This is a genomic window from Haloferax marisrubri (assembly GCF_001469875.2).
Taxonomy (GTDB): Archaea; Halobacteriota; Halobacteria; order Halobacteriales; family Haloferacaceae; genus Haloferax; species Haloferax marisrubri.
Genome location: NZ_LOPW02000017.1, coordinates 251,908 through 306,128, shown reverse-complemented (window position 1 = coordinate 306,128; position 54,221 = coordinate 251,908). Strand labels below are relative to the sequence as shown.

Below are 54,221 nucleotides of genomic sequence, written 5' to 3'. Positions count from 1 at the left end.
GGAGACGAAGTACGCGCCCGAGGCGAGGCCGAGACCGAACGCGCCGATTTGGAGCGTCAGCACCGACGTCGCGCTCGCGGTGAACGCCGCGGCGACGACGAGCAGCGTGCCCGAGCCGAGGACGACCTTCGACCGCGAGACGCGCGTGAGGAGGTAGCCGACGGGGATGCGCGGGATGGCGGTCCCGAGCCAGACGAGGCTCGTCACGACGCCGATGGTGGCCGGGCCGACCGAGAACTGCGTCTGGAGCGTCTCGACGAGCGGCGGGAACGCGACGCGGCCGAAGTTGACGAGGAAGACGAGTCCGCAGAGAGTTCCGAAGAGGCGGCGAGTCACTACCTCGGATTCAGTCGCCGCCGTGTCAAACGTTGCGAATCCGACCCGCGACCACATGTGTTAACGCGGCCCCGGGCCAACGGGGGCGTATGATTACGAGTCGACGCATGGCCGCGGTCGACCTGAACGCCGAGGCGCTCGGCGTGCCGCGGAAACAGCTCATGGAGTCGAGCGGGAACGCCGTCGCGCGGGCCTGCCGCGACCTCGCGGAGCCCGGCGCGTCGGTCGCAATCGTCGCCGGGCGCGGCAACAACGGCGGCGACGCGCTCGTCGCCGCGCGGTTCCTGAAGGCGTACGACGTGACCGTCCACCTGCTCGGTCGCCCCGAGACGATTTCGACCGACATCGCCCGCGAGAACTGGGACGCGCTCGTCGCGGGCGAGGCCGACCGGCGGACCGTCACCGACTCGGCCGCCTTCGACCTCGGCGACCCGGACCTCGTCGTGGACGCGATGCTCGGCACCGGCGTCACCGGCGCGCTCCGCGAACCCGAGGCGACGGCCGCAAGCGCCATCAACGAGTCGTCTGCGGCCGTCCTCGCGGTGGACGTGCCCTCCGGCGTCGATGCCGACACCGGCGACGCGGCGGGACTCGCGGTCGACGCCGACCGGGTCGTCACCTTCCACGACGACAAGCCCGGTCTCGGCGACCTCGACTGCGAGGTCGTCGTCGCCGACATCGGAATCCCCGAGGCGGCCGAGTTGTTCACCGGTCCCGGCGACCTGCTCGCGCTCGACCGCGACGCCCAGAGCCACAAGGGTGACCACGGCGACGTGCTCGTCGTCGGCGGCGGTCCGTACACCGGCGCGCCCGCGCTCGCCGCGCAGTCGGCCCTCAGAGCCGGCGCGGACCTCGCCCGCATCGCCTGCCCCGAGGCCGTCTCCCGCGAGGTGCAGGGCTACTCGGAGAACCTCATCGTCCGCGGCTTCTCGGGCGACCGACTCACGCCCGAACACGTGCCCAGCCTCCTCGATTTCGCCGACGACCGCGACGCGGTCGTCTTCGGCCCCGGCCTCGGCGACGCCGACGAGTCCCTCGACGCGGTCCGCGAGTTCCTCGCCGCCTACGACGGGACCGCCGTCGTGGACGCCGACGCGCTACAGGTCGTCCCCGAGGTGGACACCGAGGCGACCCTCATCTGTACGCCCCATCAGGGCGAGTTGGCGAAGATGGGCGGCGAGACCGACGCCGACTGGGAGACCCGAAGCGACCTCGTCCGCGAGTTCGCCGCCGACCTCGGGCACACGCTCCTCGTGAAGGGCGCGTACGACGTGGTCTCCGACGGCGACGCGGTCCGCGTCAACCGGACCGGGAACCCCGGCATGACCGTCGGCGGCACCGGCGACGTGCTGGCGGGCGCGACCGGCGCGCTCGCGGCCGTCTTGCCCCCGCTCGACGCCGCCGCCGTCGCGGCCTACGCGAACGGCCGCGCGGGCGACCTCGCCGCCGAGGCGTTCGGCGGCGGCCTCGTCGCCACCGACTTGCTCGAACGACTGCCCGCGGCTCTGCGAGGTGACGACGAATGAGCGACGAACGCGACCGCGGTGAGTCAGCCGACGGCGATGACAGCGACCTGACCCACGTCGACGAGGAGGGCAACGTCCAGATGGTCGATGTGGGCGCGAAACCCGACAGTCGTCGCCGGGCGGTCGCCCGCGGGACCATCCACCTCAGCGCCTCGACGGTCCGGGCCATCCGCGACGACGAAATCGGGAAGGGCGACGTGTTGGCGACCGCCCGAATCGGCGCGATTCAGGCCGTCAAACACACGTGGGAGACGATTCCGATGTGCCACCAGATTCCCATCACGAACGTCGACACCGAGTTCGAGGTGGCAGACGAGTCGGTCACGCTGTCCGTGACGGTCGGGACGACCGGGAAGACGGGCTGTGAGATGGAGGCGTTAGAGGGCGTGACGACCGGCCTCAACGTCGTCTGGGACATGGTGAAGGCCGCGGAGAAAGACGACGACGGCCAGTATCCGGGGACGCGTATCTCCGACGTGGAGGTCGTCACGAAGGAAAAAGAGACGCTCGACTGAGTCGGGTCCGGTCGCGTCTCGGTGGACCCGGCGTGCGTGACGCGAGTCAGGCCGAGTCGGCCGGCACGGAGAGGTCGGACGCCTTCGCCCGGGCCTTCTCCACGATGGCGGGGCGAGCCTCGAACTCGATGTGGACCTGTTCGCCCTCGTACTCCTCGGTCTCGACGTGGGCGTGGTCGTAGAGCCACGAGACGAGGCTCATCGTGTCGTCTGCCATCGGCAACAGGAGGCGCTCGTGCTTCCACGCGGGCAGTTCGTCCTCGACGCGGGCGGCCAGTTCCTCGACGTTCTCGCCGGTCAGCCCCGAGACGGCGACGGGGTTCGGCGCGAGCGCCGACAGCGCCGCGCGCTTTTCTTCGAGTTCCTCGGCCGCGACCTTGTCCACCTTGTTGAACACGGTCACGATGGGCGCTTCGTTGCGCTCGTAGAGCGTGTCGTGGCTGGTGACGAGTTTCTCGCGCATCTCCTCGATGGGCTCGGAGGCGTCCACGACGAGCAACACGAGGTCGGCCCGGTAGACCGAATCGAGCGTGGACTTGAACGACTCGACGAGCCAGTGGGGGAGGTCAGAGACGAACCCGACCGTGTCGGTGAGAAGCACGTCTCGCTTGCCCGTCTCGGCGCGGCGCGTGGTCGTCCCGAGGGTCGTAAACAGCTTGTCTTGGGACTCGGCGGTCGGGTCGAGGTCCGGGTGGAGGTCGTCGTTCTGGCCGACTTCGAGGTCGGCGGCGAGCCGCTGCATCAGCGTCGACTTCCCGGCGTTCGTGTAGCCCGCGAGGGCCACGAGGTCGAAGCCGGACTCGCGGCGCTGTTCGCGCCGGGTCTCCTCTTTGTCCGCGATGGCGTCCAGTTCGTTCTTGATGCGCGAAATCTGGGCCTTGATGTCCTGTTCGCGGCTCTCGTCGTACTCGCCGAGGCCCATGAAGCCGGGGCGCTCGTCGCGCTTCGCCAGCGACGCCTTCGCCTCGGCGCGCGGCAGTTCGTAGCGTAGCTCGGCGAGTTCGACCTGCAACTGCGCCTTGCGGGTGTTCGCCCGCTGGCCGAAGATTTCGAGGATGAGCGTGAAGCGGTCGATGACCTCCACGTCGTCCGGGAGCTTCTGGGCGATGTTGTACGTCTGGTAGGGGCCCAGCCGGTTGTCGAACACGACGGCGGCGGCGTCCTCGCGCACGACAAGCGACGCTAACTCGCCGACTTTCCCTTCGCCGAAGTGGAACGCGGCGTCCTCCTCGCGGGTCTGGGTGAGTTCGCCGACCACTTCGTAGCCCGCGGCGCGGGCGAGGTCGGAAATCTCCGTGAGGTCGGCGTCTCCGCGGTCGACGCGCTTCGCGACGACGACGCGACTCATCGCCGCACCTCGATTGTGGGGTACGTAGCCTGCACTGTGTCAGTCGGTACTAGCCGCCGGAGGCACTTAAGCCCCGCTCGGCCGGGGTCACGCGTCGAGATGGCGTCCCGTCACCTCCCGTTCCATGGCCGCGTTTGGACGCCGGGACTCTTGTAGGTTGCCCGGGCGCGACCTGACAGTTCGGTGACGACGACAGTCTCCCCACAAATCACTTATACCGACGGGCGGGATGTTCGCCGTATGGACCCCTTACAACTGAGCATCGACCCGCAGCAGCTCGGCATCGAGTTCGGGAGCGGGGCCGTCATCGGCGGCATCATCGGCTTCGCGGCCAAGAAAATCGCGAAACTCATCGCCGTCATCGTCGGCCTCGAACTCGCCGTGTTCAAGTTCCTCGAATCGCGGGGCATCATCACCGTCGACTGGGAGCGTCTCACCGGCGGCCTCGTGAGCGCCACGCAGGACGCCGCGACCGGCGCGCCGCCGGACTGGATTTCGACGGTTCTCTCGACGCTGTCTATCTCCGCCGGCTTCTCCGGCGGCTTCCTCGTCGGCTTCAAGAAGGGATAACCGCGCGACTGCGTGCCGACCGCCTCAGAGTTCGTCTTCGTCCTTGACGATGCGCGTCTCGGCCGTGCCGCTCGTGATGTTGTTCACCTTGTCGTAGAAGTCGTTTTGCATCCCCGCGGGGAACGTGATGACGCCGACCCACGAGCCGTCGCTCTGCCACTCCTCGCGTTCGAGGTCGCCGTAGCTCCGAATCTGCGCCTGCCCGCTCCCGGCGTACTCGGCCGGGAGTTGGACGGCGACGGTGACCTCGGCGAACTTGATGGGCAACACGGGTCGGAGCGCGTCGAGCGCGTCGTCGACCTGCGACTCGACGGGTTCCATCGGGTCGATTTTGAAGCCGGCCTCTTCGAGCGCGCGCTCGATTCGCTCCGGCGGGTGCGGCGAGTCGTTCATCTGCGGGTTGACCGCGTTGCGGGCGATGCGGTTGATGAGCGACTTGCGCTTTTGTTCTTGCATCTCGCGGCGCTGTTCGGCCGTAATCTGAATCTCCCCTTTCTTGACGACCTCGGGGATTATCTCCATCGGGTCGGTCGTTCCGAAGACCTTCTCGAGGTCGTTCTCGGCGGGGCGGTCGCCGCGGGAGGCGTCCTCGAACACGTCCTCGGCGGCGATGACCTCCTCGAGGTCACCGTCGAACTCACCGCGCTTTATCGAAAGCGCCGCGTCGGGGTCGATGAGCACCTCGAACCGCGCGCCGTGAGATTCCAGGCGGGCCGTGACTGCCTCGTCGAGTGAAATCATAGGTTCCGATACTCTCTCCGTGGTAAAAAGCCCTCGCCGACCGACTCCCCGACAGCGTCTCGCGAAATTCGCCGCGACCTCGTTCGGAGCAATCGTTATGCTCGCCCGCACCCCACGTCTCCGTATGAGTTCGCAGGCGTCGGAGAAGTCCCTCGAAGAACGGCTCGACCTGTTCATGCGGCGGAACTTCCCCCAAATCGAGATGCACGGCGGCGACGCGGGTATCGAGGCCATCGACAAGGAGACCGGCGAGGTGTGGATTTCCCTCACCGGCGCGTGTTCAGGATGCGGCATCTCGCCGATGACGATTCAGGCGCTGAAGTCGCGCATGGTCGCCGAGTTCGAGGAGATAGACGCGGTTCACGCCTCGACCGGCGGCTTCTACGACGACGACTCGGGCGCGGGGCTCGAACCCGACGTGTCCGACGCGCCCTTCTGAGCCGTCTTCTGACATCGCTTTTCGACCGACTCATCCCCACGAGCGCCGCCGCCGCGAGCGCGCGCCGCACCGTCGCTCGCCGTGAGAGAAAAACGGAGAATAGGACCGAGCGGAGCGGACGCCGGCTTACGCGGCGGCGTCGATGATGTCGACGAGGTCCTCTTTGCTCTGGACGCCGATGACCTCTTTGACCTGCTCGCCGCCGGCGTAGAACTGCAGGGTCGGGACGCTGCGAATCCCCTGCTCGCGGGCCAGCTCTTGGAGTTCGTCAATATCGACCTTGGCGACGACGGCGTCGGTCTCCTCGGCGATTTCCTCCACGGTGGGTTCGAGCATCTTACAGGGGCCGCACCACTCGGCGTGGTAGTCCACGAGGACGACCGCGTTGTCGGCGATGAGTTCGTCGAGGTGGTCCGAACTCTCGACGTGGACGGGCGCATCGGTTGTCTTCGGAGTGCTCATACCACCACGTATCGGCGCGACACTCTTACCCATTGCGCCTGTTTGCGTGTCGGTGCACGACCGCGAAACTCCGCGTTCGCGGCGAAAACGGCCGGATTCGGGAGTCGAGGCTCAGCAGTCGTACGTAAGGAGCACCCCGTCGTCGACCCGCTCCACGTCGCGGAGCGACAGTCTGGGGAAGTCGGTGACGAAGCCCTCGCCGTCGGCGAGCGTCGGCGCGTCGCGGCCGCCGATGACCATCGAGCCGACGTAGAGGGTGAGTTCGTCGACGAGGCCGGCCTCGAACAGCGAGAAGATGAGTTCCCCACCGCCCTCCACCATGAGCCGGTCGATGCCACGGGTTTCGAGCGCATCGAAGGCGTCGGGGAGCGACACCCGCTCCGCGCCCGCGACGACGAGTTCCGCGCCGGCGGATTCGAGCGCCTCGCGGCGGTCGGCCGGCGCGGCCTCGGAGACGAGCACGTACGTCGTCGCTACGTCGTCCAGAATCCGGGCGTCGGTCGGGGTCCGGGCGCGCGAGTCGGCGACGACGCGGGCGGGGTGCGACGGGTCGCCCCGGTTCTCGCGGGCCGCGACGAGGTCCGGGGCGTCGAGCGTGAGGTGCGGGTCGTCGGCGAGGACGGTCCCGACCCCGACGGCGACGGCGTCGGCGGCCGCGCGAATCTCGTCCACGCGGGCGAAGTCGTCGTCGCCGCTTATCATCACCTGCTCGCGGCGGCGAGACGAGAACTTGCCGTCGAGGCTCGCGGCGGCGTTGACGTGGACGTGCATACTCGCGGGTCGTCGCCGCGGCGAAAACGCCTTTCGGTGAGGTGTCGTCACAGTATTGCCGGACAGGAATTAAATAGGCCTCTGTGGTACATTGTGTCATCTATGACTGCCAAGGTCCTGATGCTGGGGTGGGGGTTTCCGCCGAACGTCAGCGGCGGGCTCGACACGCACGTCGGCGAGATGTTCGAGCGACTCGAAGACCGCGAGGACGTTGACATCGAACTCGTGCTCCCCGCGGAGTACGCGCCGGACCGCGAGGGAATCGTGGGTGTCCCGACGGGCGAGGGTGACATCATCACCCGAATCGGTCGGCTGGGACAGACGTTCGCGGAGCGCGCCGCCGACGCCGACATCGTCCACACGCACGACTGGTTCGGCTACGGACCGGGGTCGCGCGCGAAGTCGAACAACGAGGACGTGGAGTGGGTGACGACGTTCCACTCGCTTTCGTCTGACCGCAACATCGACCCGCCGCAGCGGGAAGTCGAGACCGAGCGCCGCATCGCCGAGCGCTGTGACCACCTGCTCGCGGTGAGCGAACTCCTCGCCGACAAGGTCAAACGGGAGTACGGCGGCGACTGCCACGTCATCTACAACGGCTTTTCCGAGTGCGAGACGACGGGTCGCGACCTCAAGGAGGAACTCGGCATCGACGGGAAGATGCTGTTCTTCGTCGGCCGCCACACCGACCAGAAGGGCATCTCGCATCTCGTCTACGCGATGGAGAAACTCGCCCGCGACGACGTGACGCTCGTCATGGGCGGGTCGGGCCACCTCACCGCCCAACTCAAGCGCTTCGCCGAACTGCTCGGCGTCGAAGACCGCATCAAGTGGGCCGGCTACGTCCCCGAGGAGGCGCTCGGCGACTACTACGCCTCCGCGGACCTGTTCGTCTCGCCGTCGCTGTCCGAGCCGTTCGGCATCACCATCGTCGAGGCGCTCTCGACGGGCACCCGCGTCGTCGCCACCGAGAGCGGCGCGGCGGAGGTCCTCCCCGACGACTGCGTCATCGAGGTCGAACCCGACTCGCGCTCCATCGCCGACGGCATCGAGTACGGCCTCTCGTTGGAGGGAGAACCCGAGTACGAACCGTACACGTGGGACCGGGTCGTCGACGAGACGGTGGACTACTACCACAGCATCCTCGACGGGGACGCCGACGTCTCTGCCGGTCCGGAAAACGAAGTCGAAGCCGGGGACGCGGACGCCGCCGAGTCGGACGCGAACTGAACGGAACTACGCGGGCGGCATCGAAGCGAAAAGTCGGCACTCGGCGGTCGGCACTCGCGGGCGGCCCGCGCTCAGCGGAGAAGGCGCACGTCGGTCACCGGTTCGGGGTGGCGAATCCGGTAGCCACCGCGGGTCGGAACCATCCCTTCTCGCGGCATCGTGCCACGGGCGGACTGATACGGCGAGTCGTCGGTCTGGACCGACTGGTACGGCGAGTCGTACGCCGACTGGTAGGGGCTGTCCGACGACTGATACGCGCTGTCGGCCGCCGCCTCGGCGTCGAAGCCCTCCGGCGGCAGGTAGATTCGCTCGCCGGACGCGGAGCGGACGACGACCGCGGTGTCCTTGTCGCCTTCCATCACGATGGTCGTCCAGCCGTCCTCGATAGTCACGGAGAAGGAGACCTCCTCGTCGGCGTCGCCGGCGTCCGGGGCCTCGTCGTTCGACATACGAGTCCAACTGGCACGCGAGCACTTAGTGATTCGCCCGCGGCCGGTCGCCCGCCCGGCCGCCCGGCAACACTTTTTATCCGACGGGGGCGAATCCCGACTCGATGGAACTCGACCAGCATGCCGAGGAGCTTGCCTCCGCCCTCGGTGTCGACAAAGAGGAGGTCAAATCCGACCTGCAGAACCTGCTGCAGTACAGCGTCCCGATCGACGAGGCGAAACAGAGCGTCCGCCGCAAACACGGCGGCGGAAGCTCCGGCGGGAGCGACGGCGCGCCCTCGACGAAGCGAATCGCCGACATCGACCCCGACGGCGGCAACGTCTCCGTGACGGTCCGCGTGCTCACCGTGGGGACTCGTTCTATCGTCTATCAGGGCGACGAACAGACCATCCGCGAGGGAGAACTCGCAGACGAGTCCGGCGTCATCTCCTACACCGCGTGGCAGGATTTCGGCTTCGAACCGGGCGACTCCGTCGTCATCGGCAACGCCGGCGTCCGCGAGTGGGACGGCAAGCCCGAACTGAACATCGGCGCGTCCTCGACGGTCGGCGTGGAGTCCGAAACGGTCGAGACGCCCTACGACGACCGCATCGGCGGCGAGGCCGACCTCATCGACCTCCAGGCCGGCGACCGCGGCCGAACCGTCGAGGTCCGCGTCCTCGAAGTCGATTCGCGAACCATCGACGGCCGCAACGGCGAGACGACAATCCTCTCGGGCGTCGTCGCCGACGAGACCGGCCGGCTCCCCTTCACCGACTGGGCACCGCGCCCCGACGTGAAAGAGGGCGCGAGCCTGCGTCTCTCAGACGTGTACGTCCGCGAGTTCCGCGGCGTGCCGCAGGTGAATCTCTCGGAGTTCACGACGCTCGAGGTCCTCGACGACCCCGTTTCTGTGACCGACTCCGCGCCCCGCCTGAAAATCGGCGAGGCCGTCGATGCCGGCGGGATGTTCGACGTGGAAGTGCTCGGGAACGTCCTCGAAGTGCGCGACGGCTCCGGGCTCATCGAACGCTGTCCCGACTGTAGCCGCGTCGTCCAGAACGGCCAGTGCCGACAGCACGGCGAGGTCGACGGCGAGGACGACATGCGCGTGAAGGCGATTCTCGACGACGGCACCGGCACGGTGACCGCCATCCTCGACCGCGACCTCACCGAGGAAATCTACGGCGGGACGATGGCCGACGCGATGGAGGCCGCCCGCGAGGCGATGGACAAAGAGGTCGTCGCCGACGACATCGCCGACACGCTCGTCGGCCGCGAGTACCGCGTCCGCGGGAACCTCTCGGTGGACGAGTACGGCGCGAACCTCGAAGCCGACGAGTTCGAGGAGACTGACGACGACCCAGCCGAACGCGCGGCCGCCCTCCTCACGGAGGTGCGCGCATGAGCGCCTCGCCGGTCGTCGGCACGCGGGAAATCGCCTACCGCGTCTTCGCCGCCGAGTTCGACGACGCCTCGCTGTCGTACTCCGAGAGCGACGAGGAGCGCGCGCCCAACTACGTGGTCACGCCCACCGGGGCGCGACTCAACCGGACGTTCGTCGCGGGCGTGCTCACCGAGGTCGAACACGTCAACGACGAGGTGCTCCGCGGGCGCATCGCGGACCCGACGGGCGCGTTCGTCACCTACGCCGGGCAGTACCAGCCGGAACCGATGGCCTACCTCGACGGCGCGACGCCCCCGGCGTTCGTCTCGCTCGCGGGCAAGGCCCGGACGTACGAACCGGACGACGCCGACGTGGTCTACTCCTCGGTCCGCCCCGAGAGCGTCAACACCGTCGACGCCGACGTGCGCGACCGCTGGATCGTCTCGGCCGCCGAGGCGACGCTCCGCCGCATCGCGGTGTTCGACGAGGCGCTGTCGATGTCCTACCGCGGCGACGACCTGACTCACGCGCTCGAAGCCCGCGGCGTGGACTCGACGCTCGCGGCGGGCGTCCCCCGCGCCATCGACCACTACGGGACGACCCGAACCTACCTCGAAGCCCTGCGCGAAGTCGCCGTGCAGGCGCTCGAACTCGTCGCGGGCGACCGCGACCAGGTGGACAGCCTCGACGTCGCCCCCGGTGACGGCGGCGACGCGGTCCTCGGCCCACTCCCCGAACTCGACCTCGAACCGGCCGAGAGCGTCGATATCGAGGTCAGCGAGACGGACGCTGACGACGGCGACGACCTCGTCGAACCGGAGGCTGAGGCGGCCGAGGCGGAGGCCGAATCGGACGCTTTCGAGACCGAATCCGATTCCGAACCGGCCGCAACGCCCGACGCGGAACCCGATTCCGAGTCGGAGGCTGCATCCGAGCCCGAGCCCGAACCCGAACCAGTCGCCGCCGAAACGACGGCCGCGACCGAGAGCCAGCCGGAGGCGTCCGAGCCGGAACCGGCGTCTGAGCCATCCACGACGGCCGACGCCGAATCCGAACCCGTGGCGGAACCCGAGCCTGACGCAGAGCCGGAACCCGCCGCGGAACCCGACCTCACGTCTGAACCCGAACCGGCGTCCGACTCGTTCGACACCGACTCGGAGCCCGACTTCGATACCGGTGCCGACGACGGCGCGCTCGGTGACTTCGCAGACGACACCACCGACGCGGATACGGCCGACACCGACACCTTCGGCGGCTCCGACGACGGCACGCTCGGCGACTTCGAGGACGGTTTCGACGACACCGAACCCGAGGCTGACGCGTCGGCCGCCGGCGTCGACGAGGCGGCGACCGACGCGGGAACCGACTCGACCGACTCCGCGTCCACCGACCCCGACGACTCGGTCGATCCCGACGGGATGTACGAACTCGACGAGGACGAGCGGGCCGAAATCGAGTCCGAGTTCGGCACGGAGTTCACCTCCGGCGCGGACGTCGACCCCGCCGGCGAGGCGGACATCGACGTGCCCGACGCGGACGACCTCACCGAGCAACTCGAAGACGACCCCGCCGACACCGACCCGGAGGCCGAGCTGGAACCGGAGCCCGCGACCGACGCCGCCGTGGAATCCGAGCCTGAACCCGAACCCGAGCCGACGCCCGACGGTGACGACGAGACCGAGGCCGACGCCGGCGAGTCCGCCGAGGACATCGACCTCGAATCGGTCGTCGTGGACGCCATGGACGACCTCGACGGGGGCGACGGCGCGACCCGCGACGAGGTTGTCGCCGCCGTCGTCGACGAGTACGGCGCGGACCCCGGCGCGGTCGAAGACGCCATCCAAGAGGCGCTTCTCGGCGGTCGGTGCTACGAGCCGCAGGACGGCGTGCTGAAGGCCATCTGAGGCCGTGCCCGGACCGCTCGTCGAACCGATTCCTGGCCATCCCGCGGCGGTAGCGCGGACGAACAGACGCGGGTTTCCCGAGCGTTCGCTCGTCGTCGCCGACTACCACGCCGGCATCGAGGCCGGCCTGCGGTACGAACGCGGGGTGGAACTCCCGTCGAAGGCCGCGGTCCGCCGCGAGCGCCTGCTGTCGCTTCTCGACCGGACCGACGCCGACCGACTGGTCGTCCTCGGCGACCTCGGCCACCGCATCGGCGACCCAAAAGGCGACGAAGCCGACGAACTGCGCGACCTCGCGGCCGCGGTGGCCGACCGCGCCGAACTGACGGTCGTGCCCGGAAACCACGACGGCGGCCTCGCGGACTTCTTCGGCGATGACGTGGAGGTGACCGACCCCGCGGGCGTCCGCCTCGGCGACGTGGGGTTCTGCCACGGCCACACGTGGCCCTCGCGGGAGGTGCTCGCCGCCGACGTGGTCTGTTCGGCCCACGAACATCCGGCGGTCAGGCTGGAAGACGAGGTCGGCGGCGCGCGGAAAGAACGCGTCTGGCTTCGCGGCCCCCTCGCTCCCGAGGTGTTCGCGGAGCACTACGAGGTCGACCCCGCCGAAATCGCGCGAGACGACGCCGAACTCGTGGTGTTTCCGGCCTTCAACGACACCTCGGGCGGGACGTGGGTCAACGTCCCCGGACAGGGCTTTCTCTCGCCGTTCCTGCCCGACGGCCTCGCGGACGGCGAGGCCTACCTGCTCGACGGCACGCGGCTGGGCGACTATCGGAACGTCTGAGCAGCGAGGCCGTCGCGGTGGTCGCGGTCGGCAGAACCCACGCCCCGCCTACGCGAAGACGAACGTGAGCGTACCGAGCACGAACACGGAGACGCCCGTCACGCGGGCGAGTCGCTGCCAGCCGGTCCACTCGCGGAAGAACTCCGGCACGCCCTGTTCTCGCTCTCGAACGGCGTAGGCGACGAACCAGAGCGTCGAGAGCACCAACACCGCGGCGAAGCCCAGTTGCCACGCCGCGAGGTCGCCCCGTTGGTTGCCGAGGACCATGAAGAGGTTTCCAGCGGTAAAGCCCGCCTGCGACAGCCAGAACGACCGTTCGGGCGTCACGTCACCACCGAGTACAGTTGGAGGGCGACGCCGAACGTGTAGAGCGCCGCGCCGACGATGACGAGATAGACGAGCGGGCCCCAGTCTGACGGGACTTGAGCGCGTTCGGGGTCACGGAGGGCGACGACCGACGCGTAGCCGACCGCGAGCACGCTCGCGGCCGCCGCCGCGGTGTTGATACCTACGCCTCCCGCCGAAACGTCGAGCGCGACGTCGACGGCGGCACAGAGCCCGAAGACGACGAACGCGGACCAGTAGACTCGTTTCGGGGACACGCCCGAAATTGATTCGTGGGCGACATGAATCTCCCGGTCGGGACCGCCCCGAGCGGTGCGCTTAATCGCCTCGAACCGTAATCTGGGGCGATGCCAGACGGCGAGGCCGCCGCCGGAATGGACGCCTTCGCGACGCTCTCGTCGCCCGTTCGAAACGCGCTCTCGGAGCGCGGCTTCACGACGCCCACCGAGCCACAGCGCCGGGCGATTCCCCCGCTTTCCGACGGGAAACACGGCCTCATCATCGCGCCCACGGGCACCGGCAAGACGGAGACGGCGATGCTGCCGGTCTTTTCGGCCATCGCCGACGCCGAGGACCGGTTCGGGATTTCGGCGCTCTACATCACCCCGCTTCGGGCGCTGAACCGCGACATGCGTCAGCGGCTCGACTGGTGGGGCGAACACCTCGACATCGACATCGACGTTCGCCACGGCGACACCACGCAGTACCAGCGCCAGAAGCAGGCGAACGACCCGCCGGACGTGCTGGTGACGACGCCCGAGACGCTGCAGGCGATGCTCACGGGGAAGAAGCTCAGGACGGCGCTGTCGGACGTGCACCACGTCGTCGTCGACGAGGTCCACGAACTCGCGTCGGCCAAGCGCGGCGCGCAGTTGACAATCGGACTGGAGCGCCTCCGCGAGTTGGCCGGGTCGTTCCAGCGAATCGGTCTCTCGGCGACGGTCGGGTCGCCCGACGAGGTCGGGAAGTTCCTGACCGGCGACCGCCCGTTCGAGGTCATCGAGGTCGACGTGGACAACCGCGTCGAGTTCGAGGTGGTCCGCCCCGAGGTGACGAACGAGGACGAGGCGCTGGCCGGCAAACTCGCTACCGACCCCGAGATAGCGAGCCACGTCCGGACGATTCGAGACATCGTCCGCGACCACGAGTCGGTGCTCGTCTTCGTCAACACCAGACAGACCGCGGAGGCGCTCGGCTCGCGGTTCAAAGCGCTCGGCGACCCCATCGAGGTCCACCACGGCTCGCTGTCGAAGGACGTGCGAATCGACGTGGAAGACCGCTTCAAGGCCGGCGAGTTGGACGCGCTCATCTGCACGTCGTCGATGGAACTCGGCATCGACGTGGGCCGGGTGGACCACGTCGTCCAGTACAACAGCCCCCGAGAGGTGTCGCGGCTCCTCCAGCGGGTCGGCCGCGCGGGCCACCGCTTGGGCGTCGTCTCCCGCGGGACCGTCGTCACCGACCACCCCGACGACACGCTCGAAGCGCTCGCCATCGCCCGGCGGGCCGTCTCCGGCGAGGTCGAACCCGCTCGCGTCCACCACGGGAGTCTCGACACCGTCGCCAACCAAATCGTCGGCGTCGTCATGGACTACGGCGACGTGTCGGCCCGCCGCGCCTACGAGATTATCACGCGGGCGTACCCCTTCCGCGACCTCGACGAGGACGACTTCCGCGCCGTCGTCCGCGAACTGTCGGGGAACCACCTCCTCTGGCTCGACGAGGACAAGGACCTTCTCGAGAAGTCCGGCGGCACGTGGCAGTACTTCTACGCCAACCTCTCGATGATACCCGACGAGGAGACCTACGACGTTCACGACATCTCCTCGCGCCGGCAGATCGGGACGCTCGACGAGAAGTTCGTCCTCAACTTCGCCGCGCCGGGCGCGACGTTCATCCAGCGCGGCGAGATGTGGCGCGTCAACGACGTGGACGACGAGGAGGCGCGGGTGAACGTCTCGCCCATCGAGGACCCCGGCGGCGAGGTGCCGTCGTGGGTCGGCTCGGAGATTCCGGTGCCCGCGCCGGTCGCCGGCGAGGTGGGCGAACTCCGCGACGTGGCCGCGCCGCAGTTCGAGTCCGGGGCCGACCGCGAGGCCGTCGCCCGCGACATCGCCATGCGCTATCCGACCGACGAGGCCACGGTTCGGTCGGCGCTCGGCCCCATCGAAAGACAGGTCGAGGCCGACGCGCCGATTCCGACCGCGAACAGGCTCGTCCTCGAAGGCTCGCCCCGGAAGGTGACGCTGAACTCGCCGTACGGCCACCGGGTGAACGAGACGCTCGGGCGACTCCTGTCGGCGCTCATCGGCCAGCGGACCGGTTCCTCGGTCGGCATGGAGGTCGACCCTTACCGCATCGAGTTCGACGTGCCGGGGAAGGTCCGCCCGACGACGTTCGCCGAGGTGCTCCGCGAGACCGACCCCGACCACGTCGAGGCCCTGCTCGAACTCGCGCTCAAGCGGTCGGACTCGCTGAAGTTCACGCTCGCGCAGGTGGCCGCGAAGTTCGGCGCGCTCAAGCGCTATCAGGGGAAGGGCCGCTTCGGCGGCGACCGCCTCCTCGCCGCGCTGGAAGACACGCCCGTCTACGACGAGGCCGTCCGCGAGGTGTTCCACACCGACCTCGCCGTCGAGGAGACGGTCGAACTGCTCCGCCGCGTCCGCGACGGCGACGTGGAACTCGCCGTCGCCCGCGAACCGACCGCCATCGGCACCGGCGGCCGCGGGTCGGGAACCGACCTGCTCGTCCCCGAGAACGCCGACGCGAGCGTCATCGAGACGGTCCGCGACCGGATTCAGAACGACCGCGTGCTGTTGGCGTGTCTCCACTGTAAGGACTGGACTCGGAAGACGAAGGTCAAGCGCGTCCGCGAGCCCGTGACGTGCCCCGAGTGCGGCGCGACCCGCGTCGCCGCGCTCAACCCGTGGGACGACGAGACGGTGAAAGCCGTCCGCGCACCGGAGAAAGACGACGAACAGGAGCGACTGACGAAGCGAGCCTACCGCTCGGCGAGTCTGGTGCAGGCCCACGGCAAGCGGGCGGTCGTCGCGCTCGCGGCCCGCGGCGTCGGCCCGCACAACGCCGCGCGCATCATCAACAAGCTCCGCGAGGACGAAGACGACTTCTACCGCGACATCCTCGAACGGGAGCGCGAGTACGCCCGGACGCAGTCGTTCTGGGACTGACGGGGCCGACTCCGGGTTCGACGCTTACTCCTCGATGGCCCACTCGTCGAGAATCTCGGTCGTCGCGGCCGCCAGCGCCTCGAAGTCCTGCATCGAGATGCCGTCGGTCGTGACGAAGACGCCGAAGTCCTCGACGGTGATGCGGACGAGGTAGCCGTTTTCGAACACGCGAATCGTGTACTCGTAGTCGCCGAGTTCGGACCCGCGGTAGGCGTCCTGTGTCATCTTGAAGTCGTGCCACTCGTTGCCGATAAAGGAGTTCAGGTCGGCCTCCTGTTCGAGGTCCTCGCGGAGGTACACCTGCACGTAGTCGAAGCGGTTGAAGTACGTGAGCGAGCGGAGGCTGTCGCCGACGGCCGTGCGGCAGACGGTGACGAGCTTTTCCTCTGCTTCCTCGGGGAGGAGATTGGACATCGCTTCAGCCTGTGCGAGCGAGTGCCAAATAGGCGGCGGCTTCGGCAGTAGACGGGTGCGGGCTGAGACGCGGCGGTCGCCCGCGACGCTGCTACTCGGACGCGTAGGCGTCCCGATAGTCGCGCTCGCGCCCGCTGGGACCTCCGTGTCGAGACGTACGACACCGAGGCGGAACTCCACAAACGCGTCCGACTGTTCGTCGCGGACGTGATGAACCGCGAGCGACACGGCGACTTGGACCGGCTGGACTGACGCTCTCCCATCTCTGTTAATTGCCACCGTATGGCACATTAAATATAATTTACACGAGGGCGACGAACGACTCGTCATGCCCGACGACGCTCTCGGACTGGCGATGTTGGACCGGGTTCGCGGCTGTCTGCGCGCCCCGTGCGTCTACCGCGCCGGCGACGACGCCGGAGCCGCCGCGGGCGACGCGCACATCTACGAGAACTATCTCGTCCCGTCCGAGCGGTGGCCCGCCGCGAAGCGCGAGTTCGTCGATTCGCTTCGGACGCCCGTCCTCGACGTGGGGTGCGGCGCGGGTCAGCACGCCCTCGCCGTGCAGGCGCGCGGCGAGGTCGTCGCCTTCGACGTGAGTCCGAACGCGGTGCGCGCGGCCCGCGAGCGCGGCGTCGAGGCGGCGGTCGTCGGCGACATGTTCGACCCACCGGTCGAAGCGAGTCGAGCGGGGTCGTCGGCAGGCGGGTTCGAGACGGTCCTCGCCAACGGGACGCAGGTCGGCCTCGCGGGGTCGCCGGCTCGACTCGCCGACCTGCTCGCGTCGTTCGCCGACCTCGTTTCGGCGACCGGCGAGGTCGTCGTGGACTCCTACGACCCGACGCGCATCGACCCCGGACAGTTCTTCGGCTACCAGTCGGACCCGCGGGAAGGCGTCGCTCGGCGGACGTTCCGCGTCGAATACGGCGACCTGCGCGGCCCGACGCTCGACTTCGTTCTCGTCTCGCCCGCCCGACTCCGGGCGGTCGCGGCCGACGCGGGCCTCGACGTGCGCGAGGTGACCGTCCCGAACGCCGAGTCGAGCTACTACCGAGCGCGACTGGCGTGAGCCGGGTCGGTCGCGGCGGCGCTTCGGGAGCGGGGTCGTCGCCGGCCGTCTCTCCCCACGCGCTCGACGGCCTACTCCCAGCGGTTGGTCGCCTCGTTGCGTCGCGGGAGGAACGGGAGGAGCAGCGCGACGGCGAAGACGATGCCCGCGATGGCGAGGTACTCGGGCGACCCGAGGACGACCGCGACGAGCGAGAACACCGAGGCCTCGCCGTCGGCGACGGCCGAGACCGCGTTCGGGTCGTTGTTCAGCAACACGAGAAACATGAACATCGCCTCGGCGAACGCGACCCGGAGGCCGGCCTTCGTCACCCACCACGTCGCGGACAGCGGGCCGCCGGTGAGCGCGTCCCACTCCCGTCGGACCTTCCGACGCCACGCCGCGTTCACGACACGCCTCTGTTGCGAGTGAACATAGAACACAGTACGCGGCGAAACGAGATAATCTCGCAGGTGAGCGGGAACGGGCGTTCCTCGGCGGTCGCCGTCCGTCAGACCTGCGTCGGCGAGACCGATTCCAGCGCCGCGTCGAAGTGCGCGCGGGTGATGCGCACCTCGTCGGCGTGCTCGTTCGCCTCGGTGCCATCGTAGGCGTCGGCCACGTCCTGAATCGCCCGGAGCGCGGCCTCGCGGCAGACCGCGGCCACGTCGGCCCCGGTGTAGCCGTCCATGTGTGCGGCCACGTCGCCGAGGTCCACGTCGGTTCCGAGCGGCTTGTTTCGGACGTGCACGTCGAGGATGGCGCGGCGCGCCTCGATGTCGGGGGCGGGAACTTCGACGTGGGTCTCCAGCCGACCGGGGCGGAGGAGCGCGGGGTCGAGCGCGTCCCGGCGGTTCGTCGCCGCGAGGACGACGAGGTTCGGGTTGTCGGCGGCGTTGTCCATCTCCGTCAGGAGTTGCGAGACGACGCGTTCGGTGACGCCCGAGTCCGACCCGGCGCTGTCGCGGTCGGTGGCGATGGCGTCTATCTCGTCGAAGAAGACGATGCTCGGGGCGGCCTGTCGGGCGCGGTCGAACACCTCACGGACGGACTTCTCGGACTCGCCGACGTAGCGGTCCAGCAGTTCGGGGCCGGCGACGTGGATGAAGTTGACGCCGCTTTCGGCCGCGATGGCGCGGGCGAGCATCGTCTTGCCGGTCCCCGGCGGGCCGTGGAGGAGCACGCCGGTCGGCGGGTCGGTCGACGACGCCTCGAACAGCGGCGCGTAGGTCAGCGGCCACGTCACCGCGCGTTCGAGCGTCCGTTTCACGTCGTCGAGACCGCCGACGCCCTCGAAGCCCTCGGTCGGCTGTTCGGCGACGTACTCGCGCATCGCCGAGGGCTCGACCGTCGCCATCGCCGACTCGAAGTCGGCGCGCGTGACGGTCATGTCCGCGACGGCGACGCTCCCGTCTCCGCCCTCGCTTCCGCTTCCACTTCCGCCCTCGCGGCGGACGCGCCGGAGTGCGGTCATCGCGGCCTCCTTGGCCAGCGATTCGAGGTCGGCCCCGACGAAGCCGTGGGTTCGGGAGGCCAGTCGGTCGATGTCCACGTCCTCGGCGAGGGGCATCCGCCGGGTGTGCACGTCGAGAATCTCGCGGCGGCCCGTCTCGTTCGGGACGCCGATTTCGATTTCGCGGTCGAAGCGGCCGCCGCGGCGGAGCGCCGGGTCGAGGCTGTCGACGCGGTTCGTCGCGCCGATGACGACCACGTCGCCGCGGGCGTCGAGTCCGTCCATGAGCGACAGCAGTTGGCCGACGACGCGGTTTTCGAGGTCGCCGCCGTCGTCGCGCTTCGACGCGATGGAGTCGATTTCGTCGAAGAAGATGATGGCCGGCGCGTTCTCGCGGGCCGACTGGAACACCTCGCGCAGTTTCTCCTCGGACTCGCCTTTGTACTTCGACAGCACCTCCGGTCCCGAAATCGTGGTGAAACTCGCGTCGACCTCGTTGGCGACGGCCTTCGCTATCAGGGTCTTCCCCGTTCCCGGCGGGCCGTGGAGGAGCACGCCCTTCGGCGGTTCGATGCCGAGGTGGGCGAACACCTCGGGTTCGGACAGCGGGAGCTCTATCATCTCGCGGACGAGGTCGAGTTCGTCGTCGAGGCCGCCGATGTCCTCGTAGGTGACGCCGGTCGCCCGGCCGTGGCTCCCGCCGTCGCCGTCGTCGCCGGTCATGCTCTTGACGGCGTCGCGGACGGTCTCGCTCGCGCCCTTCGAACTGTTCGCCGTCACGGAGACGGTCGTCGCGTCGGTGACGCGGACGACGCCCTCCGGTTTGGTCTCGCTGACGACGAGGGCGGCCCCGCCGAGTCGCTCGACGCGGACGCGGTCGCCCTCGCGGAGCGGGCGGTTCCGAAGCTCCGCCTTCACGACCTCCTCGATGGTCTCGCGGTCCACGCTGGTCCGCTCGAAGGCGCTGGGTCCGGCGAGCGTCACCGACCGCGCGTCCTCGACGGCTATCTTCCTGACGCGGACGCTGTCGCCGATTTTCACGCCGGCGTTGGCCCGCGTGTCGGCGTCGACGAGTATCTCTCCTGCTTTCGCGCCGGGGCGGGCGGGCCACATCTTGGCGACCGTCTCTCGGGAGCCCTCGATGACGACCGTCTCGCCGCTGAGCACGCCGAGTTCCCGGCGGGCGGCCTCGGGGAGGCGGGCGATGCCGCGGCCCGCGTCGCGTTTCTCCGCGGCGCGGACGACGAGCGTCACCCCATCTTCTGACATACCCTCCGGTTCGGCCGCTCGACCCTTGAGGGTTCGCCCGGAGTAACCGTTTTCCGGGACGGCGCGGTAACAGTACGCATGGTTACCACGACGGAGAAAGACGGTGCGACGTGGTACCGGTGCGAAGAGTGTGGGATGCTGTTCGACGTGGAGTCGGACGCCGAGGCCCACGAGGAGAACTGCGACACGGACAGCCCGTCGTACTTGCAGTAGCGGCGCGCGCGACGACGGCGACGACGGCTACGCCGGGTCGTGTTCGTCCGCGAGTCGCTCGGCGTGGTCCAGCGAGGTCGCGCGTTCCCAGCGGACGCGCTCCGCGTCGCCGTAGGCGAGCGCCTCCTTCAGTTCGTCGCGGAGGACGCCGACGCCGCGACCGACGAGGTCGCCGTCCGCGTCGCCGAGTTCGTAGTAGCCGTAGGCTTCCGGAGCCTTTCCGATGGTCCGCTTTTCCAGCGGCTCCCAGCGCTTCCGGAGCATCACTCGGCGACGAACTCGTAGGAGTCTTCGCCCCAGTCGTCCTCGACGAAGACGAACACGCGACCGCGGGCGACCTCCGGGTCGGCCTCGACTTCGAAGCGGTGGCCGGGCACCCGGCGGACGAGGACGCCGGGGAACAGTTCCTCTTCTTCGCCCTCGCCGAGGATGACGCGACCGACGCCGCTCGATTCGAGCACGTCGTCGTGGCTCTTGAGGTCGTTGACGTACATCATGACGCCCTCGGTCTCGGTGGGGTCGGTGACGAGGACGTGGACCTCCTTGCCGGGGGCGGTGCCGAGCGTGCCCGTGACGGCTTCGGGGACGCCCCGGTAGACCGTGGTTCGGTTGTCGATGTACTCCACTTCGACGCCGTAGTCGTGGAGTTCGACGCCGAGTGTGCTCGGGGCGATGTCGCTGCGGGCGCTCATACCACACCGTTGCTTCGGGGACGGCAAAAACGTCGCGTCTCGGGACGGCTCGCTCCCGGCGTCTCGCCGCCGCGCCGGTCCCCGAACCTACGGGCGAAAACGGCACGGACCGCCACACATAACACGATGTGCCGACCTCCGGCAAGTATGCACGGCCGAGCCACCGCCCTCGGGGCGGGCACCGTCTTGAACGCCCTGGCGACGGCGACCGGCTCCGCGTTCGCCATCGACGCGGAGACCACCGCGTCGGTCGAACTGGACGACTCCGGCGAGGTCCGCGGCAGCATCGCGGAGGCCCCCGACGCCGACACGCGACTCATCGAGCGCTGCGTCGAACTCGCCGTCGAGGCGTTCGGCGACGGCGAGGGCGGCACCGTCGAGACCGAAAGCGACCTGCCGATGGCCGCCGGCCTCAAGAGTTCGAGCGCCGCCGCCAACGCGACGGTGTTGGCGACGCTCTCCGCGCTCGGCCGCTCGGTCGGCCCCGGTCCGGACGCCGACATCTCCCGGCTCGACGCCTGCCGGATGGGCGTCCGCGCCGCCCGCGAGGTCGGCGTCACCGCCACCGGCGCGTTCGACGACGCCTCGGCCTCTATGGTCGGCGGCGTCGTCGTCACCGACAACACCGAGGACGACCTCATCGTCCGCGACGAGGTCGACTGGGACGTGCTCGTGTGGACGCCCCCGGAGCGCGCCTACAGCGCCGACGCCGACGTGACCCGCTGTGAGAACGTCGCCCCGATGGCCGACCTCGTCGCCGACCTCGCGCTCGAAGGCCGCTACGCCGAGGCGATGACCGTCAACGGCCTCGCCTTCTCGGCCGCGCTCGACTTCCCGACCGACCCCGCCGTCGAGGCGATGCCCATCGCCGACGGCGTCTCGCTGTCCGGGACCGGCCCGAGCGTCGTCGCCGTCGGCGACCGCGCCGACCTCGAACGCGTCAAGGAACTGTGGGACGCCCGCGAGGGGGAGACCCGACTGACGACCACCCGAACCGACGGAGCACGAATCCAATGACAGACGACACCGTAGACGCCGCCGCAGAATCGTTTCAGGACATGTCCCTCGACGAACTCCGCGAGGAGATAGAGGATATCGACCGCGGCATCGTCGAACTCATCGCCCGCCGGACCTACGTCGCCGACACGGTGGCGAAGGTCAAAGCCGAGAAGGACCTGCCGACGACCGACGAGTCCCAAGAAGAGCGCGTGATGGAGCGCGCCGGGAAGAACGCGGCCCACTTCGAGGTCGACTCCAACCTCGTGAAAGCGATTTTCCGACTGCTCATCGAGATGAACAAGGCCGAACAGCGGCAGAATCGGTAGGCTGGCGTATTTCGACCGGTAGGCTGCGTTTTTTGGGGAGCTAGAGCCGCTCGAACCGTAACTCACACCGAAGCGCAGAACGGTTTTGCCGCGGTCTCACCGACGAACGAGACCGCACTCTCGGCAAACTCGATGAGATAACCGACTCGCCGTGGCGGACTCCATCGGACCGCGGCGAACCGAAACCGCACCAGAACGCTCATCGAATCTCCCGTCCCATCTCACGCATGTCCCTCCCCGGCGAAGCCGAGACGTACGTATCGAGTGTCTTCATCGAAGCGAACTTCGATGCCGTGTGGGAGCGCATCTCCGACCCTAGTGTCTTCCCCGAGATGTACCCCGCGTGGACGACCGACGTACAGCCGATAGACGAAGCGACGTACCGAGGCACGGGACCGGACGGCGACGAGTTCGTCATCCGCCCGAGGCTGAACCGCGAGTTCGGCGTCGCGGACTTCGATGTCGAGGCGGACGGAACCGTAGAACGGTCGCGCTCGCGCTTGTTCGACGTGGGCGACACCGCCTGCGAACTCGTTCACTTGGCGACTCGTTGGGAGGGGATTGACGACGAATCCTGGGAGCGGCACAAGCAGGGAACCGACGCGGACCTCGAACGGATGAAGCGACTCGTCGAGTCCGAGTCTTCGAACTGAACGCTATCCTCAGCCGGACTTACTGCTGTCTTCGTGGGATGCACTCCGCGCCACGCAACACGGTCGGATACTCTTTGGTCGTGTCGTCGTATCCACGGCGTTCACGTCGGAATTAACACCACCGCTCCGGGGATGCTGACGCCGTGGCAGGAGGTCGGTTTGGCGTTCCTTTTGGGACCGTCGTCGCGCTCGCCGCCGTCGGTGGCGTCGTCACCGGTGCCAACCTGACCCACCTCGACACGGACAGCACGCGGCGTTCGAAGTTCGACTAATCCCATTCGGAGACCCGCCGCCGCGTCACTCCTGGATGACCATCACTTTCACGCGATGGACCGCGTCGAAGTCCCGGAGCCGGTAGGTCAGTTCCCGGACGCGTGCCGCGGGGCCGCGGCAGAACAGCGATTCGAGACACCACTCGCCTTGGTGGGTGTGGCTCGTGTTGAGGATGACGTCCTGAAACTCGTGTTGCGTCCCGTGAAGCTCGCGAATCACGTCGTGGTGGCGGTAGTCGAAGCCGACGAGCGCGACGACTTCGCCGGACACGTCTTCGAGTCGGGCGTGGGACTCGATGAACTCCTGCATGGCCTCTCGGACCGCCCGCGACCGGTTCTCGATGCCCTCCTCGCGCCACGCCCGGTCGAACTCCTCGACCAGTTCGTCGGGGATGTTGAAACTCGTCCGCATCGTGTGCCAACTGGCGCGCACAGCTACAAGAGTCCCCGTTATGACGATACCCTCGATTCGGTATTAACAACCGCTATACCTCTCGTTTTCTACGGATACGGTAGTACATGGCCTCGAACGAACTGCTCGGACTCGTCGCCGGCGCGGTGGCCCTCGGTGCCATCCACGGCGTCGAACCGGGTCACGGCTGGCCCGTCGCGGCCTCGTACGCCCTCGACCAAGCGAACAAGTGGGTGTACGGGTTCACGGCGAGTTTCATCCTCGGGGTCGGCCACCTCGTCAGCAGTATCGCGATGGTGGGCGTGTTCTTCTACGCGAAGGCGTACTTCGACCTCACACAGGTCAACGAGCCGATTACGATACTCGGCGGCGTCCAAATCGGCGGCCCGGTCAGTCTCCTAGCCGGCGTCTTACTCATCGCGCTCGGTGTCCGCGAGTACTACCACGGCCACGCTCACGGTCCTCACGGGCACGACGACGGCCACGGGAGTCACAGTCACGGCGATGGCCACGACCACGAACACTCACACGACGACGGCAGCCATAGCCACTCACACGACCACGACGGTCACACCCACGACGGCGGCGGGTTGGGCTCTCGTCTGAAGGGATTTGTCCCCTTCGTCGGCGGACACTCACACGACGACGGCGGCCTCGACGACGCCGCGGACCGCGGACTCCTCAGTATCGCGTGGTTCGCGTTTGTCCTCGGGTTCGCCCACGAAGAGGAGTTCGAGATTATCGCGCTCTGCGCGGGGTCGAACTACTGCCTCGAACTGATGAGCGCCTACGCCGTCACCGTCATCGTCGGCATCGTCGGACTGACGATGTTGCTGATTGCGGGCTACGAGCAGTACGAAGACGAAGTCGAGAAGTACACGCCGTATCTCCCGACGTTCTCCGCGGCCGTGTTGGTCCTGATGGGCCTCGGCTTCATCACAGGGGTGTTCTAATCGGCCTCGGACCGCCGGCACCCGACTCGGGCCGGTCCACTCCGCGTTCGGGCCTCGGCGATAGAGCTATCACCCGGCGACGCATCGGAGCGGCCACGAGGTGATGTCTATTAACCACCACAATCGGAATCTTCGTCCGCGGACTCGTTCTCGGCGTCTCGATAGCCGCGCCGGTCGGTCCAATCGGTGTACTGTGCATCCAGCGAACGCTTTCTAAGGGTCGCCGTTCGGGCTTCGTCAGCGGACTCGGAGCGGCGTCTGCGGACGCGGTCTACGGGGCCATCGCGGGGTTCGGTCTCGCCGCGCTCTCGTCGGTCCTGCTCGGACACCGCAACGCAATCGCTCTCGCGGGCGGCGCAATCCTCCTGTACATCGGCGTCCAGTCGATTCGGGGCGACCCGGCGTCCGTCGAGTCGGCACCGGCGACCGAGCAGTCGGCCGTCGCACCGCTCGACTCGAACGCCCGGAGCCTCGCGGCCGACTTCGGGTCGACGTTCCTCCTGACGCTGACGAACCCGGTGACGATACTGGCGTTCGTCGGCATCTTCGCCGGCTTGGGCGTCGGCGTCTCCGGCGACTACCTCGCGGCGGCGGTCCTCGTCGCGGGCGTCTTCGCCGGGTCGGCGCTCTGGTGGTTCGTCCTGAGCGCCGCCGTGGACCGCGTCCGAGAGCGCGTCACCCCGGCCGTGCTCCGCCGGGTGAACCAACTCGCCGGCGTCGTCATCGTCGGGTTCGGCGCCGCGGCGCTCTGGAGCGGCCTGTAGCGCGCCGCCCGGCACTTCCGCACCCCGTCGGTCCGGTCCGCTCGAACGCTTCGTTCGCCGTCATCTCCATATCGCTTGCGACCGTAGGTGTGCGTGGCATGCCCACGCACAAAGCGGAGACGACGTGGACCGGTGGCAAAGACGGGAGCGGCGAGTTCTCGACAGAGAGCGGGACCGTCGAGGGGACGTTCACGTTCCCGACGCGGTTCGAGGACGAACTCGGGTCGAACCCCGAGGAACTCATCGGCGCGGCCCACTCAGGCTGTTTCTCGATGCAGTTGACCGCGTTCCTCGAAGGCGAGGGCTACGCGCCGACGAGCCTCCACACCGCGGCCGACGTGCACCTCGACCCGGCCGACGGCGGCGGCTTCGAAATCTCGCGCATCGACCTGACGCTCGACGCCGACGTGCCCGACATCGACGAGGAGACGTTCGCCGAACTCGCCCAGCGCGCCAAGGAGAACTGCCCGGTGTCGAAGGCGCTCGCCGGGCCGGAAATCACGCTGACCGCGACGCTCGCCTGACCGCGCGCGTCTGGCGTCGCGTCCGGCATTTCGCCGGGCGTCGCGCCCCGACCGAGTCGGCCGCGACATCCTCCTTCAGCGGTTCGACTCGAACCAGTCTTCGGCGAAATCGACCAGCGCGGGCTGGTCGAGGAGCGTCGCCGTCGCGGCCGCGACCGACCCCTCGGTCGCGCCGACGGTCGCCTCGAACGCCTCGCCGACTTCCTCGAAGTCGTCGGTCTCGACCGCCATGTCCTCGTACTCGACGACGACGCGGTCGCCGTCTCGGAGCAGCGGCGCGCGCTCGGTCGTCCGCGTCTTTTCGAAGTCCGCGCGGTGCTCGGCGAGGTGGAGTGAGGTGTTGTTCCCGTGGCCGACGCCGAGCAGGAGCACGTCGCCGCCGCGGTCGTACACCCGCGCCAGCGGCGACCCGTCGCCGAGGCCGTAATCGAGTTCGTGACCGGCGACGATTTCCTCGGCGGCCGCGCCCCACGCCGCGAAGGAGACCGTCGGATGCTCGCTGCGGACGACGCCGGGGTAGTTGCGGAAGCACTCGGGCACCGCGCCCATCCCGCGGGTCGGCGTCACGTCGGGGCGGAACGGCGGCATCGACTCGCCGATGATATCGACCCAGTCGTCGGGGACCGGCGGGTTCTCCCACGCAGATGGTTCGGTGTACTGGCCCGTGTGGGTCGGGATGACTAGCGTCCCGTCGTCGGTCAGGACCGTTTGGAGGGCGTCCACGACCGCCTGCGGGCCGCCGGCGACCCACCCGAGCGAACTGAGCGACGAGTGGACGAGGAGGGTGTCGCCGGCCGCGACGCCGAGCGCGCGGAGGTCCGCGGCGAGCGAATCAACGGTGCCGGGTTCGTCCACGCGCTCGATTGCGTCTGCTTCGGACATACGCGTCCGTCGGTCGGGCCGGGATTCAACCTTTGGTGTCGGCCGACCGAAAGGACCACCTTCGCCCCCGGCGACGCGTTCGGTATGTCACGCGTCTCCGCCCGCGACGCCCTCCGCTACGCGACCGAAGACGACGCTGTCGCGCTGTTCGCCGTCATCGTCGGCGGTTGGGTGTTGCTGACTATCGGCACGTTCGCCCTCGCTGGCTACGGGTTCGGACTGATGTTCGCGCTCGGAATCGTCGCCTCACTCGCCGGGGCGCTCGCGGTGTTCGCCGGCGTCGTCGGCCTCGCGTACAAACTGCTGGTGGACAGCCGACGGGCGGCGGCAGAGTAGGCCCAAAATCGAGGCCTCAGAAGAACTGCTCGAAGAGCCGTCCGAGGAGAAGGATGACGAGCGGGAGGGTGAACAGCACCGCGATGGTGATGAGGAAGACGATGACGCTTCCCGACTCGGCACCCGCGGCCTGTAGAAACGCGTTCATCGGTTTCGTCGGCGCTTCAGGCCCCTCGGATATACGCTTTGTTGCCCCTTCCCGCTTCGCTCACTCCAGATACGTCTCGGCGAGCGCGTCCAGCGCCTCGTGGCGGTGGGTCGTGTGCGGCGCGGTCAGCGGCGAGACCGACACGCGACCCTCGACGACGGCCCGGCGGTCGGTGCCGTCGGGGTCCGGGATGTCGCCGGTTCGCATCCGCTCCCAGACGCGGTCGTGGAGCTTCACGGTCCCGTTTTCGAACTCGGCGGTCATGTCGTACAGCTCCGAGGGAACCGTCACCTGCATGTCCGCCGGACCCCCGTCGGGGCCGGACATGGGCGCGTTGACGTTGAGGTAGTCGCACTGCTCGAAGACGCCGGCGGGTTCGGCGTGTTTGACGAGGTACGAGGCCGCGTGGGTCGCCTCGCGGAAGTCCCGCGGGCCGGTCGCCTTCTCGTGCCACGGCAGGTCGCCGCCGGCGGGGACGTACAGCGAGAGGGCGATGGCGGGCACGTCGAAGAACGCGGCCTCGACGGCGGCGCTGACGGTCCCCGACCGGCCGAGGACGTACGCGCCGATGTTGGCTCCCTTGTTGATGCCGGAGACGACCATGTCCACGTCGGGACACAGCGCCTCCAAGCCGGCGACCGTGCAGTCGGCGGGCGTCCCCTCCAGCGCGTAGCCGAGTTCGTGCTCGGTGACGACCGCGTCGGTGGACATCTTCCGGCCGACCGCGCTCTGGTCCGTCGCGGGCGCGACCGCCGTCACGTCGGCGAACTCCGAGAGGGCGTCGTAGAGCGCGCGGAAGCCAACGCTCTCGATGCCGTCGTCGTTGGTGAGGAGGATGCTGGGTTCGCTCATGGTCCGACTGGGGACGGAGCGCGCAAAAAGCCACCCGTCGGACGCAACGTGTCCCGAGAAACGGCGGCGGCCGACGCGGTCCGCTCAGGCGACGCGGTCCACGAGCGTCTCGTCGTCGACGACGAGGTTGTACGCCTCTTCGTCGTCGTTCCAGAGCGCGAGGACGTTCTCGAAGACGAGCACGTCGCCGTAGTCGGCGTCGGCCACATCGGCGTTCAGCACGGTCTCACGGGTTCGGACGGCGTAGTGGTCGACCGCCTCGCTCCCGTCGCCGATTTTGAACACCTGGTTGTTCCCCTCCGAGAGGTCGTGGCTCAGTTTGACCGCCAGCAGGTCGATGCGGTTCGTGACGTGGCGCTCCATCTCGGCCATCTTGGCGAACCGCGCGGGGTTCCCGCGTACGTCGAGGCGGCGCTCGCCGTCGGTGCGGAGGACGCTGTAGGAGTACTGCACGTCCACGTTGACGAAGGTGCCCTCGTCCTCGTCGCCGTCGCGGCCCTCGTCGAGGCGGCGCTGGAACCCCGGCACGTCGAGGTCGGGCTTCACGTCGAACGACCACCCCCGGTCCGAGGGCGCGTAGCCGTCCCAGAGGCGGAGCGTCGGCGAGTACACCGTCACGTCGCCGTCGGCCGGCGCGACCTCGCGTTCGACCTCGCGGAGGCCGATGCTGGTGTTCCGGTCGGCGGGCGCGATGGCGACGATTGTGCCGTCGTCCGCGAGGGCGTCGAGGTACTTCTCGACGACCGCGACGGGGTCGTCGAGTTCGCTCAGGACGCTGGCGAAGAGGACGACGTCGTACTCGCCGTCGGGGTCGAACGCCTCGGCGGTCTCGCGGTGGACAGTCGTCCGGAAGTTCCGGCGGGTCTCACCGAGCATCCGGTCGAGCACGTCGGCGGAGGCGCTCGGTTCGACCGCGTGGTAGTCCACGACGGAATCGTCGGGGAGGTAGTCGTGGAGGCCGAGCGCGGGGCCGCCCGTCCCGGCACCCACGTCGAGCACGCGGGGGTTTCGCGGGAGCAGGCTCCGTTCGGCGAGGTCAGAGAGGACGTAGCCGACGGCCGCGTAGTAGTCCGGGAGGTGGTATATCCCGTAGCCGAGCGCGGCGTCCTCGTCGTACTCGACGGGGTTGCCTCGGTAGTAGTCCTCCTTGAGTTGGCGGACGCGTTCCCGGAGGCGGTCGCCGGACTCGCCGACGTGCCAGTTCGCGCCGTAGCGCCCGATGAGCAGGTCTTCGAGGGCGAAGGAGTAGTCGTCGGGGAAGGCCGCGGGCGACCAGTTCTGGAACGGCGCGGGGTCGTCGTTCGCGGGGACGAACGTGCCGTCGTCGCGCTCGAACAGGCCGAGGTCGTGGGCCTCCTCGCGGAGCGTCTGTTTCACCACGGCGGGGTGCGGCGCGCCCTCGATGTACTCGGCTATCTCGTCGGGGTCGATGGGGCGGACGTTTCTGAGGTACTTCGCGTTGTCGCGGACGGCGTCTCTGTCTATCATCGGTGGGCTGTGGAGCGAGTCGCCGTCGCCCGCGCGGCGGGAATCGGGCCCGCGGCGGGGCGTCGGCGTCGGTGTCTCCCTTCACTCGTCACTCGATAGGGTCGTGCTTGTCGGTCTGGTCGCGGTCGTCGTCGCTCGGGGCCGAGTCGCCGGGCACGTCGTCGCCGCGAGAGACGCGCCGGTAGAGGTCGGCGAACGCCTCGTCGTCGGCCGCCGCGAGGTCGCGGGCCGCGTCGGCGACGCGGTCGGCCCCGTCGCCGAACGACGATTGGATGTCCGCGTACACGCGCGGGGTACCGCCGGAGACGGAGGCGACCAGTTCGTCGAGCGCGGCCGAAATCGGCGTGGCGAACTCCTCGCGCACGTCGTCGGCGGCGAGGCCGAACGAGAGGACGGCGGCGTGGGCGGCCGCCTGCACCGTCTCCATCGCCGCGTCGTGTTCCTCGGGCGTCGTCTCGAAGACGCGGTTGCCGGCCGCGTCGAGGTCGGCGAGCAGGGCGTCGGTGTAGGTGCCCGGTTCGTCGGCGACGGCGGCGACGTTACCGGGGGCGTTGTGCGGGGCGAAAAGCGGATGCAGGCTGAGGCGCTCGCGGTCGGGGAGGTGGTCGCGCATCGCCGCCACCGGAGATCCCATCGCGCCGGTCACGTCGCACATCGCGGCGTCCGCGCGGTGGGCGTTGTCGGCGACGGCGTCGGCCGCGAGCCGCATCGGGACCGCGAGACAGACCACGTCGAATCGCTCGTCGCCGTCCAGCGGGACCGCCCGCCCGCCCAGCGCGTCCGCTGCGGCGACCGCGCTCTCGGGGTCCGCGTCGGCGAACACGAGGTCGGCGTCGACGGTGCGGCCGAACCAGCGTCCCATTGCGCCCGCGCCGACGATGAGCACGTCCATCGGTACGGGTGTGGAGGTGCGGCGGGCAAAAGGGAATCGGTGGCGGCGGGTGTGGCGAGACGGCCGCCCGCGCCCGACCCGCAAACCACGTTCAACCGACTCCCGGTGTACGAACCATCAAGTGGTCGATGGCCGATAGGAAACTATGGCATTCGATGATGTGGATTTCGAGGGTCGGACGGCCTTCATCACGGGAACCAGTCGCGGTATCGGGAAGGCCATCGCCCTCGACTTGGCCGACCGGGGCGCGAACGTCGTCTCGACGGGCAAGACCGTCGACGGGCGCGAGGACCTCCCCGGGACCATCGTCGAGACGACGGAGGAGATACGCGAGCGCGGCGGCAACTCCATCTGGTGTCAACTCGACGTGCGCGACGACGACTCGGTGCAGACGGCCATCGACGAGACGGTCGACGCCTTCGGCGGCATCGACTTCGTCGTCAACAACGCGGGCGCGATTCACATCGCCGGTTTCGAGGACACGCCGCCGAAGCGGTTCGACCTCCTCATGGACGTGAACGCCCGCGGGGCGTACGCGACCACGCACGCCGCACTCCCGCACCTTCGCGAGAGCGACCACGCCCACGTCGTCACCTTCTCACCACCGATGCCCGCCCGGCCCGCGCCGGGCAAGGTCGCCTACGCGCTCTCGAAGTACGGCATGACGTTCATCGCGCAGTCGCTCGCGGGCGAACTCGACGCCGACGACATCGGCGTGAACGCGCTGTGGCCGGTCGCCGCCATCGAGTCCGAGGCGACGCGACACTTCGGGATGGGCACGCCCGAGGACTGGCGCACCCCGCAGATAATGTGCGACGCCGTCGCCGAACTGTTCTCGCGCGACCCGACCGACTGCACCGGCAACGCGTTCTACGACGAGGAACTGCTGTCCGAAGCGGGCGTCGACGACCTCTCGTCGTACGCCGTCGTCGAGGGCAGCGAACCGGGGCCGATGTCGGCCCAACTGTTCGACCCGGACTACGAGCGCTGACCGCCGGTTATCGGCGCTGAGACTCGGAGGCGGACGTTTATATCGAGTGAACTAGAAACCACGCGAGATGAGTTCACGCATCGTCGCAGCCAGAGAGACGTTCTTCTCGACGCGACGGTTTTTCGAATCGGCAATTAGACTTATCTACTGGTGGGGAATCGCCTAGTCCATGGAGTTCCCTCGCCTCCCGACACGAGACACGAGCGGTCAGAAGGTCGTCCTTCCCGACGACTTAGAGGGTGAACAGACGCTCGTGCTCATCAGTTTCGACCGCCGCCAGCAGTCGCTGGTCGGGTCGTGGCGCGGGTACGCGAAGGAGTTGTGCGAGACGTACGGGCACTTCGAGTACTACGAACTGCTCGTCCTCGGCGGGCGGAGCGGGATGATGCCGCCGATGTCCGGCGGCGGGATGTCGCCCGGTGCCGCCCGGAGCCGTCCCCACGACAACGCGCTCATCGCGCGGGTGGACAAGACCGCGCTCCAGCGCCGCCTCGGACTGCTCGGCGAGGGCAACATCTACGCGCTTCTCATCGAAGACGGGACCGTCGTCCGGCAGGCGGCGGGCGTACTCACGCCCGAGACGGGCGACGCGCTGGAAGACCTGCTGAAACAGTGGCGCGAGGCCAACTCCGGCTGGACCGACGCGCCCGCCGCTTGCGGCTCGACCGGCGACAACGCCCTCGACAGCTGATTTTCTCCGTCGACACCGATTCGGATTCGGATTCGGCGTTCGTTCCGATTCCGCGCGCTCGCGCCGGCTACTCGACGACGAGTTCGACCGGGTAGTCCGTCAGGTTCTCGTAGCCGTCCTCGGTGACGACGACGAGGTCCTCGATTCTGACGCCGCCGATGTCGGGGTCGTACAGCCCCGGCTCGATGGTGATGACGTGACCGGGTCGAAGCTCCTCGCCGCTCGGGCTCAGCGACGGGAGTTCGTGCACGTCGAGGCCGACGCCGTGGCCCGTGCTGTGGATGAAGCCGGTCTCCGCCGAGGGGTCCGCGCGGAGCGTGCTCTCGCCGGCCGCCTCGTACACGTCGCAGACGGCGTCGTGGACGTCGGCTCCGGTCGCGCCCGGTTCGACGGCGTCGAGGGCGGCCTCGAACGCCTCCTCGGTGAGGTCGAACCACTCCCGGATTTCGGGCGATGGCTCGCCTTTCACGAACGTCCGGGTCATGTCGCCGTTGTACTTCGTCTCCTTGTCGCGCGGGAAGATGTCGATGATGACGGCCTCGTCGGCCCGGAGCGGGCCGCTCCCGCGGTCGTGCGGGTCGGCGGCGTCGGCCCCGCATGCGACGATGGTCTCGTCGAGGGCGCAACCGTGTCGCAGGAGCGTCACCTCGATTTCCTCCTTGACGCGCTCGCTCGTCAGCGGCTCGCCTTCGTACGTGAGCGTGCCGTCGTCGGCCACGTCGGCGTCGCGGATGAGGCCTTCGGCGGCGCGCATCGCGGCCTCGTTGGCGTCCTGTGCGGCGTGGACGTGCTCGACCTCCTCGTCGGTCTTCACCGCGCGGATGTTCGTGAGCACGTCGTCGGTCTCGGCCTCGACCGCGACACCCTCGTCGCGCAGGGCGTCGGCGGTGCCGAGCGGGAAGTCCGCGGGGACCGCGAGCGAGCCGACGTCGTGGTCGGCGAGGAACGCCGCGACCGTCTTCGCCTTTCCGACGACTGCGCCGTGTTCGGCGTGTTTGTCGCGGTAGTCGTAGTCGGAGAGCCGCGAGACGGTGTCGGCGCGGCTCTCTTTCTTCGCGCGGCCGAACTCCAGCGTCGAGACGAGGAGGTGGATGCCCGCCGGCGTGTAGAGCGTCACGTACGGGTCCGGCGCGTCGAACCCAGAGAGATACAGCTGGTTGGAGTCGCTCCCGTCGGCCGAGATGAGATAGCCGTCGAACTCGTCGCCGAGGAACTCGGCCAGCGGTGAGAAATCGGGTTCCATACTCCGGGGTTCGCCCGGCCGGTAGTAAAGCTCTCGCGTCGCGGTCGGCGGGTTCCGGTATCGGCCCCGCGACGCGCCTCTTCGGGCGGGAGACGTGTCGCGAGTTCGCCGCCGGAACGCGCCGCGAGCGGCCGCAGAGAGCCGCGCGAGTCGGCGTCGCGTTCGCCCGGACCGACCGCGGCGTCCATCCCGAAGACAGTACGCTCGCTCACGGTATATGTTTGTTGGCGGACACGAAACCGAGCGACCGCGCCGCCGTCACCGTCCGGGAGAACGTCGCCGCGTCCGGTACCCTGATACCGGACCCTGCCGACCCCTCGCGTATGGACGCGCACGTCTCCCCGTCTCGGGTCGCCGGACGAACCCGAGCGCCGCCGTCGAAGAGTTACACCCACAGAGCCGTCCTCGCCGCGGGCTACAGCGACGAAGCGGTCGTCCGCGACGCGCTCGTCAGCGCCGACACGAAGGCGACCATGCGCGCGGTCGAGGCCTTCGGCGGGTCGGTCGACCGCGACGGCCAGACGGTCGAAGTCACCGGCTTCGGCGGCCGTCCGGGCACGCCCGACGACGTGGTCAACTGCGAGAACTCGGGGACGACGATGCGCCTCGTCACCGGCTGTGCGGCCCTCGGCGAGGGCCTGACGGTCCTCACGGGCGACGCCTCGCTCCGCTCGCGGCCCCACGGCCCGCTTCTCGACGCCGTCTTCGACCTCGACGGCCGCGCCGAGAGCACGCGCCGAAACGGGCAGGCCCCGCTCGTCGTCGGCGACGGCATGACCGGCGGCACCGTCGAGATTCCCGGCGACGTGTCCTCGCAGTTCATCACCGCGCTCCTCATGGCCGGTGCGGTCACAGAGGAGGGCATCGACGTGGAACTCACGACCGAACTCAAGTCCTCGCCGTACGTCGATATCACGCTCGAACTCCTCGCCGACTTCGGCGTGGAAGCGACCCGGACCGACGACGGCTTTTCGGTCCCCGGCGGCCAGTCGTACGCCCCCGAGGGCGGCGCGTACAGCGTCCCCGGCGACTTCTCGTCTATCTCGTACCTGCTCGCGGCCGGCGCGGTCGCGGGCGCGGAGGGCGAGGACGTCGTCATCGAGGGCGCGCGACCGTCCGCACAGGGCGACAGCGCCATCGTCGATATCGTCCGCGACATGGGCGCGACGGTCGAGTGGGACGAAGCGGCGGGCGAACTGACCGTCTCCGCGGCCGACCTCACCGGCACGACCGTGGACGTGGGCGATACGCCCGACCTGCTCCCGACCATCGCGGTCCTCGGCGCTATCGCCGACGGCGACACGGTCATCGAGAACTGCGAGCACGTCCGATTCAAGGAGACCGACCGCGTGAGCGCGATGGCGGAGGAACTCGCGGAGATGGGCGCGAACGTCACCGAACAACAGGACCGCCTCACGATTCACGGCGGCGAGACCGACCTCGTCGGCGCGGCGGTCGACGGCCGCGGCGACCACCGCATCGTCATGTCGCTCGCGGTCGCCGGCCTCGTCGCGGACGGCGAGACGACGATTGCGGGCAGCGAGCACGTGGACGTGTCGTTCCCGAACTTCTTCGAGGCGATGCGCGACCTCGGAGCCGACATGACCGAGCACTGAGGGCGCGACCCGACAACGACCCGTCCGGACGGAACCTTTTTCGCCCGCCCGGACGCCGACGGTGGTATGTTCGACGCCGACGCGCAGGCGCTCCGCGAGCGACAGTCGGACGGTGACTACCTCCTGCCGGCCTACGACGACTGGTGTTTCTCGCGGATTCCGGGGACCGTCGCCGACCTGCTCGGCGCGGATGTCGGGCCGCGACTCCCCGCGTCGGCGACCGAGGGCTACGACGACGTGTCGCAGGTGGTCGTCTTTCTCGTCGACGGCTTCGGCCTCGCCCAGTGGGACGGCGAGCGCGACCGGATTCCCTTCCTCCGCGAGTTCGAGCGCGCGGGTCGCGTCACGCCGCTCACCTCCGTCTCCCCCTCGGAGACGGCCGCCGCGATGAACACGTTCCACTCGGGGGCGTTGCCGTCGGAGCACGGCGTCGTCGGCTGGAACGTCTACGACCCCGACGCCGACGAGATGTTCGAGGCGTTGCCCTTCCTCCGGAAGGACGGCACCGAACCGGAGCGACTCGACCGCGGCGACGTGGCCGACTGCGAGAGCGTCTACCCCGACCTCGCCGACGCGGGCGTCGAGGCGCACCACGTGACGCCGTTCCCGTCCGAGGGGACGGTCCCGCACACCTACGACCCGGAGGACCTCTCGACCTTTTCGGACGCCTTCGCCGAGGCCGCCGACTCGGCCGCGGACCCGTCGTACGTCTTCGCGTACCTCCCGCAGACAGACGCCGTGGCGCACGGCGAGGGCGTCGATTCAGCGGCGTACCGCGAGACGGCCGCCGAGACGTTCGCCCGCGTGGAAGACGCGATAGCGACGCTCGCCGAAACGACCGACGACGAAGACGCGGGCGAGACGCTCGTCTGCGTCACCGCCGACCACGGCCTCGTCGACACCGACCCCGAGCGCAACCCCGACCTCTCGGAACCGCCGTTCGACCTCGTCTCGGACCTGCGGACGCTCACGGACGGGACGCCAGTTCGGTTCTCGGGAAGCCCGCGGAACGTCCACCTCCACCTGCGGGACGAGCGAATCGACCCCGTCTACGACCTGCTCACGACCGAGTTGGACGCGCGGGTGTTCCGGAAGCGCGAGGTGTTAGAGCGGGGGCTGTTCGGTCCCGAGCCCTCGCCGACGTTCGAGCGACGCCTCGGCGACCTCGTGGTCGTCCACCGCGACCTCGGCGTCTGGTACGGCGACGAGGAACCGGGGAACCTCGGTTTCGTCGCCATGCACGGCGGCCTCCACCCCGACGAGATGCTGATTCCGTTCGCCACGGCGACGCTGGACTCACTCCGCTGAGTCGGAGTCGGGGTCGGGGCCGCGACCCGTCACGCCCGTCTCCTTTACGATGGCATCGACCCACCAGAGTTTGAGGGCCATCACGCCGAGCGTGCCGAGGAGCGTGCCGACCGGCCTGCGCCGTATCGCCGAGACGAAGGCGTAGAGCGTGACCGGGACGTTGAGGACATTGAGCACGTTCGGGTAGTCGAGGCCCATCGTCCCGCGCTCGGCGTCGAGCCACTCGCGCTCGGCGAGGACGATTCGACTGAGGTAGGTGTCCGTGCGCGCGGGCCGCGGGAACAACACCGGATTGACCGCGGTGAACGCGAGGGCGGCGAGAAAGAGTCGGCGGTCCCGTCGGTAGACGGCGTACATCAACACCGGGTAGACGAGGATGCGCGTGCCGACGCTCCACGGGTTGGCGTGGCGCTCCCAGAAGGTCGCTTCGAGGCGGTCGCGGAGGCCGGACGCGGACGCGGCGGCGGAGGGGTCGGGGTTGGGGCCGGGGTCGGAGGTGGGCGGCGATTCCATACGGCGGATTCGTCGGCATCGACTATGAACGTGGGGTCGCCGAACCCCCGCCCACGATTGCACCTTTCTACAAACACTAAATGGGCGGCCACCCGAGGGGCGGGTAATGAATGGCAACGAATTCGGTCGTCTCTTTCAGATGACCACCTACGGCGAGAGCCACGGCGACGCGATGGGCGTCACGGTGTCCGGCTGTCCCGCCGGCGTGGAGCTGTCGGTCGAGGACGTACAGCACGAACTGGACCGACGGAAGCCGGGCCAGTCGATGATTACGACGAGTCGCGGCGAACCGGACGCCGTCGTCGTCAACTCCGGCGTGCAGGACGGCTACACGACGGGCACGCCCATCGGGATGGTCGTCCAGAACAAGGACGCCCGTTCGGGCAAGTACGAGCCCTACGTGACCGCGCCGCGGCCCTCCCACGGCGACTTCACGTACTCGGCGAAGTTCGGCACGCGCAACTGGGGCGGCGGCGGTCGCTCCTCGGCGCGCGAGACGGTGAACTGGGTCGCCGCCGGCGCGGTGGCGAAGCAGGTCATCGAGCAGAGCGACTACGACATCGAAATCAAGGCGCACGTGAACCAAATCGGCGACGTGGAAGCGCCGGAGGTCTCCTTCGACGACCTGCGCGAGCACACGGAGGAAAACGACGTGCGGTGTGCGCACCCCGAGACGGCGGCGGAGATGCAGGAACTCATCGAGGAGTACCAGAAGGAAGGCGACTCCATCGGCGGCTCGATTTACTTCGAGGCGCAGGGCGTCCCGCGCGGCCTCGGCGCGCCGCGGTTCGACTCCTTCTCGGCGCGGCTCGGACAGGCGCTCATGTCGGTGCCGGCGGCGACGGCCTTCGAGTTCGGCCTCGGCCGCGAGGCCCGCGAGTGGACCGGCCACGACCGCAACGAGAACTGGGAGTTCGACGAGGAGGGCGACCCCCGCCCCGTCGGCAACAAACACGGCGGCATCCAGGGCGGCATCACGACCGGCGAACCGGTGTACGGCGAACTGACGCTCCACGCGCCCACGTCCATCCCGAAGAAACAGCGGACCGTCGACTGGGAGACCGGCGAGGAAAAGGAGATTCAGGTCGTCGGTCGGCACGACCCCGTGCTCCCGCCCCGCGGCGTCCCGGTCGTCGAGGCGATGCTCTACGTGACCGTCCTCGACTTCATGCTCCTCGGCGGACGCATCAACCCCGACCGGCTCGACGGGCAGGCCGGCGAGTACGACACCCCGTACCACCCGTCGAGTCCCGACAACGAGTAGCGAATCCGATTCCGAGTTATCGTTCACTCTATTCCGTGGGCGTGATAGCCCGTTCGTCCACTTTCGATGGTGGGAGGGTGAGTCAGTTTAACAATATTAAGTCCTTCATTATCTTTCCTTGTTAATCCATAGCAAAGTCTTTAATCGGACCCTCCCCAACTTTTCAGGTAGCGCCCCAGCGGGGCCGTGAGCTCAACATATGACTGACCACGAACTTATCTGGCGTATCGCAGGGGGTTCCGGTGACGGTATCGCCTCGACGAGCCAGAACTTCGCCAAAGCCCTGATGCGAGCGGGGCTACACGTTTTCACGCATCGACACTATCCATCGCGCATCCGCGGTGGCCACACGTACACGGAAGTGCGCGTCAGCGCCGACCCCGTCAAGTCTCGCGGCGACGGGTACAACTTCCTCCTCGCCCTCGGTGACTCCTTCGCCCGGAACCCGAGCGAGGGTGCCTACTACGGCAACGAGGAGATCAAGCCGCTCTCGGAGAACCTCGACGAACTCAACGAAGGCGGCGTCATCGTCTACGACTCCGGTCTGCTCGACGCCTCCGAAATCGAGGACTTCGACGAGCGCGTCGAGGAGAACGACTGGCACGTCTACGACATCGACCTGCGCACCATCGCCCGCGAACACGGTCGCGAGGTCATGCGCAACACCGCCGGTGTCGCCGTCACGTGCGCCATCGCCGACATCGAACCCGACGTCATCAAGAGCCTGATGTCGGACGCGATGCCGGACAAGATTCTCGAACCGAACCTGACCGTCTTCGACGACGCCTACGAGATGGTCCAAGAGGAGTACGACGTCGAGGCTCCCGACGTGTCCGCGCCGACCGGCGAACACGACGAAGAGCAGGTGCTTCTCTCCGGCTCCGACGCCATCGCGTACGGTGCCATCGACGAAGGCTGCCGCTTCATCGCGGGCTACCCGATGACCCCGTGGACGGAAGTCTTCACCATCATGACCCAGAACCTCCCCGAACTCGGCGGCATCTCCGAGCAGGTGGAGGACGAAATCGCCGCCGCCGCGCTGGCAATCGGTGCCTCCCACGCGGGCGTCAAGGCGATGTCCGGGTCCTCCGGTGGCGGCTTCTCGCTCATGTCCGAGCCGCTCGGTCTCGCGGAGATCACCGAGACGCCGCTCGTCCTCGTCGAGGCCATGCGCGCCGGTCCCTCGACGGGTATGCCGACGAAGCCCGAGCAGTCCGACCTCGAGCACGTCCTGTACACCTCGCAGGGCGACTCCCACCGCATCGTCTTCGCGCCCGGTAACGCCGCCGAGGCGTACTACCAGACGCGCAAGGCGTTCCAGATCGCCTACGAGTACCAGATTCCGTCCATCGTCCTCTACGACCAGAAGCTCGGCGGCGAACTCACGAACGTCCCGGCGTCGGTCTTCGACGAGGAGCCGAACGCCGACCTCGGCTCGGTCCTGACGGAAGCGGAACTCGAAGACGCGCCGCACGACGACTCCGGCAAGTACCAGCGCTTCCAGCACGACACCGAAAACGGCGTCTCGCCGCGTTCGCTGCCGGGCCAGAAGGGCGGTCGTTACCTCGCCACGGGTAACGAGCACATGCCCGCGGGTCACATCTCGGAGTCCCCCGAGAACCGCGTCGCGCAGATGAACCGCCGCATGCAGAAGGTCGACAACATCCGTGCCGAACTCGACGCCGACGGCGAGTTCAACACGGTCCACGGCGACGAGGACGCCGACCTCGGCCTCATCACCTTCGGCAGCCAGCAGGGCACCGTCGAAGAGGCCGCAGACGTTCTCAACGAGAAGGGCCACTCGGTCAAGGTCCTCGGCGTCTCCGAGATGATGCCGTTCCCGAAACAGCAGGTCGCGGACTTCCTCGACAGCGTCGACGAGGCGCTCGTCGTCGAGATGACGGCCTCCGCCCAGTTCCGCGGACTCATCTCCAAGGAACTCGGTGGTTACGGCGACCAGATGTCGAGTCTCCTCAAGTACAACGGCAACCCGTTCGAGCCCGCCGACATCGTCGAGGGCTTCGAGACGGCGCTCCTCGAAGGCGAGGAGCTCCCAGACAACCGCACGAAGTTCGTCCCCAAGGTGGGTGAATAAATCATGAGTGCATTCAGCGCAATCGGTGAAGAAACGGAGCAGGACCAAAACGAGTTCACCCCCGGACTCGAACCCCAGCCGACGTGGTGTCCGGGCTGTGGTGACTTCGGTGTCCTCAAGGCGCTCAAAGGCGCGGCGGCCGAACTCGGCCTCTCGCCCGACGAGATGATGGTGACGACCGGTATCGGCTGTTCCGGCAAGCTCAACAGCTACTTCAACAGCTACGGCTTCCACACCATCCACGGCCGCTCGCTGCCCATCGCCCGCGCCGCGAAGTTGGCGAACCCCGGCCTGACCGTGGTCGCCGCCGGCGGTGACGGTGACGGCTACGGCATCGGTGGCAACCACTTCATGCACACCGCTCGTGAGAACCACGACATCACCTACATCGTGTTCAACAACGAGATCTTCGGCCTCACGAAGGGCCAGACCTCGCCCACGTCGCCGATGGGTCACAAGTCGAAGACCCAGCCCCACGGCTCGGCCAAGACGCCGCTCCGCCCGCTCTCGATGTCCCTGAACGCCGGGGCGTCGTACGTCGCGCGGACGGCCGCCGTCAACCCGAACCAGGCGAAGGACATCATCGTGGAAGCCATCCAGCACGACGGCTTCTCCCACGTTGACTTCCTCACGCAGTGTCCGACGTGGAACAAGGACGCCCGTCAGTACGTCCCGTACATCGACATCAACGACTCCGACGACTACGAGTTCGACAACACGGACCGCTCGGAAGCCTCCGAGATGATGTTCGAGACGGAGAACGCCCTCCACGAGGGCACCGTCCTCACCGGCCGGTACTACGTCGACGAAGACCGCCCGTCCTACCAGCAGGAGAAACAGCGCATCGGCGAGATGCCCGAAGAGCCGCTCGCGGAGCGCTACTTCGACGACTCTTACGAGTGGGAGCGGACGTTCGATAACTTCCTCGACAAGCACAAGTAACGCCGACGACGCCGCAGTCGGCGCTCGGTTTTCGGCCGGCGGCCGCGCCGGTTCGATGTGACCGAGAACCCTTTTCGGATTCGCAAGATATTTTTCTCCCGTGCAAAAACCAACGGGCATGGAAACCACGTCCACGGAGGGACGCATCCTCGCCGTCTTGGAGCAAGACGCGAAAGCGTCGTACGCCCAGATTGCAGACCGGGCGGGCGTGTCGAAGCCGACGGTCCGAAAGTACATCCGCAAACTCGAAGACGACGGCGTCATCATCGGCTACTCCGCCGACATCGACCCGAAGAAACTCGCCGGGCAGTCCATCGCCATGGTCGGCATCGACGCGACCAGCGAGCGCTACGTCGAAGTCACGCGCATCCTCAAGGAACTCGACTCGGTCGAGGCGCTCTACACGTCCTCCGGCGACCACATGCTGATGGCCGAGGTCCGCGCCGTCGACGGCGACTCCCTCGGCGACGTCATCTCCGACGAGATTCTGTCTATCGACGGCGTCACGGCCGCGCACCCCTCGTTCCTGCAGGAGCGACTGAAGTAACGCGACCGACGACGACCGACGACGACCGACGACGACCGATTGCGACCGGCTCGCCGCGTCCTTCCGCTCTCGTTTCACTTTCGCCGCGCTATCTGAAGCTTCAGGTACGTCGCGCCCGTCCGTTCGACCATGGCGGAGGAGACGTTGCCGGGTACGACCGCCGACGACGGCCCCGACAGCATCGTCCTTCACGTCGATATGGACTGTTTTTACGCCGCCTGCGAGCGCCTGCGCGAGCCCGAACTCGAAGGCGAGCCGGTGGTCGTCGGCATGGGCTACGAACCCGGCGAGGGCCACGGCGCGGTCGCCACGGCGAGCTACGAGGCCCGCGAGTTCGGCGTCGAGAGCGCCCAGCCGATTTCGACCGCGCTCGAACGCCTCCCGCGAATCGAGGACCTTGGCCCCGACGACGACCCCGCGGCCGCGGGCCGCTACCGCACCGTCGACCTCGAGTTCTACAAGGAGGTCGCCGCCGACGTGAAGGCGATTCTCCACGACTGCGCCGACGTGGTCCGCGAGGTGAGCATCGACGAGGCCTATCTCGACGTGACCGACCGGACCGCGTGGGACCTCGCGGCCTCCGGCGACCGGACGCTGGCGGAGGGCTTCGCCCGCTACGTGAAACAGCGCATCGCCCGCGAGGTCGGCGTCGCGGCCTCCATCGGCGTCGCGCCGAACATGTCGACCGCGAAAATCGCCTCCGACTTCGACAAGCCCGACGGGCTGGTCGTCGTCCGCCCCGGCGAGGTGCGGTCGTTCCTCGCGCCCATCCCGGTCGAGGAGGTCCACGGCGTCGGCCCCGTGACGGCCCGAAAGCTCGGCTCGCTCGGCATCGACACGGCGGGCGACCTCGCCGAGGCCGACGCCTCGGTCCTCGAAGCCGAGTTCGGCTCGCGCGGCCGCGAACTCCACGAGCGGGCCCGCGGTTACGACGACCGGACGGTCACGCCGACGGGCCGGCCCAAGAGCCTCTCGCGAGAGTCGGCGTTCACCGAACCGACCGACGACATCGAGGACAAGCGGGAGGTCGTCCGCGCGCTCGCGGCCGACGTGGCCGACCGCGCGAACTCTCGCGGGGCGATGTACCGGACCATCGGTATCAAGGTGGTCGTCCCGCCGTTCGACATCAACACGCGGGCGACGTCGCTTTCCGGGCCCGTGGACGACCCGGAACTCGTCGAGTCGGTCGCGCTCGACTTACTCGACGCCGAGTTCGAAGAGACGACCGTCCGAAAGCTCGGGGTCCGCGTCTCGAAGCTCTCCTTCGCGGACGCCGACCAGTCGAGTCTCGACGGCTGGGAGTCGGCCGGGGCTGGCGGCGACGACGACAACCCCGATGGCCGCGTCAGCGACGACCGAGCCGACGACGCCAGCGACGACGAGCCCCCAAAGGCCGGGGGTGGAGACCGCTCGCACGAGGGGCAGTCGTCGCTCGTCGAGTTCGACTGAGTCCCCGGGACCGACGGGGCGAGGGGGAGGAACTATGGCGTCCGAGGGAGTCCACCAAATCGGATGACGGATTCGGACACGGAAACCATCTCGGTCGCCGAGATCAGCGACGGTCCAGGGGGAGAGGGAACCGAAGAACCGGGGACGACGGTCGACCTACCGGTGGTCGATATCCTCACCGGCCGGGGGTTCGTCACGGGCAAGTCCGGGTCGGGCAAGTCGAACACGGCGTCGGTCATCATCGAGAACCTGCTGTCGGCGAACTTCCCGGTGCTCATCGTCGACACGGACGGCGAGTACTACGGCCTCAAACAGGAGTTCGAACTGCTCCACGCCGGGGCCGACGACGAGTGCGACATTCAGGTGAGCCCCGAGCACGCGGAGCGACTCGCCACGCTCGCGCTCGAACAGAACGTTCCCATCATCCTCGACGTGTCCGGCTACCTCGACGACGCGGCCTCCGACGAACTGGTGACGGAGGTCGCAAAACACCTCTTTGCGAAGGAAAAGAAGCTCAAGAAGCCGTTTTTGATGCTCATCGAGGAGTGCCACGAGTACATCCCCGAGAAGGGCGGGATGGACGAGGCGGGCAAGATGCTCATCAAAATCGGGAAGCGCGGCCGCAAACACGGCCTCGGCGTCGTCGGCATCTCCCAGCGCCCCGCCGACGTGAAAAAGGACTTCATCACCCAGTGCGACTGGCTCGTCTGGCACCGCCTCACGTGGCGCAACGACACCAAGGTCGTCGGGCGAATCCTCGGCTCGGAGTACGCCGACGCTATCGAGGACATGGGCAACGGCGAGGGCTTCCTCGTCACCGACTGGTCCGAGTCGATTCGGCGCGTGCAGTTCCACAAGAAACAGACGTTCGACGCGGGCGCGACTCCGGGGCTCGACGACTTCGAGCGTCCGGACCTGAAGTCCGTCGACGGCGACCTCGTCTCGGACCTCAAGGAGATTTCCGACGAGAAGGCCAGACAGGAGAGCCGCATCGCCGACCTCAGACAGGAGATAGACAAGAAGGACGCGCGGATTCGACAGCTCGAACGCGAGTTGGAGGAGGCGCGTGACCTCTCTCGGATGGCCGACCAGTTCGCGCAGGCGATGTTCCAGAAGGCCGAAGCGCCCTACCGCGGCGGCGACGGCCGTAACCTCAACCGCCCCACGGAAAAGCAGGCCGCGCTCGGCGAGTACAACGAGGCCACCGACGGCGACGTGGCGGACGCGGCCGCCGACGCCGATGCCGAGTCTACTGGCGGCGACGATGGGGCCGGAGACGCGCCGGACGCGCTGTCTCGACGGCCGCTCGAAGCGCCCTCCGGGCCGCCGTGGCCGACCCACGGCCTGCTCTCCGAGGGCGGCGAGGCGACGGCCGACGGCACGGGCGGGCCGAGAGGCGCGGGCACGGAGAGCGAGGCGGCCCCGCCGGCCGACGACGAGTCGTGGCTGGCGGACGCCGAGATGGGCGACTTCGAGCCGGCCGAACTCCACCCCGCGCCGGGCGCGGAGAACCGCCGCGACGTGGTCGACCGCATGACCGCAATCGTGGGCGCGCTGGGCGACGTGCACCACGGGATGCTCGCACACTACCGCGAGCGCGGCGTCTCCGGCCCGCTCGCCGCCCACGTCGCCGCCGGCGAGACGGGCGACCAGCACCTCGCCTACGGGCGGAACCGGTCGCTCCGCCGCGCGGGCTTCATCCGCCACGCCGGCCGCGGGAAGTACGAGTACGCGCTGCCGGACCTCGTGAGCGACGAGTACGCGGACCTCTTGGACGAGGACGAACTCCGGGAGACGGTCGCGGCTATCGAGGCGTCGTTCGTCGAAGAAGAAGCCGACGGCGAGTAGACGCGAGACGCGACGCGGGCCGTCGGCCGGAGTCTGAGTGGTTTTTCGACGCGCTTACAGCCCGGAGACGAGGTCTTCGAGCGCCGCGCGCGGGTCGTCGGCCTTGGCGACGCCGGAGGCGAGCAGGATACCGGACGCGCCGAGTTCCTCGGCGGTCACCACGTCGTCGCCGGTCGAGATGCCCGCGCCGCAGTAGACGTCCACGTCGTCGTCCACGTTGGCCGCGGCGTCGACGGCGTCGGTGACGATGCCGGGGTCGGCGGTCGCGACGGAGACGTCGCCGCCGATGAGCTCCGGCGGCTCGACGGCGACCGAGTCGGGGCCGAGCGCGGAGACCGCGCCGATTTGGGCGGGGTTGTTGGCGCAGACGCAGGTTTCGAGGCCCGCTCGCTCGGCGGCCTGTACGGAGCCGTCGATGTCGGCGAGCTTCAGGCGCTTTTCGGAGTGGTTGATGAGCGTGCCGACCGCGCCGGCCTCGGCGACGGCCTCGGCGAGGGTGCTGCCGGTGTGGCTGCCGTGGCCGTTCGGGTCGACGTGCTGGGCCCACGTCTCGACGCCGGTGTCGGCGACGCGGGAGATGTCGGCCGCCTGGGGGGAGACGGCGATGCGGACGCCGGACTCCTCGGCCACGTCGCGCGCGGCGGTGGCGACTTCGATCGGGTCACACGGGTACGCCTTGAGGTTGACTAGGATGAACACAGTCGAAGTCGGGTCCGGCGAGACTAATAAATTGGTTTTCGGGGCCGCGATTGCCACGAGACGGCGTCTCGCGGGCGGAAAATCGTGATAAACGGAACGGCGGTGTCGGGCGCGCGGTTCCCGCGACGGGTCGTCGGAATCGGCGTCGTTGGCGTCGTCGTCGGCGTCGGCGTCGGCGTCGGTCGCGGGGGACGGGCCGCGTCAGTCCTTGCGCTTGACGACGTCGCCGAGGGTGGTCGTCGTGGAGCCGCCGCCGGACCACTCGGAGTCGTCGTCGCTCTCGCCTTCGACCAGCGAGATGTCGAGTTTGCGCTCGATTTTCTTCCGGACGGAGTCCGGCGGCATGATGTCGCCGCGTTCGAGCTTGCGGATGAGGCTCGCCTTCTCGTTGAGCGACTGGGCGAGCTCTTCTTGGCTCATTCCGCGGGACTCCCGCGCCTGCCGGATGCGGTCGTCGTAGTCGGTCGCGATTTCGTCCATGTCGTCGAACATGTCGCGGCGGCGGCGCTTCGACGACGAGGAAGAAGACGACCCCGAGGAGCGAGAGGAGTTCGAGCCCGACGAGGAGGACGTGGAGTACTTCGTGCTCGCGCTGGAAGTCGACTCGGTGCGGACCTCCGTGCCGAACTCGGCGCAGTCGTCACACAGCTGCAGTTCTGCGCCTTCGACCTTCACAGTCTTCAGAGAGGCTTGGTCGGAGCCGCACATCTCGCACTGAGGCATACACTCACGTACCCGCCCGCCGCGTATAAAAGGCACGCCACCGGCCACCGAATCGCCCGGGACGCGACGAGGTCGCTACCGACTCCCGTCCGCCAGCGGGAGCGTCAGTTGGACGGTGCTCCACCCGTCGCGTCGGTCGTAATCGACTCGCCCGCCCGCGGACTCGACCACCCACTTGACGACCCACAGCCCCAGCCCGGAGCCGTGGCTGAGTTGCGTGATGTCCTCGTCGCCGAAGACGGCCGCCCACTCGATTTCTGGGATGCCGTCGCCGTCGTCGCTGACGCGGAGCGTCGCGTCGTTCTCGCACCGCTTCGCCTCGATGCGGACCGTCACGTCCTCGGGCGTGTGTTCGAGCGCGTTCTCCACGACGTTGGCGAACGCCTGCGCGAGTTTCGGCCCGACAGACACCGGGAGCGACGACGGGAGGTTGAGGTCGAACGTCGCCGCGGGGAACCGGGTGCGCCGCGGTTCGACGACGGCGCGGACCGTCTCGGTCGCATCGACCACCTCGTCGGGCCGCTGGTCGTCGAGGACGGCGGCCGCGGTTCGGGCCTTCTCGCTGACCCGCAGGAGTTTCTCGGTGTGCACGGCGATGCGCCCGGCCGCGTGGTCGACGCTCGGGTCGGCCGTCGCCTCGCGTATCTCCTCGGCCATGCCGAGGACGACGTTCATCTCGTTTCGGAGGTTGTGCCGGAGGACGCGCTGGAGCACTTGCAGGTGTTCTCTGGCTCTGCGCTGGCCGGTGATGTCGGAGTAGATGGAAAAGCCGTACTGCTTCCCGTCGCCGCGGCTGTAGGGGATGCCGCGATAGAGGAACTCGCGTCTGCCCCACGCGGTCTGCCGGGTGACGATGGCGTGGTTGGCCTTCCCGTCGGCGGTCCGCTGGTCGAAATCGACCGCCTCGTCGTCAGCGCCCGGCGGGACGATGAAGTCGTTGAGCGACTCGCCGCGGACCTCGGCCGCGTCGTAGCCGAAGATGGCCTCGAACCCCGGATTCACCGCCCTGACGACCGGCTCGATACCGACGATTTCGAACTCGATGACCGCGTCGTCGATGAGGTCGAACAGGTGGTCGAAACGGTCCCGCTCGGTGTGCAGTCGCGCGGCCGCCGGCTCCGACGGTTCGCGGCAGACCGCCCCGGCGACCCGCCCCGCGCCGGTGTCGTCGCTGTCGGTGTCTCTCTCGGTGTCGTCGTCGCGTCCGGGATACGGGGTGAACTCGACGAGAACGTCGTCGCCTCCTATCGCCGCCCTGCCATCGACGCCCGAGAGCCGACAGCGACACTGATGGCTCTCCCACCCGTCAACCGCTCGCGTGGCGTCGAGCGCGGCGCGGACGTCCGGCCAGTCCTCGGCGACGACGAAGTCAGAGAGCGGACGCCCACGGAGCGTCGCGGCGTCCGCGCCGAGGTGCGCCGCGAACCCGTCGCTCGCGCGGGCCACGGCCCCCGCCGCGTCGAGGACGAACATCACTCGACGAGCGTCGCGTACGGCGGTCGGTCCCGGGTTCGGAGTCGGCGGGTCGCCTCGGAGACGCCGGCCGGTGCGGTCGTGAGTTCGACGCGCTGTGCCGCGCCGTCGCGGGACGCCCTGAGGACGTAGTCCGCCGCGCCCGTGTAGAACGCGCCGAACTGCGCTTCGACGGACGACCCGTCGACGACGTTGAGGACGGTGTCGTCGTCGCCGAGGACGCCGTCGTCGTTCGCGTAGCGGGCCTCCCGTGCGGCCGACTCGCCCATGACGGCGATTTCGCCCGCGATGTTGCCGATGACGAACAGTCGGTCGGAGCGCCGCTCGGCGGTCGTCCGGTTGACCGCGTCCAAGGGTCTGCGGTCGAGGTCGAACACGTTGTACTCCGTCCGCCACTCGCCGAACGCGTCGAGGACGAACAGCCGGTCGCCGTCAAGCGCGTCCGCGAACGAGAGGCCGACCGCGTCGAGAGCGGCGGCGAGCGTCCGTCGGTCAAGCGAGGGCGGCGGCGTAATCGACACGGCGTACCCCGCGTCGAGCGCCGCGGCGGCCAGTTGCGCGACGAGCCCGTCGACCGCCACCTCCCCGTCGTGTTGGACGACGGCGCGACTGCCGACGGCGAACCCGCCGCCGCAGAGGTCGTCGAGTCCGTCGACGCCAGTCGGGATTCGCTCCGTGTCCGCGATTCGCTCGGACCGCGACTGCGACGCGGAGTCGAGCGCGCCGCTGATTTCTCGGAGCATCGTCGTCTGCTCCGCGCGCGCCCCGCGAATCGTCTCCACGTCGTCTTCGATGTGGTCTGCGCCCTCGGCGACGCGCTCGATGCGCGCCGCGACCGCCTCGGTCGTCTTGGCCTGCTGGTCGGTCGCTTCGGAGACTGACTTCGTCCCGTTCGCCGTCTCCTCGACGGCCTCGGTGACGGCGTCGAGGCTCTGCATGGTCTCTTCGACCTGCTCGGTCCCGCGGTCGATCTCCGAAACGACGGCTTCGAGGTGGTCGACCGTCTCGTCGGTCTCCTCGCGGACCGTCCCGAGCACGGCGTCGATTTCGTCCGCCTGCGACTGCGCCTCCTCGGCGAGCGTCTTCACCTCGTCGGCGACGACAGCGAAGCCGTCGCCCTCCTCGCCCGCGCGGGCGGCCTCGATGGAGGCGTTGAGCGCGAGCAGGTTCGTCTGCGCGGCGATGTCGTCGATGCCGGCCAGCGCGTCGGCGACGCTGTCGACGCGCGCGCGGAACGCCTCGACTTCGTCGGCCACGGCGGTGCTGACGGCGCGAACGTCCTCCATCACCTCGATGGCCTCGCGCGCCGACGACCGGCCCTCGGCGGCCCGTTCGGCGGCCCGCTCCGACCGGTCGCTGACCTCGGTCGCGGTCGCCGCTATCTCCTCGACGGTCGCCGAGAGGTCCGACACGTCGTCGACGGCCGCCGCCGCGTCGTCGGCCTGCGTCTCGGTCCGGCGGGATATCCCGTCGAGTTGACCGTCGACGGTGCTCGAAATCTCGCGCACCACGTCCAGCGCGCCCTTCGCGTTGGCGACCATCGCGTCGTCGCCCGCGGCGTCGGTCCTCCCGGGGCGTTTCGGCTCGGGTCCCGCGTTGAGGCCGCCGTCTTCCGAGCGCGTCACGGCCGGACACGCTCCAGATTCAAAACTGAACATAACCGAAGCCGACGCTGGAATCGTGGCCTATTCAGGCGTTGTATGGTGTAATTCAGAATCATTTGAAGATGGTAACTGGTGATAATCTCAATCATATAAATCTGGTTCACCGGGCAAGATCCACACTCGGTACTGGGGGGTGAGTACTTGCGTGCGAGTGAACACGGACCCCCGAAACGAATCGAAAGAGAGTGTAGACGCGACCGGTTCGGGGGGTCGGCCGGGTCGGTTCTGGTTGTCGAGTCGGGCGACGCCGGTCAGGTCAGGTCAGGTCAGGTCAGGTCAGGTCAGGTCAGGTCAGGTCGCTCCACGCGCCCCAGAAACGCTGGACCGCGGTGAGGTGGCCGACGACGGCGAAGAACACGAGGAGCCAGCCGACGAGCGTGAACCCGCCGAGCGTGCCGGTGTAGACGGCGGACGCGAGGCCGACGAGTCCCATGAGCGCCAGTCGGTCGGCGCGCCCGACGAGGCCGCCGTAGGCGCGCCCGAGGCCGACCGCCTGAATCTGCGTGCCGAGGTAGGAGGTCATGAGGACGCCCGTGACCGCGGCGAGGCCCAGCGCGAACGAGTCGATACCGGCGGCGAGACCGACGATGACGACGATGTCGGCGTAGCGGTCGAGCACGTGGTCCAGCAGGTCGCCGGCCTTCGAGGAGACGCCCTGCTCGCGGGCGAGCGCGCCGTCCACGAGGTCGAGCCAGCCGTTACAGAAGACGAACACCGCGCCGAGGCCGTACCAAAGCGGGTCGGCGAGGCCGAAGGCGACGCCGGCGGCGACGGCGAACCCGAAGGCGACGACGCTCACGCCGTTCGGCGAGAGGCCGGCGGCGTCGGCGACCGAGACGAACGGGGCGAGCAACTTGTCGGCGGTGTCGCGGTACTGGTCGAGCGTCATAGGTAGTCGATGAAGTCGACGGTCCCCGCCGAGGGTTCGCGCTCGCCCGCGACGACCGCCGCGATGTCGTCGGCGACGGCGTCGGGGTCGCGCTCTGTCGTGTCGATTTCGTACACCGACTCCTCGCCGTGGAACTCGACGGCCTCGCCGAGAATCACGTCCAGCGCCTCGGACTCGCGGTTCTCGCGCGCCTTCGTCTCGGCTTCGCCGCGGTCGAGGAGGCGCTGTTCGAGGATGTCGGGGCGACAGCGAAGCACGACCACGCGGTCGGCTTCGAAGTGGTGTGCGAGGTGGCTCTCGACGATACCGTCCCAGTCGCCGAGTTCGTCGCGGGCGGCGTCGAGGTCCACGACGAGCGTGTCACGCTCCTCGTCGCGCTCGGTCCAGAGGTCCTCGTCTTTCACGAGTCGGTTGAGGTGGACCACGTCGAGGTCGAGGTCGTCGGCGACGCGCTCGGTGGCGGTGGTCTTGCCGGTGCCGGGCGTGCCGGTGACGACGACTCTCACGCCGGCGGCACCTCCGAGACGATGCGGTTGAGCACGTCCACGGCGCGCTTGGTCTGTGCTTCAGTGCCGCAGGAGACGCGGATGCACTCCGGCAGGCCGAAACTCCCGCAGTCGCGGACGATGACGCCCTCGCGCTGGGCGGCCTCGGTGACGGCGGTGGCGTCGCCGACCTCCACGAGGACGAAGTTGCCCTCGCTTTCCCACGTCGGCGCGTCGAGGTGTTCGCGGAGGTACTCGCGGGACCACCGGGCCGACTCGACGGATTTCTCGACGTGTTCCTCGTCGTCGAGCGCGGCGAGCGCGGCGCGGCAGGCGACCTCGCTGGCGGCGAACGGCGTGTTCACGCGGGCGTAGGCGTCGGCCCACGCCTCGGGCACACAAGCGTAGCCGATGCGGAGGCCGGCCAGCCCGTAGGCCTTCGAGAACGTCCGCAGGACCGCGATGTTGTCGTATTCCGAGAGCAGGTCGATGGCCGACGGTTCCTCGGCGAACTCGCCGTAGGCCTCGTCGACGACGAGGAGCGTGTGGTCTTCGACCGACTCGGCGAGTTCGACGAGTTCGTCCCGCGGGAGCACGGACCCCGTCGGGTTGTGCGGCGTCGTGAGATAGACCATGCGTTCGCCGTCGTAGGCGTCGAGGACGAGGTCGGCGGTCTGTTCGAAGTCGTCGCCCTTCGACACCTCGTACTGGACGGCGTCGCCGTGGTGGTACCGGGCGCTCATCGAGTAGTACGAAAAGCCGGGTGCGGGTTCGAGAATCCGGTCGTCCGGTTCGAGCATCGCGCGGGTCAGGTAGTCGATAGAGCCGTCCGCGCCGGGCGACACCCACACCTGTTCGGCTTCGAGGCCCCACTTGTCGGCGAGGCGCTCGGTCAGGTCCGTGTGGGCCGTCTTCGGGTAGACGCTCACGGTCGGCGCGGCGTCTTCGATGGCGGCGACCGCCTTCGGACTCGGGCCGTGGGGGTTCTCGTTCGAGGAGAGTTTCGTCAGGTCTTCGGGGTCCATCCCGAGTTCGCGGGCGACCTCCTCTGTCCCGCGGCCGGGTACGTAGGGAGCGTGCGCGGAGAGGTCCCGTGGTTGCATGGTCGGAAAATGCGGGTCGCGGTTCTTAAGCGTGCGTACTCCGGGTCGGACGAGGCGGGGTGCGGGAGGCGGCTCCGACGGGCGCTACCCGAGTTCGGCCCGAAGCGACTCGGCGAGTCGAAGCGAGAGCGCCGCGATGGTGAGCGTCGGGTTCATCGCGCCCCCCGTCGGGAAGACGCTCGACCCGGAAATCCAGAGGTTGTCGAGGTCGTGGGCGCGGCACTCGGCGTCCACGACGCTCGACTCGGGGTCGTCGCCCATCCGCGTCGTCCCCATGTGGTGGTACGCGGGGCCGGTCTCGTCGGGGCCGACGGTCCAGCGGTCCTCGACGCCGAGTTCGTCCAGCACGCGCGCCTGAATCTCGTTGGCCCGCGAGAGCGCGGCCTCCGTCTGTTCGTCGACGGACCAGTGTATCTCGGGGACGGGGTCGCCGAGGTCGTCGGTCGTCTCCCGGTCGAGGCCGACGTAGTTGTCCTCGCGGGGGAGCTGTTCGACCAGCGCGCCCATGGACACGTGCGTGCCGTAGCTCTCGTCCAACTGGTCGAGCAGGTCGTCGCCCCACGTGTCGGCGTGGAGGGCGTCGATGACCGGCGACGGGCCGGCGTAGTTGAGAAACTCCAGTTTGAGGCCGTTGACCGGGTCGGCCTCGTCGTAGAACTGGTGGCACTCGCTGGTGTTGAAGCCGACGTGGTTCTGTCGCGTGGGACGGTCGAGCCGACCGCCCGCCCCGGCGAACAGGTGGTCCATGAAGTACCGACCGACGACTCCCGAGGAGTTGGCGAGGCCGTCGGGGTAGCGGTCGGAGTCGGACAGCAACAGCAGTCTGACGTTCTCGACGCCGCCGCAGGCGAGGACGAACTGGGTCGCCTCCTGCCTGTGGGTCTCGCCGTCGGGCGTCGTGTACGCCGCGGCGACGACGCGCTCGCCCGCCTCGTCGTGTTCGAGCCGTCGGACTCGCGCCCGGTCGATGACCCGCGCGCCCGCGGCTTCGGCCTTTTCGACGTGGGACTCGGCGGTGTACTTCGCGCCGGAGGGACAGACCGGCTTGCACGTTCCGTAGCCGACGCAGGGCGACCGGTCGTCGTACGGTTCGGAGTTGCGGGCGTTGCCCACGGAGTGCATGTCGATGCCGAGGCGCTCGCAGGCCTCGGCGAAGATGGAGTCCGAGTGCGACGGCCGGAAGGCGGGAAGCGGGTAGGGCTCGTCCCGCGGCGGCGCGTAGGGGTTGTCGGCCGCGCCCGCGACGCCAAACTCGCGTTCCGCGGCGGCGTAGTACGGCTGGAGGTCGTCGTAACCGATTGGCCAGTCGGCCCCGACGCCGTGTCTGGAGTCGAGTTCGAAGTCGCGCTCGTGGAGGCGCATCACCATCCCCTGCCAGTGGAGCGTCGACCCGCCGACGCCCTTCACGCGGGCGGCGTTCAGCGGGTAGAACGACTCGCCCGAGGAGGAAAACGCGTCCCGCGGGCCGCCCATCTCCCACGGGCCGCCGAGGCCGGGGCGGATATGCTGTTCTAGTTGCTCCCGCCTGTCGCCGTCGAACCGCGGCCCGGCTTCGAGGACGACGACCGTCGCCCCCGACTCGGCGAGTCGATGGGCGACGAGGCCGCCGGCGGGCCCGGCACCGACGATGCACACGTCGGCGTCGTCGACGGGGGTCCTATCCATCGCGCTCACCGCCGGAGTCGGTCGTCTCGGGTCCGTCCATCGTCGCCCGTCGGTAGCTCTCGGCCCCGCCGGGGTGGCCGATAGGGTTCTCGATGCCGGCGAGGCGGCCGCCGGTCGGCGAGGCGTAGAAGGCGTAGAGCAGTTCGTTCACGACGTGAAACCGGAGGCGCTCGGAGAGCGTCCCGTCCGGAACCGGGTCGGCCGCGTCGACGCCGAGTTCGCGGAGCAGGCGGTCGCGGTCGTCCGCAGGCAGGTCGGCGAAGGCCGCGCCCTCCCAGTCGCGGGCCACGTCGTCCAACTCGGTCGCGGCGTCGACCATCGCGGCCCGCCGCGAGTCGTCTCTCGCGCGCCCGACGACGTACGTCTCGACGAACTCCGAGACGCCCTCGGCCGCGCTCGGGTAGACCACCTCGCCCGCGGCGACCATCGTCTCGCGCACCGCGGC

At 68.7% G+C, this 54,221-nt stretch carries 59 protein-coding genes and 1 pseudogene (1 of these 60 running past the window's edge); 29 read left to right on the top strand and 31 right to left on the bottom strand.

The window, feature by feature from the left end:
* Positions 1–336: the start of an MFS transporter gene (locus AUR65_RS13770; protein ID WP_058567409.1), read on the bottom strand. The gene continues 849 nt to the left of window position 1, outside the view; the window shows 336 of its 1,185 coding nt (coding positions 1–336); its start codon is at positions 334–336; the stop codon falls past the left edge of the window.
* An 89-nt stretch (positions 337–425) separates the two neighbouring features.
* Between AUR65_RS13770 and AUR65_RS13765 the strand changes: the two genes are divergently transcribed.
* Together AUR65_RS13765 and moaC are read left to right on the top strand one after the other, a co-directional pair.
* Entirely contained in the window at positions 426–1,862 is a 1,437-nt protein-coding gene (locus AUR65_RS13765) for an NAD(P)H-hydrate dehydratase (RefSeq protein WP_269844098.1), read from the top strand.
* Positions 1,859–2,377 (top strand): cyclic pyranopterin monophosphate synthase MoaC, encoded by a 519-nt coding sequence (moaC, locus tag AUR65_RS13760; protein ID WP_058567408.1) that lies wholly within the window; start codon positions 1,859–1,861, stop codon positions 2,375–2,377. The genes AUR65_RS13765 and moaC overlap by 4 nt, the downstream gene beginning before the upstream one ends.
* Before the next feature lie 46 nt (positions 2,378–2,423).
* On the opposite strand, the gene hflX is transcribed toward moaC, so the two are convergent.
* Positions 2,424–3,725 carry a GTPase HflX gene (gene hflX, locus AUR65_RS13755; RefSeq protein ID WP_058567407.1) on the bottom strand — a complete coding sequence of 434 codons (1,302 nt, stop codon included), beginning with the start codon at positions 3,723–3,725 and terminating at the stop codon, positions 2,424–2,426.
* Positions 3,726–3,965: 240 nt separating this feature from the next.
* Between hflX and AUR65_RS13750 the strand changes: the two genes are divergently transcribed.
* Complete coding sequence (locus AUR65_RS13750; RefSeq protein ID WP_004043593.1) at positions 3,966–4,295, top strand: FUN14 domain-containing protein; 330 nt, start codon at positions 3,966–3,968, stop codon at positions 4,293–4,295.
* A gap of 24 nt (positions 4,296–4,319) precedes the next feature.
* Here AUR65_RS13750 and AUR65_RS13745 read toward each other — a convergent pair whose 3' ends face one another.
* The gene (locus AUR65_RS13745; protein WP_058567406.1) at positions 4,320–5,036 is read right to left on the bottom strand and encodes a ribosome assembly factor SBDS; all 717 of its coding nucleotides are present in this window, start codon (positions 5,034–5,036) and stop codon (positions 4,320–4,322) included.
* A 124-nt stretch (positions 5,037–5,160) separates the two neighbouring features.
* Here AUR65_RS13745 and AUR65_RS13740 point away from each other — a divergent pair, with 124 nt between their 5' ends.
* Positions 5,161–5,475 (top strand): NifU family protein, encoded by a 315-nt coding sequence (locus tag AUR65_RS13740; RefSeq protein ID WP_058567405.1) that lies wholly within the window; start codon positions 5,161–5,163, stop codon positions 5,473–5,475.
* Positions 5,476–5,601: 126 nt separating this feature from the next.
* Here AUR65_RS13740 and trxA read toward each other — a convergent pair whose 3' ends face one another.
* Both trxA and AUR65_RS13730 read right to left on the bottom strand, forming a co-directional pair.
* Positions 5,602–5,937, bottom strand: coding sequence for a thioredoxin (trxA, locus tag AUR65_RS13735; protein WP_058567404.1), 336 nt, complete (start codon positions 5,935–5,937; stop codon positions 5,602–5,604).
* 111 nt (positions 5,938–6,048) lie between these two features.
* Complete coding sequence (locus tag AUR65_RS13730; protein ID WP_058567403.1) at positions 6,049–6,708, bottom strand: 2,5-diamino-6-(ribosylamino)-4(3H)-pyrimidinone 5'-phosphate reductase; 660 nt, start codon at positions 6,706–6,708, stop codon at positions 6,049–6,051.
* A 120-nt stretch (positions 6,709–6,828) separates the two neighbouring features.
* Here AUR65_RS13730 and AUR65_RS13725 point away from each other — a divergent pair, with 120 nt between their 5' ends.
* Complete coding sequence (locus tag AUR65_RS13725; protein ID WP_058567402.1) at positions 6,829–7,938, top strand: glycosyltransferase family 4 protein; 1,110 nt, start codon at positions 6,829–6,831, stop codon at positions 7,936–7,938.
* A 71-nt stretch (positions 7,939–8,009) separates the two neighbouring features.
* On the opposite strand, the gene AUR65_RS13720 is transcribed toward AUR65_RS13725, so the two are convergent.
* Entirely contained in the window at positions 8,010–8,387 is a 378-nt protein-coding gene (locus AUR65_RS13720; RefSeq protein ID WP_058567401.1) for a DUF7510 family protein, read from the bottom strand.
* Between the two features lie 104 nt (positions 8,388–8,491).
* Here AUR65_RS13720 and AUR65_RS13715 point away from each other — a divergent pair, with 104 nt between their 5' ends.
* The 3 genes from AUR65_RS13715 to AUR65_RS13705 are packed head-to-tail and all read left to right on the top strand — an operon-like array spanning position 8,492 to position 12,445.
* Complete coding sequence (locus AUR65_RS13715) at positions 8,492–9,775, top strand: Single-stranded DNA binding protein (protein WP_058567400.1); 1,284 nt, start codon at positions 8,492–8,494, stop codon at positions 9,773–9,775.
* A complete protein-coding gene (locus AUR65_RS13710) occupies positions 9,772–11,658 on the top strand; it encodes a hypothetical protein (protein WP_058567399.1) in 1,887 nt (628 codons plus the stop codon). The genes AUR65_RS13715 and AUR65_RS13710 overlap by 4 nt, the downstream gene beginning before the upstream one ends.
* A gap of 4 nt (positions 11,659–11,662) precedes the next feature.
* Complete coding sequence (locus AUR65_RS13705) at positions 11,663–12,445, top strand: metallophosphoesterase (RefSeq protein WP_058567398.1); 783 nt, start codon at positions 11,663–11,665, stop codon at positions 12,443–12,445.
* A 48-nt stretch (positions 12,446–12,493) separates the two neighbouring features.
* Here the strand turns inward: AUR65_RS13705 and AUR65_RS13700 are convergent, their stop codons facing one another.
* Positions 12,494–12,772, bottom strand: coding sequence for a hypothetical protein (locus AUR65_RS13700; protein WP_058567397.1), 279 nt, complete (start codon positions 12,770–12,772; stop codon positions 12,494–12,496).
* Positions 12,769–13,047 carry a hypothetical protein gene (locus tag AUR65_RS13695; RefSeq protein ID WP_058567396.1) on the bottom strand — a complete coding sequence of 93 codons (279 nt, stop codon included), beginning with the start codon at positions 13,045–13,047 and terminating at the stop codon, positions 12,769–12,771. Before AUR65_RS13695 ends, AUR65_RS13700 begins: the two co-directional genes overlap by 4 nt.
* A 90-nt stretch (positions 13,048–13,137) precedes the next feature.
* Here AUR65_RS13695 and AUR65_RS13690 point away from each other — a divergent pair, with 90 nt between their 5' ends.
* On the top strand, positions 13,138–15,978 hold the full coding sequence (locus AUR65_RS13690; protein ID WP_058567395.1) for a DEAD/DEAH box helicase: 2,841 nt from the start codon (positions 13,138–13,140) through the stop codon (positions 15,976–15,978).
* A 24-nt stretch (positions 15,979–16,002) separates the two neighbouring features.
* Here AUR65_RS13690 and AUR65_RS13685 read toward each other — a convergent pair whose 3' ends face one another.
* On the bottom strand, positions 16,003–16,392 hold the full coding sequence (locus tag AUR65_RS13685; protein WP_004043606.1) for a DUF7522 family protein: 390 nt from the start codon (positions 16,390–16,392) through the stop codon (positions 16,003–16,005).
* A 123-nt stretch (positions 16,393–16,515) separates the two neighbouring features.
* Between AUR65_RS13685 and AUR65_RS20610 the strand changes: the two are divergent.
* Together AUR65_RS20610 and AUR65_RS13680 are read left to right on the top strand one after the other, a co-directional pair.
* Positions 16,516–16,644 (top strand): annotated as a pseudogene (locus AUR65_RS20610) (DUF7509 family protein); the annotation flags it as partial.
* Positions 16,645–16,720: 76 nt separating this feature from the next.
* Complete coding sequence (locus AUR65_RS13680; protein WP_058567394.1) at positions 16,721–17,461, top strand: class I SAM-dependent methyltransferase; 741 nt, start codon at positions 16,721–16,723, stop codon at positions 17,459–17,461.
* 71 nt (positions 17,462–17,532) lie between these two features.
* Here AUR65_RS13680 and AUR65_RS13675 read toward each other — a convergent pair whose 3' ends face one another.
* Positions 17,533–17,850, bottom strand: a complete 318-nt coding sequence (locus AUR65_RS13675; RefSeq protein ID WP_058567393.1) for a hypothetical protein — start codon at positions 17,848–17,850, stop codon at positions 17,533–17,535.
* 101 nt (positions 17,851–17,951) lie between these two features.
* Entirely contained in the window at positions 17,952–20,162 is a 2,211-nt protein-coding gene (locus tag AUR65_RS13670) for a CDC48 family AAA ATPase (RefSeq protein ID WP_058567392.1), read from the bottom strand.
* Positions 20,163–20,240: 78 nt separating this feature from the next.
* On the opposite strand from AUR65_RS13670, the gene AUR65_RS20470 reads away from it, so the two are divergent.
* Positions 20,241–20,375, top strand: coding sequence for a DUF7128 family protein (locus tag AUR65_RS20470; protein WP_058567391.1), 135 nt, complete (start codon positions 20,241–20,243; stop codon positions 20,373–20,375).
* Positions 20,376–20,402: 27 nt separating this feature from the next.
* Here the strand turns inward: AUR65_RS20470 and AUR65_RS13665 are convergent, their stop codons facing one another.
* Complete coding sequence (locus tag AUR65_RS13665) at positions 20,403–20,639, bottom strand: DUF7508 domain-containing protein (RefSeq protein WP_004977213.1); 237 nt, start codon at positions 20,637–20,639, stop codon at positions 20,403–20,405.
* Entirely contained in the window at positions 20,639–21,067 is a 429-nt protein-coding gene (locus AUR65_RS13660) for a DUF5796 family protein (RefSeq protein WP_058567390.1), read from the bottom strand. Before AUR65_RS13660 ends, AUR65_RS13665 begins: the two co-directional genes overlap by 1 nt.
* Positions 21,068–21,214: 147 nt before the next feature.
* On the opposite strand from AUR65_RS13660, the gene AUR65_RS13655 reads away from it, so the two are divergent.
* From AUR65_RS13655 to AUR65_RS13645, 3 genes are all read left to right on the top strand, one after another.
* Positions 21,215–22,084 (top strand): shikimate kinase, encoded by an 870-nt coding sequence (locus tag AUR65_RS13655; RefSeq protein ID WP_058567389.1) that lies wholly within the window; start codon positions 21,215–21,217, stop codon positions 22,082–22,084.
* Positions 22,081–22,392, top strand: a complete 312-nt coding sequence (locus AUR65_RS13650) for a chorismate mutase (RefSeq protein WP_004063556.1) — start codon at positions 22,081–22,083, stop codon at positions 22,390–22,392. Before AUR65_RS13655 ends, AUR65_RS13650 begins: the two co-directional genes overlap by 4 nt.
* Positions 22,393–22,619: 227 nt before the next feature.
* Positions 22,620–23,045, top strand: a complete 426-nt coding sequence (locus AUR65_RS13645; RefSeq protein WP_058567388.1) for a hypothetical protein — start codon at positions 22,620–22,622, stop codon at positions 23,043–23,045.
* 101 nt (positions 23,046–23,146) lie between these two features.
* Here the strand turns inward: AUR65_RS13645 and AUR65_RS20275 are convergent, their stop codons facing one another.
* Positions 23,147–23,323 (bottom strand): hypothetical protein, encoded by a 177-nt coding sequence (locus AUR65_RS20275; RefSeq protein ID WP_233194374.1) that lies wholly within the window; start codon positions 23,321–23,323, stop codon positions 23,147–23,149.
* A 19-nt stretch (positions 23,324–23,342) separates the two neighbouring features.
* The gene (locus AUR65_RS13640; protein WP_058567387.1) at positions 23,343–23,729 is read right to left on the bottom strand and encodes a CopG family ribbon-helix-helix protein; all 387 of its coding nucleotides are present in this window, start codon (positions 23,727–23,729) and stop codon (positions 23,343–23,345) included.
* A gap of 107 nt (positions 23,730–23,836) precedes the next feature.
* Between AUR65_RS13640 and AUR65_RS13635 the strand changes: the two genes are divergently transcribed.
* The 3 genes from AUR65_RS13635 to AUR65_RS13625 all read left to right on the top strand — a co-directional run bounded on the left by AUR65_RS13635 (position 23,837) and on the right by AUR65_RS13625 (position 25,970).
* Positions 23,837–24,682, top strand: coding sequence for a hypothetical protein (locus AUR65_RS13635; protein ID WP_058567386.1), 846 nt, complete (start codon positions 23,837–23,839; stop codon positions 24,680–24,682).
* A 122-nt stretch (positions 24,683–24,804) separates the two neighbouring features.
* Positions 24,805–25,446: a LysE family translocator gene (locus AUR65_RS13630; protein ID WP_332888741.1), complete on the top strand. Its 642-nt coding sequence runs from the start codon at positions 24,805–24,807 to the stop codon at positions 25,444–25,446.
* 98 nt (positions 25,447–25,544) lie between these two features.
* Complete coding sequence (locus tag AUR65_RS13625) at positions 25,545–25,970, top strand: OsmC family protein (protein WP_004968086.1); 426 nt, start codon at positions 25,545–25,547, stop codon at positions 25,968–25,970.
* Between the two features lie 75 nt (positions 25,971–26,045).
* On the opposite strand, the gene AUR65_RS13620 is transcribed toward AUR65_RS13625, so the two are convergent.
* Positions 26,046–26,852, bottom strand: a complete 807-nt coding sequence (locus AUR65_RS13620; RefSeq protein WP_058567384.1) for an aminoglycoside N(3)-acetyltransferase — start codon at positions 26,850–26,852, stop codon at positions 26,046–26,048.
* 84 nt (positions 26,853–26,936) lie between these two features.
* Between AUR65_RS13620 and AUR65_RS20045 the strand changes: the two genes are divergently transcribed.
* Positions 26,937–27,188 (top strand): hypothetical protein, encoded by a 252-nt coding sequence (locus AUR65_RS20045; RefSeq protein WP_199180606.1) that lies wholly within the window; start codon positions 26,937–26,939, stop codon positions 27,186–27,188.
* Between the two features lie 16 nt (positions 27,189–27,204).
* Here the strand turns inward: AUR65_RS20045 and AUR65_RS20465 are convergent, their stop codons facing one another.
* The 4 genes from AUR65_RS20465 to AUR65_RS13600 form a co-directional block, all read right to left on the bottom strand.
* Positions 27,205–27,336, bottom strand: coding sequence for a hypothetical protein (locus tag AUR65_RS20465; RefSeq protein ID WP_269844097.1), 132 nt, complete (start codon positions 27,334–27,336; stop codon positions 27,205–27,207).
* Positions 27,337–27,396: 60 nt separating this feature from the next.
* Positions 27,397–28,188 (bottom strand): 5'/3'-nucleotidase SurE, encoded by a 792-nt coding sequence (gene surE / locus AUR65_RS13610; RefSeq protein WP_058567383.1) that lies wholly within the window; start codon positions 28,186–28,188, stop codon positions 27,397–27,399.
* An 84-nt stretch (positions 28,189–28,272) separates the two neighbouring features.
* The gene (locus AUR65_RS13605) at positions 28,273–29,676 is read right to left on the bottom strand and encodes a small ribosomal subunit Rsm22 family protein (protein WP_058567382.1); all 1,404 of its coding nucleotides are present in this window, start codon (positions 29,674–29,676) and stop codon (positions 28,273–28,275) included.
* Between the two features lie 88 nt (positions 29,677–29,764).
* Positions 29,765–30,568, bottom strand: coding sequence for a prephenate dehydrogenase/arogenate dehydrogenase family protein (locus AUR65_RS13600; RefSeq protein WP_058567381.1), 804 nt, complete (start codon positions 30,566–30,568; stop codon positions 29,765–29,767).
* Between the two features lie 145 nt (positions 30,569–30,713).
* On the opposite strand from AUR65_RS13600, the gene AUR65_RS13595 reads away from it, so the two are divergent.
* Both AUR65_RS13595 and AUR65_RS13590 read left to right on the top strand, forming a co-directional pair.
* Complete coding sequence (locus AUR65_RS13595; RefSeq protein ID WP_058567380.1) at positions 30,714–31,559, top strand: SDR family oxidoreductase; 846 nt, start codon at positions 30,714–30,716, stop codon at positions 31,557–31,559.
* Positions 31,560–31,728: 169 nt separating this feature from the next.
* Positions 31,729–32,250 (top strand): hypothetical protein, encoded by a 522-nt coding sequence (locus AUR65_RS13590; protein WP_058567379.1) that lies wholly within the window; start codon positions 31,729–31,731, stop codon positions 32,248–32,250.
* A 67-nt stretch (positions 32,251–32,317) separates the two neighbouring features.
* On the opposite strand, the gene AUR65_RS13585 is transcribed toward AUR65_RS13590, so the two are convergent.
* Positions 32,318–33,493 (bottom strand): M24 family metallopeptidase, encoded by a 1,176-nt coding sequence (locus tag AUR65_RS13585; protein WP_058567378.1) that lies wholly within the window; start codon positions 33,491–33,493, stop codon positions 32,318–32,320.
* A gap of 323 nt (positions 33,494–33,816) precedes the next feature.
* Here AUR65_RS13585 and aroA point away from each other — a divergent pair, with 323 nt between their 5' ends.
* Together aroA and AUR65_RS13575 are read left to right on the top strand one after the other, a co-directional pair.
* Positions 33,817–35,109: a 3-phosphoshikimate 1-carboxyvinyltransferase gene (gene aroA / locus AUR65_RS13580; protein WP_058567560.1), complete on the top strand. Its 1,293-nt coding sequence runs from the start codon at positions 33,817–33,819 to the stop codon at positions 35,107–35,109.
* 66 nt (positions 35,110–35,175) lie between these two features.
* Entirely contained in the window at positions 35,176–36,417 is a 1,242-nt protein-coding gene (locus AUR65_RS13575; RefSeq protein WP_058567377.1) for an alkaline phosphatase family protein, read from the top strand.
* On the opposite strand, the gene AUR65_RS13570 is transcribed toward AUR65_RS13575, so the two are convergent.
* Positions 36,406–36,930: a DUF6653 family protein gene (locus AUR65_RS13570; protein WP_058567376.1), complete on the bottom strand. Its 525-nt coding sequence runs from the start codon at positions 36,928–36,930 to the stop codon at positions 36,406–36,408. The genes AUR65_RS13575 and AUR65_RS13570 overlap by 12 nt on opposite strands.
* Before the next feature lie 106 nt (positions 36,931–37,036).
* Between AUR65_RS13570 and aroC the strand changes: the two genes are divergently transcribed.
* The 6 genes from aroC to AUR65_RS13540 all read left to right on the top strand — a co-directional run bounded on the left by aroC (position 37,037) and on the right by AUR65_RS13540 (position 45,075).
* The gene (gene aroC, locus AUR65_RS13565; RefSeq protein ID WP_058567375.1) at positions 37,037–38,194 is read left to right on the top strand and encodes a chorismate synthase; all 1,158 of its coding nucleotides are present in this window, start codon (positions 37,037–37,039) and stop codon (positions 38,192–38,194) included.
* A 199-nt stretch (positions 38,195–38,393) separates the two neighbouring features.
* Positions 38,394–40,289: a 2-oxoacid:acceptor oxidoreductase subunit alpha gene (locus AUR65_RS13560; RefSeq protein ID WP_058567374.1), complete on the top strand. Its 1,896-nt coding sequence runs from the start codon at positions 38,394–38,396 to the stop codon at positions 40,287–40,289.
* A gap of 3 nt (positions 40,290–40,292) precedes the next feature.
* Entirely contained in the window at positions 40,293–41,231 is a 939-nt protein-coding gene (locus tag AUR65_RS13555; protein WP_058567373.1) for a thiamine pyrophosphate-dependent enzyme, read from the top strand.
* Positions 41,232–41,349: 118 nt separating this feature from the next.
* Positions 41,350–41,778, top strand: coding sequence for an HTH-type transcriptional regulator LrpA1 (lrpA1, locus tag AUR65_RS13550; RefSeq protein WP_058567372.1), 429 nt, complete (start codon positions 41,350–41,352; stop codon positions 41,776–41,778).
* A gap of 129 nt (positions 41,779–41,907) precedes the next feature.
* The gene (dinB, locus tag AUR65_RS13545) at positions 41,908–43,227 is read left to right on the top strand and encodes a DNA polymerase IV (RefSeq protein WP_058567371.1); all 1,320 of its coding nucleotides are present in this window, start codon (positions 41,908–41,910) and stop codon (positions 43,225–43,227) included.
* A 63-nt stretch (positions 43,228–43,290) separates the two neighbouring features.
* Positions 43,291–45,075: a helicase HerA domain-containing protein gene (locus AUR65_RS13540; protein WP_058567370.1), complete on the top strand. Its 1,785-nt coding sequence runs from the start codon at positions 43,291–43,293 to the stop codon at positions 45,073–45,075.
* Between the two features lie 54 nt (positions 45,076–45,129).
* On the opposite strand, the gene tpiA is transcribed toward AUR65_RS13540, so the two are convergent.
* From tpiA to AUR65_RS13495, 9 genes are all read right to left on the bottom strand, one after another.
* A complete protein-coding gene (tpiA, locus tag AUR65_RS13535) occupies positions 45,130–45,774 on the bottom strand; it encodes a triose-phosphate isomerase (protein WP_008320970.1) in 645 nt (214 codons plus the stop codon).
* A 201-nt stretch (positions 45,775–45,975) separates the two neighbouring features.
* Positions 45,976–46,497 carry a multiprotein bridging factor aMBF1 gene (locus tag AUR65_RS13530; RefSeq protein ID WP_081909201.1) on the bottom strand — a complete coding sequence of 174 codons (522 nt, stop codon included), beginning with the start codon at positions 46,495–46,497 and terminating at the stop codon, positions 45,976–45,978.
* A 75-nt stretch (positions 46,498–46,572) separates the two neighbouring features.
* A complete protein-coding gene (locus tag AUR65_RS13525) occupies positions 46,573–47,970 on the bottom strand; it encodes a sensor histidine kinase (protein WP_058567369.1) in 1,398 nt (465 codons plus the stop codon).
* A complete protein-coding gene (locus AUR65_RS13520; RefSeq protein ID WP_058567368.1) occupies positions 47,970–49,595 on the bottom strand; it encodes a methyl-accepting chemotaxis protein in 1,626 nt (541 codons plus the stop codon). The genes AUR65_RS13525 and AUR65_RS13520 overlap by 1 nt, the downstream gene beginning before the upstream one ends.
* A gap of 325 nt (positions 49,596–49,920) precedes the next feature.
* The gene (locus AUR65_RS13515) at positions 49,921–50,523 is read right to left on the bottom strand and encodes a CDP-alcohol phosphatidyltransferase family protein (protein ID WP_058567367.1); all 603 of its coding nucleotides are present in this window, start codon (positions 50,521–50,523) and stop codon (positions 49,921–49,923) included.
* Positions 50,520–51,029, bottom strand: coding sequence for an adenylate kinase family protein (locus tag AUR65_RS13510; protein ID WP_058567366.1), 510 nt, complete (start codon positions 51,027–51,029; stop codon positions 50,520–50,522). Before AUR65_RS13510 ends, AUR65_RS13515 begins: the two co-directional genes overlap by 4 nt.
* Positions 51,026–52,111 (bottom strand): histidinol-phosphate transaminase, encoded by a 1,086-nt coding sequence (hisC, locus tag AUR65_RS13505; protein ID WP_058567365.1) that lies wholly within the window; start codon positions 52,109–52,111, stop codon positions 51,026–51,028. The genes AUR65_RS13510 and hisC overlap by 4 nt, the downstream gene beginning before the upstream one ends.
* A gap of 84 nt (positions 52,112–52,195) precedes the next feature.
* Positions 52,196–53,776: a GMC family oxidoreductase gene (locus AUR65_RS13500; RefSeq protein WP_058567364.1), complete on the bottom strand. Its 1,581-nt coding sequence runs from the start codon at positions 53,774–53,776 to the stop codon at positions 52,196–52,198.
* A partial coding sequence (locus AUR65_RS13495; RefSeq protein WP_058567363.1) for a gluconate 2-dehydrogenase subunit 3 family protein occupies positions 53,769–54,221 on the bottom strand: 453 nt, incomplete at its 5' end. The genes AUR65_RS13500 and AUR65_RS13495, both read right to left, overlap by 8 nt.

What these genes read in the sequence shown, in the direction of transcription:
- AUR65_RS13765 (WP_269844098.1), top strand. Translation starts at nt 426, where the DNA reads ATGATTACGAGTCGACGCATGGCCGCGGTCGACCTGAACGCCGAGGCG.
- moaC (WP_058567408.1), top strand. Translation starts at nt 1,859, where the DNA reads ATGAGCGACGAACGCGACCGCGGTGAGTCAGCCGACGGCGATGACAGC.
- hflX (WP_058567407.1), bottom strand. Translation starts at nt 3,725, where the DNA reads ATGAGTCGCGTCGTCGTCGCGAAGCGCGTCGACCGCGGAGACGCCGAC.
- AUR65_RS13750 (WP_004043593.1), top strand. Translation starts at nt 3,966, where the DNA reads ATGGACCCCTTACAACTGAGCATCGACCCGCAGCAGCTCGGCATCGAG.
- AUR65_RS13745 (WP_058567406.1), bottom strand. Translation starts at nt 5,036, where the DNA reads ATGATTTCACTCGACGAGGCAGTCACGGCCCGCCTGGAATCTCACGGC.
- AUR65_RS13740 (WP_058567405.1), top strand. Translation starts at nt 5,161, where the DNA reads ATGAGTTCGCAGGCGTCGGAGAAGTCCCTCGAAGAACGGCTCGACCTG.
- trxA (WP_058567404.1), bottom strand. Translation starts at nt 5,937, where the DNA reads ATGAGCACTCCGAAGACAACCGATGCGCCCGTCCACGTCGAGAGTTCG.
- AUR65_RS13730 (WP_058567403.1), bottom strand. Translation starts at nt 6,708, where the DNA reads ATGCACGTCCACGTCAACGCCGCCGCGAGCCTCGACGGCAAGTTCTCG.
- AUR65_RS13725 (WP_058567402.1), top strand. Translation starts at nt 6,829, where the DNA reads ATGCTGGGGTGGGGGTTTCCGCCGAACGTCAGCGGCGGGCTCGACACG.
- AUR65_RS13720 (WP_058567401.1), bottom strand. Translation starts at nt 8,387, where the DNA reads ATGTCGAACGACGAGGCCCCGGACGCCGGCGACGCCGACGAGGAGGTC.
- AUR65_RS13715 (WP_058567400.1), top strand. Translation starts at nt 8,492, where the DNA reads ATGGAACTCGACCAGCATGCCGAGGAGCTTGCCTCCGCCCTCGGTGTC.
- AUR65_RS13710 (WP_058567399.1), top strand. Translation starts at nt 9,772, where the DNA reads ATGAGCGCCTCGCCGGTCGTCGGCACGCGGGAAATCGCCTACCGCGTC.
- AUR65_RS13690 (WP_058567395.1), top strand. Translation starts at nt 13,138, where the DNA reads ATGCCAGACGGCGAGGCCGCCGCCGGAATGGACGCCTTCGCGACGCTC.
- AUR65_RS13685 (WP_004043606.1), bottom strand. Translation starts at nt 16,392, where the DNA reads ATGTCCAATCTCCTCCCCGAGGAAGCAGAGGAAAAGCTCGTCACCGTC.
- AUR65_RS13680 (WP_058567394.1), top strand. Translation starts at nt 16,721, where the DNA reads ATGCCCGACGACGCTCTCGGACTGGCGATGTTGGACCGGGTTCGCGGC.
- AUR65_RS13670 (WP_058567392.1), bottom strand. Translation starts at nt 20,162, where the DNA reads ATGTCAGAAGATGGGGTGACGCTCGTCGTCCGCGCCGCGGAGAAACGC.
- AUR65_RS20470 (WP_058567391.1), top strand. Translation starts at nt 20,241, where the DNA reads ATGGTTACCACGACGGAGAAAGACGGTGCGACGTGGTACCGGTGCGAA.
- AUR65_RS13665 (WP_004977213.1), bottom strand. Translation starts at nt 20,639, where the DNA reads ATGCTCCGGAAGCGCTGGGAGCCGCTGGAAAAGCGGACCATCGGAAAG.
- AUR65_RS13660 (WP_058567390.1), bottom strand. Translation starts at nt 21,067, where the DNA reads ATGAGCGCCCGCAGCGACATCGCCCCGAGCACACTCGGCGTCGAACTC.
- AUR65_RS13655 (WP_058567389.1), top strand. Translation starts at nt 21,215, where the DNA reads ATGCACGGCCGAGCCACCGCCCTCGGGGCGGGCACCGTCTTGAACGCC.
- AUR65_RS13650 (WP_004063556.1), top strand. Translation starts at nt 22,081, where the DNA reads ATGACAGACGACACCGTAGACGCCGCCGCAGAATCGTTTCAGGACATG.
- AUR65_RS13645 (WP_058567388.1), top strand. Translation starts at nt 22,620, where the DNA reads ATGTCCCTCCCCGGCGAAGCCGAGACGTACGTATCGAGTGTCTTCATC.
- AUR65_RS20275 (WP_233194374.1), bottom strand. Translation starts at nt 23,323, where the DNA reads ATGGGATTAGTCGAACTTCGAACGCCGCGTGCTGTCCGTGTCGAGGTG.
- AUR65_RS13640 (WP_058567387.1), bottom strand. Translation starts at nt 23,729, where the DNA reads ATGCGGACGAGTTTCAACATCCCCGACGAACTGGTCGAGGAGTTCGAC.
- AUR65_RS13635 (WP_058567386.1), top strand. Translation starts at nt 23,837, where the DNA reads ATGGCCTCGAACGAACTGCTCGGACTCGTCGCCGGCGCGGTGGCCCTC.
- AUR65_RS13625 (WP_004968086.1), top strand. Translation starts at nt 25,545, where the DNA reads ATGCCCACGCACAAAGCGGAGACGACGTGGACCGGTGGCAAAGACGGG.
- AUR65_RS13620 (WP_058567384.1), bottom strand. Translation starts at nt 26,852, where the DNA reads ATGTCCGAAGCAGACGCAATCGAGCGCGTGGACGAACCCGGCACCGTT.
- AUR65_RS20045 (WP_199180606.1), top strand. Translation starts at nt 26,937, where the DNA reads ATGTCACGCGTCTCCGCCCGCGACGCCCTCCGCTACGCGACCGAAGAC.
- AUR65_RS20465 (WP_269844097.1), bottom strand. Translation starts at nt 27,336, where the DNA reads ATGAACGCGTTTCTACAGGCCGCGGGTGCCGAGTCGGGAAGCGTCATC.
- surE (WP_058567383.1), bottom strand. Translation starts at nt 28,188, where the DNA reads ATGAGCGAACCCAGCATCCTCCTCACCAACGACGACGGCATCGAGAGC.
- AUR65_RS13605 (WP_058567382.1), bottom strand. Translation starts at nt 29,676, where the DNA reads ATGATAGACAGAGACGCCGTCCGCGACAACGCGAAGTACCTCAGAAAC.
- AUR65_RS13600 (WP_058567381.1), bottom strand. Translation starts at nt 30,568, where the DNA reads ATGGACGTGCTCATCGTCGGCGCGGGCGCAATGGGACGCTGGTTCGGC.
- AUR65_RS13595 (WP_058567380.1), top strand. Translation starts at nt 30,714, where the DNA reads ATGGCATTCGATGATGTGGATTTCGAGGGTCGGACGGCCTTCATCACG.
- AUR65_RS13590 (WP_058567379.1), top strand. Translation starts at nt 31,729, where the DNA reads ATGGAGTTCCCTCGCCTCCCGACACGAGACACGAGCGGTCAGAAGGTC.
- AUR65_RS13585 (WP_058567378.1), bottom strand. Translation starts at nt 33,493, where the DNA reads ATGGAACCCGATTTCTCACCGCTGGCCGAGTTCCTCGGCGACGAGTTC.
- aroA (WP_058567560.1), top strand. Translation starts at nt 33,817, where the DNA reads ATGGACGCGCACGTCTCCCCGTCTCGGGTCGCCGGACGAACCCGAGCG.
- AUR65_RS13575 (WP_058567377.1), top strand. Translation starts at nt 35,176, where the DNA reads ATGTTCGACGCCGACGCGCAGGCGCTCCGCGAGCGACAGTCGGACGGT.
- AUR65_RS13570 (WP_058567376.1), bottom strand. Translation starts at nt 36,930, where the DNA reads ATGGAATCGCCGCCCACCTCCGACCCCGGCCCCAACCCCGACCCCTCC.
- aroC (WP_058567375.1), top strand. Translation starts at nt 37,037, where the DNA reads ATGAATGGCAACGAATTCGGTCGTCTCTTTCAGATGACCACCTACGGC.
- AUR65_RS13560 (WP_058567374.1), top strand. Translation starts at nt 38,394, where the DNA reads ATGACTGACCACGAACTTATCTGGCGTATCGCAGGGGGTTCCGGTGAC.
- AUR65_RS13555 (WP_058567373.1), top strand. Translation starts at nt 40,293, where the DNA reads ATGAGTGCATTCAGCGCAATCGGTGAAGAAACGGAGCAGGACCAAAAC.
- lrpA1 (WP_058567372.1), top strand. Translation starts at nt 41,350, where the DNA reads ATGGAAACCACGTCCACGGAGGGACGCATCCTCGCCGTCTTGGAGCAA.
- dinB (WP_058567371.1), top strand. Translation starts at nt 41,908, where the DNA reads ATGGCGGAGGAGACGTTGCCGGGTACGACCGCCGACGACGGCCCCGAC.
- AUR65_RS13540 (WP_058567370.1), top strand. Translation starts at nt 43,291, where the DNA reads ATGACGGATTCGGACACGGAAACCATCTCGGTCGCCGAGATCAGCGAC.
- AUR65_RS13530 (WP_081909201.1), bottom strand. Translation starts at nt 46,497, where the DNA reads ATGCCTCAGTGCGAGATGTGCGGCTCCGACCAAGCCTCTCTGAAGACT.
- AUR65_RS13525 (WP_058567369.1), bottom strand. Translation starts at nt 47,970, where the DNA reads ATGTTCGTCCTCGACGCGGCGGGGGCCGTGGCCCGCGCGAGCGACGGG.
- AUR65_RS13515 (WP_058567367.1), bottom strand. Translation starts at nt 50,523, where the DNA reads ATGACGCTCGACCAGTACCGCGACACCGCCGACAAGTTGCTCGCCCCG.
- hisC (WP_058567365.1), bottom strand. Translation starts at nt 52,111, where the DNA reads ATGCAACCACGGGACCTCTCCGCGCACGCTCCCTACGTACCCGGCCGC.
- AUR65_RS13500 (WP_058567364.1), bottom strand. Translation starts at nt 53,776, where the DNA reads ATGGATAGGACCCCCGTCGACGACGCCGACGTGTGCATCGTCGGTGCC.